Annotated in this window: 48 protein-coding genes and 1 tRNA gene (1 of these 49 running past the window's edge); 16 read left to right on the top strand and 33 right to left on the bottom strand. The window is 67.8% G+C overall.

Translation table 11 applies throughout. The features are described 5' to 3' along the window. The 3 genes from AB0M83_RS18945 to AB0M83_RS18935 all read right to left on the bottom strand — a co-directional run. Positions 1-139, bottom strand: the start of a protein-coding gene (locus tag AB0M83_RS18945) for a TRIC cation channel family protein (protein WP_364518644.1). It extends 470 nt beyond the left edge of the window; only the first 139 of its 609 coding nucleotides appear in the window; the start codon lies at positions 137-139; the stop codon falls past the left edge of the window. After that, on the bottom strand, positions 140-793 hold the full coding sequence (locus AB0M83_RS18940; protein ID WP_003087851.1) for a response regulator transcription factor: 654 nt from the start codon (positions 791-793) through the stop codon (positions 140-142). Positions 794-1,001: 208 nt separating this feature from the next. After that, positions 1,002-3,008, bottom strand: a complete 2,007-nt coding sequence (locus AB0M83_RS18935; protein WP_364518642.1) for a hypothetical protein — start codon at positions 3,006-3,008, stop codon at positions 1,002-1,004. 138 nt (positions 3,009-3,146) lie between these two features. Between AB0M83_RS18935 and AB0M83_RS18930 the strand changes: the two genes are divergently transcribed. From AB0M83_RS18930 to AB0M83_RS18920, 3 genes are all read left to right on the top strand, one after another. Then, positions 3,147-3,222: transfer RNA gene (locus AB0M83_RS18930), tRNA-Arg, on the top strand. 101 nt (positions 3,223-3,323) lie between these two features. Further along, positions 3,324-3,587 (top strand): helix-turn-helix domain-containing protein, encoded by a 264-nt coding sequence (locus tag AB0M83_RS18925; RefSeq protein ID WP_364518640.1) that lies wholly within the window; start codon positions 3,324-3,326, stop codon positions 3,585-3,587. A gap of 64 nt (positions 3,588-3,651) precedes the next feature. Next, positions 3,652-4,413 carry an IS630 family transposase gene (locus tag AB0M83_RS18920; protein ID WP_364518638.1) on the top strand — a complete coding sequence of 254 codons (762 nt, stop codon included), beginning with the start codon at positions 3,652-3,654 and terminating at the stop codon, positions 4,411-4,413. Between the two features lie 61 nt (positions 4,414-4,474). Here AB0M83_RS18920 and dpdD read toward each other — a convergent pair whose 3' ends face one another. The 12 genes from dpdD to AB0M83_RS18860 all read right to left on the bottom strand — a co-directional run bounded on the left by dpdD (position 4,475) and on the right by AB0M83_RS18860 (position 26,682). Further along, a complete protein-coding gene (gene dpdD, locus AB0M83_RS18915; protein WP_364518636.1) occupies positions 4,475-6,625 on the bottom strand; it encodes a protein DpdD in 2,151 nt (716 codons plus the stop codon). After that, positions 6,622-7,152, bottom strand: coding sequence for a phospholipase D-like domain-containing protein DpdK (gene dpdK / locus AB0M83_RS18910; RefSeq protein WP_364518634.1), 531 nt, complete (start codon positions 7,150-7,152; stop codon positions 6,622-6,624). Before dpdK ends, dpdD begins: the two co-directional genes overlap by 4 nt. Continuing rightward, a complete protein-coding gene (gene dpdJ / locus AB0M83_RS18905; protein WP_364518632.1) occupies positions 7,149-11,570 on the bottom strand; it encodes a protein DpdJ in 4,422 nt (1,473 codons plus the stop codon). The genes dpdK and dpdJ overlap by 4 nt, the downstream gene beginning before the upstream one ends. Further along, entirely contained in the window at positions 11,563-12,288 is a 726-nt protein-coding gene (locus AB0M83_RS18900) for a hypothetical protein (protein WP_364518630.1), read from the bottom strand. Before AB0M83_RS18900 ends, dpdJ begins: the two co-directional genes overlap by 8 nt. After that, positions 12,254-15,367, bottom strand: coding sequence for an ATP-binding protein (locus AB0M83_RS18895; RefSeq protein WP_364518628.1), 3,114 nt, complete (start codon positions 15,365-15,367; stop codon positions 12,254-12,256). Before AB0M83_RS18895 ends, AB0M83_RS18900 begins: the two co-directional genes overlap by 35 nt. Next, positions 15,364-16,257, bottom strand: a complete 894-nt coding sequence (dpdG, locus tag AB0M83_RS18890; RefSeq protein ID WP_364518626.1) for a protein DpdG — start codon at positions 16,255-16,257, stop codon at positions 15,364-15,366. The genes AB0M83_RS18895 and dpdG overlap by 4 nt, the downstream gene beginning before the upstream one ends. Then, the gene (gene dpdF, locus AB0M83_RS18885; protein WP_364518624.1) at positions 16,258-18,726 is read right to left on the bottom strand and encodes a protein DpdF; all 2,469 of its coding nucleotides are present in this window, start codon (positions 18,724-18,726) and stop codon (positions 16,258-16,260) included. A 62-nt stretch (positions 18,727-18,788) separates the two neighbouring features. Further along, positions 18,789-21,917 carry a protein DpdE gene (dpdE, locus tag AB0M83_RS18880; RefSeq protein ID WP_364518622.1) on the bottom strand — a complete coding sequence of 1,043 codons (3,129 nt, stop codon included), beginning with the start codon at positions 21,915-21,917 and terminating at the stop codon, positions 18,789-18,791. Between the two features lie 377 nt (positions 21,918-22,294). After that, a complete protein-coding gene (gene dbpB, locus AB0M83_RS18875; protein ID WP_364518621.1) occupies positions 22,295-23,407 on the bottom strand; it encodes a DGQHR domain-containing protein DpdB in 1,113 nt (370 codons plus the stop codon). Further along, positions 23,400-24,674, bottom strand: a complete 1,275-nt coding sequence (gene dpdA / locus AB0M83_RS18870) for a tRNA-guanine transglycosylase DpdA (protein ID WP_364518619.1) — start codon at positions 24,672-24,674, stop codon at positions 23,400-23,402. The genes dbpB (AB0M83_RS18875) and dpdA overlap by 8 nt, the downstream gene beginning before the upstream one ends. After that, positions 24,671-25,795, bottom strand: a complete 1,125-nt coding sequence (gene dbpB / locus AB0M83_RS18865) for a DGQHR domain-containing protein DpdB (RefSeq protein ID WP_364518617.1) — start codon at positions 25,793-25,795, stop codon at positions 24,671-24,673. Before dbpB (AB0M83_RS18865) ends, dpdA begins: the two co-directional genes overlap by 4 nt. Further along, a complete protein-coding gene (locus AB0M83_RS18860) occupies positions 25,792-26,682 on the bottom strand; it encodes a hypothetical protein (RefSeq protein WP_364518615.1) in 891 nt (296 codons plus the stop codon). Before AB0M83_RS18860 ends, dbpB (AB0M83_RS18865) begins: the two co-directional genes overlap by 4 nt. Before the next feature lie 110 nt (positions 26,683-26,792). On the opposite strand from AB0M83_RS18860, the gene queC reads away from it, so the two are divergent. From queC to AB0M83_RS18835, 5 genes are read left to right on the top strand one after another with little or no spacing between them, the layout of a single operon-like run. Beyond that, complete coding sequence (gene queC / locus AB0M83_RS18855; protein WP_364518613.1) at positions 26,793-27,494, top strand: 7-cyano-7-deazaguanine synthase QueC; 702 nt, start codon at positions 26,793-26,795, stop codon at positions 27,492-27,494. After that, positions 27,491-28,126: a 7-carboxy-7-deazaguanine synthase gene (gene queE / locus AB0M83_RS18850; RefSeq protein ID WP_364518611.1), complete on the top strand. Its 636-nt coding sequence runs from the start codon at positions 27,491-27,493 to the stop codon at positions 28,124-28,126. The genes queC and queE overlap by 4 nt, the downstream gene beginning before the upstream one ends. Beyond that, the gene (gene queD / locus AB0M83_RS18845; protein WP_364518609.1) at positions 28,126-28,482 is read left to right on the top strand and encodes a 6-carboxytetrahydropterin synthase QueD; all 357 of its coding nucleotides are present in this window, start codon (positions 28,126-28,128) and stop codon (positions 28,480-28,482) included. The genes queE and queD overlap by 1 nt, the downstream gene beginning before the upstream one ends. Position 28,483: 1 nt before the next feature. Further along, positions 28,484-29,251 (top strand): GTP cyclohydrolase, FolE2/MptA family, encoded by a 768-nt coding sequence (locus AB0M83_RS18840; protein ID WP_364518607.1) that lies wholly within the window; start codon positions 28,484-28,486, stop codon positions 29,249-29,251. Then, entirely contained in the window at positions 29,248-29,859 is a 612-nt protein-coding gene (locus tag AB0M83_RS18835; protein WP_364518605.1) for a VUT family protein, read from the top strand. The genes AB0M83_RS18840 and AB0M83_RS18835 overlap by 4 nt, the downstream gene beginning before the upstream one ends. Positions 29,860-30,019: 160 nt before the next feature. Here AB0M83_RS18835 and AB0M83_RS18830 read toward each other — a convergent pair whose 3' ends face one another. Both AB0M83_RS18830 and AB0M83_RS18825 read right to left on the bottom strand, forming a co-directional pair. Next, positions 30,020-30,916: a hypothetical protein gene (locus AB0M83_RS18830; protein WP_364518603.1), complete on the bottom strand. Its 897-nt coding sequence runs from the start codon at positions 30,914-30,916 to the stop codon at positions 30,020-30,022. After that, the gene (locus tag AB0M83_RS18825; RefSeq protein ID WP_364518601.1) at positions 30,900-31,742 is read right to left on the bottom strand and encodes an SEC-C domain-containing protein; all 843 of its coding nucleotides are present in this window, start codon (positions 31,740-31,742) and stop codon (positions 30,900-30,902) included. The genes AB0M83_RS18830 and AB0M83_RS18825 overlap by 17 nt, the downstream gene beginning before the upstream one ends. A gap of 109 nt (positions 31,743-31,851) precedes the next feature. On the opposite strand from AB0M83_RS18825, the gene AB0M83_RS18820 reads away from it, so the two are divergent. Continuing rightward, positions 31,852-32,322 (top strand): UPF0158 family protein, encoded by a 471-nt coding sequence (locus AB0M83_RS18820; RefSeq protein ID WP_364518599.1) that lies wholly within the window; start codon positions 31,852-31,854, stop codon positions 32,320-32,322. 10 nt (positions 32,323-32,332) lie between these two features. On the opposite strand, the gene AB0M83_RS18815 is transcribed toward AB0M83_RS18820, so the two are convergent. From AB0M83_RS18815 to AB0M83_RS18805, 3 genes are all read right to left on the bottom strand, one after another. Further along, on the bottom strand, positions 32,333-32,941 hold the full coding sequence (locus AB0M83_RS18815) for a hypothetical protein (protein ID WP_364518598.1): 609 nt from the start codon (positions 32,939-32,941) through the stop codon (positions 32,333-32,335). 299 nt (positions 32,942-33,240) lie between these two features. After that, the gene (locus AB0M83_RS18810) at positions 33,241-34,167 is read right to left on the bottom strand and encodes a hypothetical protein (RefSeq protein ID WP_364518596.1); all 927 of its coding nucleotides are present in this window, start codon (positions 34,165-34,167) and stop codon (positions 33,241-33,243) included. A 42-nt stretch (positions 34,168-34,209) separates the two neighbouring features. Further along, a complete protein-coding gene (locus AB0M83_RS18805; RefSeq protein ID WP_364518594.1) occupies positions 34,210-34,809 on the bottom strand; it encodes a hypothetical protein in 600 nt (199 codons plus the stop codon). A 147-nt stretch (positions 34,810-34,956) separates the two neighbouring features. On the opposite strand from AB0M83_RS18805, the gene AB0M83_RS18800 reads away from it, so the two are divergent. Continuing rightward, on the top strand, positions 34,957-37,866 hold the full coding sequence (locus AB0M83_RS18800; protein ID WP_364518592.1) for a tetratricopeptide repeat protein: 2,910 nt from the start codon (positions 34,957-34,959) through the stop codon (positions 37,864-37,866). A gap of 41 nt (positions 37,867-37,907) precedes the next feature. Here the strand turns inward: AB0M83_RS18800 and AB0M83_RS18795 are convergent, their stop codons facing one another. Then, entirely contained in the window at positions 37,908-38,090 is a 183-nt protein-coding gene (locus AB0M83_RS18795) for a hypothetical protein (protein WP_364518590.1), read from the bottom strand. Between the two features lie 127 nt (positions 38,091-38,217). Then, positions 38,218-39,441 carry an MFS transporter gene (locus AB0M83_RS18790; protein WP_364518588.1) on the bottom strand — a complete coding sequence of 408 codons (1,224 nt, stop codon included), beginning with the start codon at positions 39,439-39,441 and terminating at the stop codon, positions 38,218-38,220. 83 nt (positions 39,442-39,524) lie between these two features. Between AB0M83_RS18790 and AB0M83_RS18785 the strand changes: the two genes are divergently transcribed. Further along, positions 39,525-40,367: a LysR family transcriptional regulator gene (locus tag AB0M83_RS18785; protein ID WP_364518586.1), complete on the top strand. Its 843-nt coding sequence runs from the start codon at positions 39,525-39,527 to the stop codon at positions 40,365-40,367. Positions 40,368-40,404: 37 nt separating this feature from the next. On the opposite strand, the gene AB0M83_RS18780 is transcribed toward AB0M83_RS18785, so the two are convergent. Then, a complete protein-coding gene (locus AB0M83_RS18780; RefSeq protein WP_364518584.1) occupies positions 40,405-40,920 on the bottom strand; it encodes a heme-binding protein in 516 nt (171 codons plus the stop codon). A gap of 104 nt (positions 40,921-41,024) precedes the next feature. Here AB0M83_RS18780 and AB0M83_RS18775 point away from each other — a divergent pair, with 104 nt between their 5' ends. The 3 genes from AB0M83_RS18775 to AB0M83_RS18765 all read left to right on the top strand — a co-directional run bounded on the left by AB0M83_RS18775 (position 41,025) and on the right by AB0M83_RS18765 (position 46,176). After that, the gene (locus tag AB0M83_RS18775) at positions 41,025-42,182 is read left to right on the top strand and encodes a sensor histidine kinase (protein ID WP_364518582.1); all 1,158 of its coding nucleotides are present in this window, start codon (positions 41,025-41,027) and stop codon (positions 42,180-42,182) included. Next, on the top strand, positions 42,179-42,802 hold the full coding sequence (locus tag AB0M83_RS18770) for a response regulator transcription factor (RefSeq protein ID WP_364518580.1): 624 nt from the start codon (positions 42,179-42,181) through the stop codon (positions 42,800-42,802). Before AB0M83_RS18775 ends, AB0M83_RS18770 begins: the two co-directional genes overlap by 4 nt. Before the next feature lie 131 nt (positions 42,803-42,933). Then, the gene (locus AB0M83_RS18765; protein ID WP_364518578.1) at positions 42,934-46,176 is read left to right on the top strand and encodes a GH92 family glycosyl hydrolase; all 3,243 of its coding nucleotides are present in this window, start codon (positions 42,934-42,936) and stop codon (positions 46,174-46,176) included. Here AB0M83_RS18765 and AB0M83_RS18760 read toward each other — a convergent pair. The 4 genes from AB0M83_RS18760 to AB0M83_RS18745 all read right to left on the bottom strand — a co-directional run bounded on the left by AB0M83_RS18760 (position 46,163) and on the right by AB0M83_RS18745 (position 51,096). Then, positions 46,163-47,101 (bottom strand): RNA polymerase subunit sigma-70, encoded by a 939-nt coding sequence (locus tag AB0M83_RS18760; protein ID WP_364518576.1) that lies wholly within the window; start codon positions 47,099-47,101, stop codon positions 46,163-46,165. The two genes, AB0M83_RS18765 and AB0M83_RS18760, sit on opposite strands and share 14 nt — an antisense overlap. Before the next feature lie 377 nt (positions 47,102-47,478). Continuing rightward, positions 47,479-48,537, bottom strand: coding sequence for a glycosyltransferase (locus AB0M83_RS18755; protein ID WP_364518748.1), 1,059 nt, complete (start codon positions 48,535-48,537; stop codon positions 47,479-47,481). A gap of 120 nt (positions 48,538-48,657) precedes the next feature. Then, positions 48,658-50,154, bottom strand: coding sequence for a protein kinase (locus AB0M83_RS18750; protein ID WP_364518574.1), 1,497 nt, complete (start codon positions 50,152-50,154; stop codon positions 48,658-48,660). A 141-nt stretch (positions 50,155-50,295) separates the two neighbouring features. Then, positions 50,296-51,096 (bottom strand): inositol monophosphatase family protein, encoded by an 801-nt coding sequence (locus tag AB0M83_RS18745; protein WP_364518572.1) that lies wholly within the window; start codon positions 51,094-51,096, stop codon positions 50,296-50,298. A 28-nt stretch (positions 51,097-51,124) separates the two neighbouring features. On the opposite strand from AB0M83_RS18745, the gene AB0M83_RS18740 reads away from it, so the two are divergent. Further along, positions 51,125-51,823: a creatininase family protein gene (locus AB0M83_RS18740; RefSeq protein WP_364518570.1), complete on the top strand. Its 699-nt coding sequence runs from the start codon at positions 51,125-51,127 to the stop codon at positions 51,821-51,823. Here the strand turns inward: AB0M83_RS18740 and ribA are convergent. Genes ribA through AB0M83_RS18710 form a run of 6 tightly spaced genes read right to left on the bottom strand, consistent with a single transcriptional unit; the run spans position 51,812 to position 56,758 of the window. Then, the gene (ribA, locus tag AB0M83_RS18735; RefSeq protein WP_364518568.1) at positions 51,812-52,465 is read right to left on the bottom strand and encodes a GTP cyclohydrolase II; all 654 of its coding nucleotides are present in this window, start codon (positions 52,463-52,465) and stop codon (positions 51,812-51,814) included. The genes AB0M83_RS18740 and ribA overlap by 12 nt on opposite strands. Beyond that, positions 52,462-53,481, bottom strand: a complete 1,020-nt coding sequence (locus AB0M83_RS18730; protein WP_364518566.1) for a lysylphosphatidylglycerol synthase transmembrane domain-containing protein — start codon at positions 53,479-53,481, stop codon at positions 52,462-52,464. The genes ribA and AB0M83_RS18730 overlap by 4 nt, the downstream gene beginning before the upstream one ends. Continuing rightward, the gene (locus AB0M83_RS18725; RefSeq protein WP_364518564.1) at positions 53,478-54,305 is read right to left on the bottom strand and encodes a class I SAM-dependent methyltransferase; all 828 of its coding nucleotides are present in this window, start codon (positions 54,303-54,305) and stop codon (positions 53,478-53,480) included. Before AB0M83_RS18725 ends, AB0M83_RS18730 begins: the two co-directional genes overlap by 4 nt. Next, positions 54,302-55,369 carry a glycosyltransferase family 4 protein gene (locus AB0M83_RS18720; protein ID WP_364518562.1) on the bottom strand — a complete coding sequence of 356 codons (1,068 nt, stop codon included), beginning with the start codon at positions 55,367-55,369 and terminating at the stop codon, positions 54,302-54,304. The genes AB0M83_RS18725 and AB0M83_RS18720 overlap by 4 nt, the downstream gene beginning before the upstream one ends. Then, on the bottom strand, positions 55,366-55,764 hold the full coding sequence (locus AB0M83_RS18715) for a 6-carboxytetrahydropterin synthase (protein ID WP_284742883.1): 399 nt from the start codon (positions 55,762-55,764) through the stop codon (positions 55,366-55,368). Before AB0M83_RS18715 ends, AB0M83_RS18720 begins: the two co-directional genes overlap by 4 nt. Positions 55,765-55,795: 31 nt before the next feature. Further along, positions 55,796-56,758, bottom strand: a complete 963-nt coding sequence (locus AB0M83_RS18710; RefSeq protein ID WP_364518560.1) for a zinc-binding alcohol dehydrogenase — start codon at positions 56,756-56,758, stop codon at positions 55,796-55,798. Between the two features lie 78 nt (positions 56,759-56,836). Here AB0M83_RS18710 and AB0M83_RS18705 point away from each other — a divergent pair, with 78 nt between their 5' ends. Next, positions 56,837-57,598, top strand: a complete 762-nt coding sequence (locus AB0M83_RS18705) for a CDP-alcohol phosphatidyltransferase family protein (RefSeq protein WP_364518558.1) — start codon at positions 56,837-56,839, stop codon at positions 57,596-57,598. Positions 57,599-57,671 lie beyond the last annotated feature (73 nt).

Genomic DNA, 57,671 nt, shown 5'->3' with positions numbered 1-57,671 from the left:
GGATGACGCCGCCCCCGAGCGCGGTGGTGAGCCCGACGACGACCACACCGAAGACGTCGAGCCGCGCCCGCACGGCGGCGAGCGCCCCGGACGCCGCGAAGGCGACGAGCCCGAGGAACTCCAGCGCCGTGAGCAGCATCTACTGGTCGAGAAGCCCGCCGCGGTAGGCCAGCAGCGCGGCCTGCACCCGGTTGGCCGCCCCGATCTTGGAGAGCACCGCGGAGACGTATCCCTTGACGGTGGCTTCGGAGAGGTGCAGGCGCCCGCCGATTTCGGCGTTGCTCAGTCCCTGGCCGATGAGCGCGACGACCTCGCGTTCGCGTTCGGACAGTGAGGCGAGCAGCTTCCGGGCAGGCTGGGCCGCGCGCTGTTCGTCCCGGTGGGACTGGACCATCCGCGCGGCGACACCCGGGTCGAGGACGGCACCCCCGCGCGCGAGGTCCCGGACTGCTCGCAGGAGGGCCGCCGGATCGATGTCCTTGAGGAGGAAGCCGTTGGCGCCGAGCCGGAGGGCGAGGCTGACGTACTCGTCGATGTCGAAGGTGGTCAGCATGGCCACGGTGGGTGGATCGGGCAGGGCGAGGATGGCCCGGAGTGCGCGAATGCCGTCGTCGGGGGCCCGCATCTTGATGTCGAGCAGGGCGACGTCGGGGTGGTACCGCCGGGCGACCTCCACTGCGGATCTGCCATCGGAGGCCTCGCCCACGATCTCGATGTCCTGAGCCCCGGACATCATCGCGCGCAACCCCGAGCGCACCAGTTCCTCGTCGTCGGCGAACATGAGCTTGATCAACGAAGCCCTCCGCAACAGCCAGTAGGAGGCGGCTCCCCGCGTCCCGTTAACGAAGGTTACCTACTGTTGTTCAGCAGTTCGAAACCAGACACGACCAGGTGAGGCGCTGGTCCGTCCAGGTCAGGTGCGGTGGACGGTCCGGCAGGGTGTATCCCGGGGCTTGGACCCGCCGCAGAACCACTCACCTGGGTGACGACGAGAGTCTGGTTCAGCGACGGCGTTTCTTGCCTTTCCCCTTGGCGCGCGAGGTCTGGGCCAGACCACCCAGCGGATGGGCGTTGCGCACCGCCCGGATCTCCTCGAACACCTCGGCCAGCTCAGCGAGGCCGGCCTGGTCCGGATGGCCTGAGGCGAGGATCGCTTTCGCCAGATGCCCGCGTTCGTCGCCGGGCACCTCGGTCAGCATCGCGGACGTCGCTTCCGGGCCGGCCGTCTCAAGCATCTGCAGGAACTGCTCGGTCACCCCGAGCAGGCCCTCGCGTTCGTCGAGGTCGTCCATCGCCAGCGCGCCGCGCTCGACGAGCAGTTGCGTCGCGATCGGACCCACACGCGGGTCGGTGCGCAGATCGTGCAGGAGCGCGTCACCGTCCGACAGGAAGTCGGTGAGGAGCTGAAGCATGACGGACGCCCGCGTGCGGAACGGGCATGCGCGGACGGCGTCGAGCAGCAGGGGCAGTCCCGCCTCCCGGCCACCGTGCGCGGCCAGCCAGCCGGCGAGCTCCGCCGCGGCCTCCTCTTCGCTGTAGTGCTCCGCGACCACCCCGAGCACGCCGGCGGGAGCGGCGGTGACCAGCTCACCCACCAAGGGCGCGAACCGGCCCTCCCGCAGCAGCCGTGCCCGCACGGCCCGGGTCGCCAGTGGCGTGAGTGCGACCAGCTCGAGCGACGGGGCATCGAGCGCGGTCCGCAGCCGGCCCTTGACGTCGGGCGGGAGCTCGGCGTTCTCCGGCACCAGATCCATGCTGTACATCGGATCGGCCGGGCCGGTGGTCAGCTCGACCGCACCGAATCCGGCCAGCGTGGTGAGCAACCGGCGGAACTCGCCCGCGAGCCCGTCCCGCCAGATCGGCTCGCTCGACGGTGCCAGATCGAGGAAGCCGCCTTCGACACAGGACAGCCACACGCTTTCGGCGAGCCGGACCACGGGAATCGGCTCCGGCATGCCGTAGAGGGTGTTGAGCACGTCCGGCAGCACGATGTCGAGGCGGCTGTCAAGCAGCTCGGCGTAGCCGGGGCCCCAGCCGCCCTGCTTGACCAGCAGGCCCGGCCCGGGAACGGCGTCGAACGCCGCCGTCCACAACGCAAGAGCGTTTTTCAAGACAGGAGCGGCCTTCGCCACGCGCACCAGCTTGCCCTTGACCACGCGCACGACCCGCGCGCGCTTGGCGACCTCGAACAGGACGGCGAGGTGGGGCAGATCGGCGCTGCTGCGGACGCTGCTGCCCGCACGGTCGAGTTCATCGCCGGTGTCCAGCAGCGACACCAGTTCGCGGGCATCGGCGAGCTTCAGGGTGCCGGTGCCGGTCAGTGTCCGGCCGTCACCCACCCACTCGTCGAACTTCCGCAGCTTGATCACCAGCGACGAGTTCTCCGCGGCATCCGCGAGTTCCGACTCGGGCGGCAGCGCGACCGGCAGTTGCGGAAGTGCGCGTTCGGGCTGCTCGAGGTACTGCCGGGCCACGAGTTCCTCGAGGAGCTCGGGGTCGTGGTCGTGCCGGCCCTCGCGTACCTCGGCGAAGAAAGCGTTCATGGCATCCAGGTCCGCCCGGTCGATCCCCTTCCGGGCGGCGGTCATCACCCAGTACTTGCTGACGCCGAACTTGCGCTCGTCGGCCATCGCGGCGGGGAATTCGGCCGCCGCCTTCGCGACGGCGTCCTCGAGATCGGCGTGTGGTTCGCCCATGGGGTCGGCCAGCCCGGTCTCGTGCAGGTACCGGAGGAACAGCCGGAGCGTCTCAGGCACGAGAGCGGCCTCATCGGCGGTGGCCGACAGCGTGCGCGGCACGTACTCCAGCAGGAAGTCCCGGACCAGCGCGGCAGTCCAGTGAGCGAGCCGCCCATCGACGGAGGTGTGCCGGAACTGAAGCGCCGAGACGACGGCATACGGGTCGATCTCGAGGCGCTGAGCGTCAGCCCAGGAGGTGAAGCGGCGGACCAGGAGGTCCTGACCTGCTTCGTAGCCGTCGTAGTCGTCCTGGTCGTAGTAGGTACGCACCGCGGTTCCCGTCCTGTCGCTTACCGACGAAAGTAGCGTCGGAAGGTGCGCTGAGCGAGCCCGGGGGCACGTTCAACGGGCACCTGCGGGCCCTACGCCCCTGTGTCGACTGTCGGGTAGGCTGTCCACGAAGTGTCAGCCCTCGTAGCTCAGGGGATAGAGCACCGCTCTCCTAAAGCGGGTGTCGCAGGTTCGAATCCTGCCGGGGGCACCAGGTACGTGAGGCTAGTGCCTCGACAAGGAACGTTGACGTGGTAATCGTGTCGCGTGGACATCCGGGCTGTTGATCGCGAGGCTGGCCGGTGGAGGTGAGCCATGGCGCGTCAGCCGGAGGTGTTCGCGCGGTCGTTGGAGCCGGAGGAGGCCCAGCGGCTGGTCAAGATCACTAGGTCGGCGAAGGACCGGGTGCGGCTGCGGCGGTCCGGGATCGTGCTGGCCTCGGTGCAAGGCAGGTCCGCCCGGGAGATCGCGGTGATGTTCGCGGCGACGGAGGGGTATGTGCGGGAGGTGACCCACGCATTCAACGAGTCCGGGTTCGTGGCGTTGTCCCCAAAAATGGAGGGGCGGCCGACCGCGTAAGTTCGGGTTGGCCGCCCGTGAGCAGATTTGCCGCATCGCCGCTTGAAAACCGGCTGAGCTGGGATTGCCGCTGACGACCTGGAGCCTGGCCAAGCTGGTCGAGCATCTGGCCGAGCATGCGCGGCTGGTGGTGAGCACCGAGACCGTCCGGCAGATCCTGCGCAAGGAGGGTGTGTCGTGGCAGGCGACGAAGACCTGGAAAGCGAGCAAGGACCCGGACTTCATATCGAAGAAGACCCGCATCCTTGACCTCTATGATCACCCGCCCGCCGACGGGCGGGTGATCTGCGTCGATGAGTTCGGGCCGCTGAACTTGCAGCCACGCCCCGGCCGGGGCTGGTTTCCCGCCGGCTGCCCGGCCCGGTTGCGCGCGACCTACACCCGCACCGGCGGGGTCCGGCACATGTTCGCCGCGCTCGACCTCGCGTCCGGGCAGATGTTCTGTCGGTTCCGTGACCGCAAGCGCTGGCCGCAGTTCTTCGACTTCTGCAAGCAACGCCCCCGCCGCTTCCCCGCCGGGAAGCTCTACCTCGTCTGCGATAACTACGGACCGCACGCCAAGGCCGAGGTCGCCGCGTGGTGCGCGGCCAACGACATCGAGCTGGTCTACGCGCCCACCCACGCGTCGTGGTTGAACTGGATCGAGTGCGAGTTCACCGCGGTCCGCTACTTCACCCTCGATGGCAGCGACTATCCCAGCCACGCCGCCCAGGAAGCCGCCATCGCTGGCTACTTCCGCTGGCGCAACCGCCATTGCCACCCCAAACGCCACTTCGCCGTCAACTCCAAGATCCGCCGACCGGATTACCTACCCAACGTTGCTTGATGCGGCACTAGAGCCCTTCTGCCGGCTTAGGGCTTGACAGGCAGCCGGGGTAATCGGCCATTCAGGCATCCCTTGCCAACAACGCCTGCTCCAACGCCTGAAGGTAGCTGGACACGCCGCGCCCCTGCGGGCAGATCTGCTTGTTTCTGGGCAGCACCGCGTCGATGGCGCCGGTCGCGGCATGAGAAGCGTGCCACGTGTCCACGATCATGAAGTCGGCCTTGTCGGCCAGGTTCTTCAGCGCTGATGTGGACACCCGGTCCGCGTTCCCCTCGACCGACTTGGGAGAGCAGAGAGCCTTCAAACGACGCTCCAGGGACTCGGCGGCCCTCGGCAGAAGAGAGTAGACACCTACCAGCTGACCGTCGAGCCTGCTCCACACGACATCGACGCCCGTCGTAGCCGGTGCGAGTTGACGAGGCGGGATGCCGATCTCCACCGCCAGAAGTTCGATTTCCGTGCGTTGACGCAGAGAAGAGCGCTGACCGAAGTCCCGCGCCTTCCCCACGATGGCACTGATGGCTTCGACCCGTACGCCTAGGTCCGCCGACGGGTGGATGAGCAGCAGGTCCGCGAGGCCGATCCCCCAGTCGACGGTGGTCGGAGCGCTGATCCGGGTCCACAGATTCATAGCCTGAGCCACGGCTTGTATGTACCGCTCCGTTGTCGGAGCGCCGGCCAAGACCTGATCCAGCAGCCGAAGGTACGCTTCGCGGACGGGACCGCTGAGGTTGTTCTGCTCAGCGAGCAGAACTTGCACGGCGTCGCAGAACTCTGCAGCGTGCGGCACAGCAGTCACGGTGGCTGCCTCCTCGCACAAGACATCTAGTGCAGCTAGGATTTGTTCCTGATTCGCTCCTTCCCACGCGCCCAGCAGGTTGTAGGCCAGGGCTTCGACCTGTTTCGAGGACAGTTGCTCGATGGAGGTCCATTCACCGTGCTGGGCTCGAAGGACCCGTGCTCCATCCGGCCAAGGCTCGCGATTGCCGATCCGTACGCCCCACTCACTCCAGTCTGCGCACCGAGAACCGGCCAACACGGCAAGCTCTTCGATGTCACGGCGTAACCGTCGCCCAGGAACGAGCAGTTCGGCATCGACGAACTGCTGGACAGCCTCGAGTACAAGCCCAGCGCGCGTCGCGTCCTCGGCTTCGAGGATCGACTCCACGGCGAACTCTGCGGTCTCGGGAGTCGGCGCCTGAACGAAAGCTCTGACGACGGCGCCGCGTTGTCCCTGTTCGAACAAATCCCTTATGCCAAGGCTTTCCGGCGTCGCGGCCGACAGCCGGTGGCGCGCTATTCCGCGGAGGAGTTCCTGCTCCGACGAATCGACAGCACCCGCGAGGAGCCGCTGCAGCCGCTCCTCATCGTTCAAAGCGGTGGCCACGACGACGCTCAAGGCGCGCCCTGGCTCGGTGTTCGGCACATCGACCGCACTCAAGACGTTTCCATAGCGCGAGCCGAGGTTGTGCTCGGTGTAGATGGCGTCCGGAGTGGTGTCACGAGCGACCAGTTCACCGATCTCGGTGCGCCAGATCATCTCCATCAGGTACTCGTTGATCGCCCTGGGCCGACGAGCTCTGAGCAACTCGATCAGGAAATCCTGCCCTCGCAGTTCATCCCACCGACCGAGGGCACCCAGGAGTTCTACCTTCAGAAACCTGAGGTTCTCGGCGCTCAACCTGCCGGTCAGACGCAGGTTGTTCAGCGCGTCATCTGCTTGCCTTCCGTCACCCTGGGCGAGAGCCAGCCGGAAGTCGCGCAACAAATCAAGGTACTGCGACGGTTGCGGGCGTTTAGCCCTCAACTCCCGCCCGCTGACGGTGGCCAGCATGTCTTCTAAGGCTACGAGCAACCGCTCGCGCGTAGTCGAGCCATTCCGCGTCACGCTGGCCAGATAGCCGAATCCAGCTTCCACCAAGTACTTATCCACCTGTTGCGCATCAGGCGCCAGCGGCGTTGTTTCGAAATCCGCTTCGGCGGGTCCGAGGAATCCCCTGAGCACCTCTCGCCCACGTCGCTGCCCCTCGGGATCCCTGGAGATCAGATAAAAACCTCGGGGCAGGCGGTTTACCGGCGCAACGAGCCATCCCCCAGGCCCTCCATCCCAGCTGCGAGCCTGCTCTTCGACGAGCAACTCGACCCTCTCGCGGAAGTCCTTGAACTGCTCGGCGTCTCCCATGCACCGCTGAAGAAGCTCGGTAATGTTCACAGCACACCGCCGAACCGGTCGTACGCATCCATTCTGGCTTGAGCGACGTATTCAGTGTCAGTCTTAAGTTCGACCTGCTCCTCCCGGATGAAGATCCCGTTGAAGGTGATGTTCATGCTGCCAGCCAAGGCGTAGTCATCACCCGTCAGGGCCTTCGTGTGCAGCCTTCCACTGTAGTCCGTCTGGATGTCGACCACCTGCTCGATATGGAGGTCCCTGCGTAGGAGTTGCATTCGCCGAATGAAGGTACTGTTGGCCAAGTCCGGCGTGGTGGCGATGACGATTTTCGTGCCAGCCATGGCGAGCGTGCCCAGCACTTCGGCTAGTCGGACAACCCTTTTCCCGTAGTGCGCTAGCACTGGATACGTACCGGCCGAGTTATCGATGATCTCCACGTCGGAAATCCAAGGCGATACCAGCCATAAGCACCTGCTGGGAGCAATCAGTTCCGCCGTGAACAGGGCGTTCAACAAGTCGAGCACATCGCCGGCGCTTTGAGCCTTAGACTTGCGGATGACGCGCGTCATAGTGCCTCCCGCAGCAGCAGCCGGAGTTCCACAGTGCGAGTCGAACGGTTCAGGCCCACGACGACAGGATGCGTCAACAGCGTTCCCACCTCCACCGGAAAGGTTTGCAGGTCGAGAAGAACAGTGCGAAGTACGGTGTGCTGAGCGTGGCCGATCCGGAGTATCAATTCTCCGTGTTGAAGCAGAGCCTTGTGCACCTGACTACGGCTCTCATCGTCCCAGCCGACGATGTCGACGGACTCGGGCGAGAGTTGCAACTGCTCACGCAACCGGTCGAACGAAACCTCGGGAACGCGGCTGTACGCGGCCGACGGCGGCTGCGGCACACGTCCCCAAGGCCACAGCACATTGGCCACCGCCCGAGCACGTCGTTCGGGCTGCACGTCACCACCACCGAGGTGCAGGACCCCATCCAGGACTTGATCCCCGCCGACCAATGCACCGAGAGTTCGCGGATCCACCACAATCCCCTTATCACGCGTGACACGGTCCCGAAGATCGAGCCACGAGACGAGAGTAGCGACCAAGTTCGGGTGAGCACCGGGGCCGGCGATCCGAGTGCTCAGAGCCGACCGGGCCGGTCCGCCGAGGTTGATGTCGTGACGGCGCGCCGCCTCCTCGACCGCTCGCACTGCTTCCGCGACTGCTGTGTGCCCTTTCCGCCAAGCCGCGCGCAGACGCGCTAGCGAATCGACGACCTCGGGCGATTTCAGCCGCACCAAGGTGCTCAACTCCTCGTCCGCGGTGTCGGCGGTCGTGGGACGGAGAGAATCTTCCAACGCACGGCCGAACGCGTCCGGGGCTTGAACAAGCACCCGATGGAACGTCTCGGCTTGACCGGTGCCACCGGGTGAGCGTTCCGTCATCCAGAATACGTCGTCCTTGCCGGGATCGAGGTCGATTGTCAACTCTTCTGGATCCACCCCGGGGCACCGAGCTGCCAGCGCGTTGAGCACCAATGTTGCTGCGGAAAGCGTGTATCCCCGCCGCCACCACGCCAGCCACGGCGCGGTGCGCTGGGCGCGGAAGACCTCTTCGACAGACTCCCGGACGGCACTGAGTACCTGATCATCGACAAACCAACCACGCCATGAGTTCGCGTCAGAGCCCTCGTGATCGTCCGCTTTGAGCAGCCCGAGGATGTCTGCGGCCGACGTCATCCGCTGCGTCCACTCGTCCGCGGACGCGGGTGCACGCTTGCCGTCGGGCGTACCGGCGATCACCAAGGTCACGACCTGAACGAGCCTGTCACGATCGAACACGGACATGGGCTCGGGCAGGTCCGCCTCGGCAGTAAGGAGGTACCTGAGCCTGCTTGTTCGTTCCGCGGACGTTGGATCATCAGGGACATCAGGCACACGGACGATCCCTGTGACTGCGTCGCAGTGGACGTCCACCCCGACGGCGCCAGGGACCCAGTCGTCCCGAACTCCCGTACCGAAGACGAGCCGGACCGGTCGCGGCGCGGGGCCGGTCTGGTCCCACATCGTTCCGCGGGCCGTCCTGGCGAACCTGATAGTGCGGACACCGCCGCCTTGAACGTGCAGATGGAAGCTCAGTCCCGTGAGAAGCCGATCGGTGCCCCGTCCCAGGCTCACGGCGATGCCATGCCCCAGCGGCGTCACGTGGAACTCCCAGTCGGGGGCGACCGAGGAGGAGTCTCGAACGTCGCTGGGTACGGGTTCCAAAGTCACCGCGGTCGGCCGGTACACGGTCACCCGAGTCCGATCGACGGTGACAGCGTCGACGAAATCGGCCTTGAAGGTCGAGTCCACCTCGACCTGGATCTCGGCCTCACCGGGGATCTGGGCGGGAAGTGGGACCCAGTGCCGCTTGTTCTCAGCGTAGACACCGAAATGTCTACTCACGTTGCCCGGGCAAAATTCGCGTAACGCGCGCAGGGCCGGCAACTGCTCCACCTGTGGGCGATTACCCCGGCCAGGTACCAGCAGCTCGACGTCGGGCACCATCAAGTCGTCGAAGAGGTTTCCGGGAACGAAGTCCCGTAGAGGCGTCCTCGTCTGCAGACGGATGTCGTCGTCCGCCGGCTGCTCACCACTCCACTGCTGCTCCAACCTACGCCGTATGGTGGGGACAACCGCTAGGAGCAACGGCCTCGGCGACTCCCACAACAGCGTGTCGACGATCGACTCGGCGAACTCGTCGGAACCGAGGGCCAATGCATCGCGAAGGTGCTTGCGCAGACGCTTGCGCTCCGGCCCCGGCCGGAGCAGTTGCTCCAGCTTGACCATCAGCTTCCGCTGGCGCTCACGCGCCTCTTCCTGTGCTCGAGGGTTGCGGAACAACTGCTCGGCGGGACCGGCGAGGTCGACCCACGTGGATTGTCGATTGGTGTAGCGCAACTCCACCGCCAACCAATCGAGCAACGAGTAGACCGCTTGGATCCGCAGCACGTAGAGATTTTCCAGCGGTAAGTTGCGCGGCGGGAGCTCCGGATCGAAGAGTGCGTCGTAGGCGTCCCACACCTGGCGATCGCGGCCCCAGTCACTCAGCACCACAACAGTCCACGGACGAGTGAGCGGATTACGTCCAGCACGGCCTTTGCGCTGGAGGAACTGTGCCGCGTCATGAGGCGCCTTATGCTGGATGACGGCGCCGACGCGGTCGTCGTCAAACCCCACTTCCAAGGTGGCGGTCGCCACCACGACCTGAGCGTCGGACTCGACACCTCTGTCCTGGGAGCTCGTGCGACCGACACGCAGCGAACGGTCCGCCTCCAGGCCGTAGCCCAGTTGCTCCGGCAACCACCACCACTGACCATCGGCGTCGCGCCCGACGGCAGGCTCACGGTGATCGGGGTTCAGCGCACGTTGTTCTGACGCCCGGAGATGGGCAAGGGTTCGCGGCCTCCGCCCGCGCCACCGATTGGCGCTGTTGACGTCTTCGGCATCCGACAGGTCCCAGTACAACCGGTTCGTGCTGTCCAACTTGTCGGTGAAGACGAAGGCGCGCTTGCCAGCCACTCCATCGGACGTCGGGGGTGGCTCTATCGGGTCGTCGACGAGGCTGTCAAGACACCGAGTCAGGGCCATTGCAGTCTGGATAGTCGCTGACAATGACCCGGTTTGGGAGTATGGGTTATGCCGCAGAGCCAGGAGGTACTCCGCACCCGAATCCACCAGTTCCGTCGGGTCCGGCTGCACCACGGTCACGTCCGCGGTAGAGATGCCAACCAGACGCGAGAAGAATTCACCCGCGTTCAGAAGAGTCGCTGACAACCCGACCCACACCGGCTTGCGGCGCATAGCATGCGTTAGGCGCCGAAGGAGCAGCGCGTTCTGCGCGCCCGTCGCCCCTTCATATGTATGCACCTCGTCCAGGAGAACCGCCGCAAGGGTCGCCGATGGCTTCACGGACGGCACTCCGACGCCGAACGCGGCCAGGTTGCCCGGTGCCGAGAGTTGGCGGTTGAGTGATTCCGTAGTCGTCAGCATTACGGTAGCGGGACTGTTCAGCGCGCTGCTCCGGGTCAGGCGCAGACGGGTTCCGTCGATCCTGCCATCACACTCCGGCCTCGCACAGAACAGCCGCTCGCGAGCCGGCTTGGCTTCGAGATCCGCTCCGCGCCAAACAAGATCATCGCCACACACGAGGCACCGCAGGAACGGGCACACGTAATCGCGGTCTTTCCTGGTCCAACTCTTGCGCACCTGCTGGGCGTCGGACGGCGTCTGGCCGAACCAGGTGGCCAGGCTGATCGCCGGAGTCCCCAAGCCTGCGCGTGACATCCGATCGAGGTACTCCAACAGCGCCCGCAACTGATCCTTCAGCAGCTCATTGCGGGGGTAGAGAGCCAGGGCCAGGGTCCCCTTGACCTGCTGCGCGGCCAATTGATCGGTGAGCCACGCCAACAACGGCAGATAGAAGGCGAGCGTCTTGCCGCTACCCGTGCCGGCCGAGATCATCACACCAGCCGCGCGAGCAGCGCTGAGAGCGGTCAGCACCGCTTCGGTGCTGCGTCGCTGAAACCCGGACAAATCGGGAGGCACAATGGCCATCGCGGCTTCGTACCCAGCGGCGCCCAGTCGGCCCCGCACCTCATCGAGGACGGCCTCAGCCGGAATGTTTCGCGCCGGCCTGCGTCGCGGACGATGAAGGAACCTATGGTCGAGAATGAGCGGCTTGCCTTCGCTCACCCGCCTACTGCGGTAGGACTGGCGCAGAGTGGCCAGCAGACGCACCGTTTCAGCACTCCGTGACCGATAGCCGCCCTCGGGAGTGCGCACGATCAACAGAGCGTCCAGCAGGCGATCGAACTCGGTTTGCCCTGCCCCCGACTCGGCGAAGATTCCGAGCACCTCGTCGGCCGTCCACTCAGCGCCGACGGCTCCCCACGCCAGCAACTCCACTTCCCGAAGTTCGAGCGCCGTCAGCGCCATCAAGGCCAGCTCATCCACGTGCCTGCCCCCGTCCCTTTCCGGCAACGATGATGCGAAACTCGTCCACTGCGGAGTTGACCGTGAGCCAGGCGAGGACTTCCGGTGTCAACAAGTCGAGTGGAGCACCTGTCCCCCTTGCTGCCGCCGTGAGAAAATCTCTCACATCGTGGGGCAGCTTGTCAGCCAGTCGGTCAAGGAGGTCGGCCGCGGCACGAGCTTTGGCGACCGACTCCTTGTCGGGAAGTTTGCCGCGGGAGACGTTCAACTGGGCCAGGGCTTCGTCGAGCCTTGCGGCCTCCTCGGCAAGAGCGGGGGCCGCACCGAGGACGCGGACCAACTTCCGGAGATCCCCGGCGTTGCCCGCGAGGTCAGTCACGTACCCCTGCCAGGACGTACGGATTTCAGTATCGGCCTGCTTGAATACTTCTTCGAGCGCATTGCGCGCACGGCTCCACTGACGTGGATCGATGGACTTGCGCGCGGACTTCAAGTCCGTGAAAACCTTCGACGGGACGTCGAGAGATGACCACCAGGTCCCGTGCCCAGCCTCGGCCGCCTCGACGAGATCAGCCAGTTGGTCGAGACACCGATGCAACTCATCATCGACGGCCGTCAGGTGAGAGAGGCGATCTTGGATCTGCTTGTCGTTTCCCGCGCGATCGACGGCCCGGCGCGCTTCGGACAACCACGTCGGCACTGAGTCAACCACGAGCGCCGCCGTTGCCAGCGAGCACACGAAGACGCTGCTCTACCTCGATCAACTTCTCGTGCACAAATGCCTCTCGCTGGTCCAAGTCTCCCGATTCCGGAGTGTTGTGGGAGCACTCCTCTCTGGTCAGCGCAGCGGTGTGCCGGATCACCTCAAGCGCATTCGCCACCCGGACTGCGGTGCACATCCAGCGTTGGATGCGCACCGCTTCGTCACCAGCCGGAACACCGGCGTCGACCTCCCACCGCTGCGGTAGGTCGATGGGCGCCTGCTTGAGCACTTGCACCGCGTCGGAGAACTCGCTGTAACCATCACGTGGGCGGAAGAACTGACTCTTCAAAGCGCGGCTACCGAATTCCTCGGCCTCTTTGGCCACGACGCGAACTCTGCTGCCGCCGAGGATCTCCTCCACCGTTTCGAGGGCTTGACGTGCTTGCGCGACGGTGTCATCAGCACACTGCATCACGGCGGCGAGCAATGCGGCCGCCTCGGCGGCCAGGATCGGTTCCACCTCCCTGAAGCCATCTGCTACCTGCTGGAGATAATGGGTCGGTCTCGCAAGTGCGACCTCGAGGTCTTGGTCAAGCACGGTCACATCGATGAGTTGCGGACCTCCAGTCCCTTGGCGCACGGAAGCCAGATCGCCGATGAGGCTCGAAATCGCCGTCTTTTCCAGCAGTGTCCGGGCAACGTTCTCGACAGCGGACCACGTCGAGGTCGTGGGCTCACCAGACGTCGGCACGACAGACAGGCACGCGCGGAGGCCAGCCGCCGAGTCCAGGTCAACGCCCGCGCATACTAATGCGATCGCGCGCGCCGCAACGGCGGCGCGCGCGAGATCCCTGGTGTTCCGCCTGGTCAACACCTCGGCGCGGACCTCACCGGCCCATTCGTCAAGACGCTGTTCGAGGGTCAGCATGAGGTCCACTGGGTCGTAGCCGGAAGGCCAGGGCCAGTGGCCCTCGTCCGGAAGCCAGTGGCCGTGCTCTGCGAACCACCGGGCTGCCGCGAGCACCTTCACGTCGTTCGAATTCCGTTCGAAGCGAAACCGGACAGCATTGCGACCCGCAGTTCGCCCGTACGCCTCATCGCCGAAGTCGAACGACGTGACGGCGAAGATGTTACTGATCAATTCTTGAGCAATGCTGCCCGAGTGTACGAGATCGTGGTCGAGGTTGAGCCGTCCCTTCACCAATTCGTACACCGTTTTGCGGTAAGACTTCACGTCCGGCTCAGAAAGCCGCCCACCAGTCTCCCACTTGAACAGGTCCGGTAACGGGCTTTGCACCTGAAGGCGCCCGGGCTTCGGACGTTCAGTGGCCCCACCGCTTGTCACACCGATATGCTCCGCCGAAGCCACCGGGGGGACCGCAGGACTCCCCACTGCGCCATCTCCCAGCACGTCGGCCAGCTTGAAGGCTTCCAGGACCGCGGGCGCCAAATCTTCCTCGTCACCCCACAGGACTAGTGCGCGGTAGAGGCGTTCGGCTTCATCACCGGTCCTTCCGGCAAGGACGACCTGCTTTGGGCGAGTGATGTCCGAGTTGAACTTCTCGAAGGCCAGAGCGTGGGGATAGGTGCCACGACCGATGTGGTGATGAGCTTCGCGCAACGACTCGGAAACGCAGACGTCCAGGTCGCTCCGAGGAGTGGCGGACTCCGGCAAAGGCCTGTCCAGCGCTCGCCGCATCGCCGTCTTATTGTACGGGTAAAGGCCGACTGCACCCAGCCCCGGAACCTCAACCGCCCCGAAGTCGGAATGGCATTTGCTCCGCATCGGGCAGGGCGTTCCGTACTCGTTCGAGTCGCAGGCGTTCCTCACCCAGTCCTGGTCATCTTCGACCGAGGCGCGGCGCCAAGCGGATTCGACCTCGTCGCGCCCGAGACGCACGAGGTTGAGGTAACGAGAGAGGAATACTTCACGGTCCTTCAGAGCGTCGTCAGCGACCTTAAAGTGGTGGGTCAGCCGCGACCGCACGGTGCCCACGATCCTCTCGAAAGGCCCGTCGGTCACCGCGAACACCACCCGCAGGGGCGCCGTGCTAGAACCCGGCTGAGTTGAGAACTGGTCGTAGAGCTCGCCGTCGATCAGACCGAATTGGGCCAGATCTTCGAAGAGCAGCACGAGTTCCTTGCCCTCGTGATGTAGGAATTCACGGGCCTGCCGGAAGACGACGTCCAAGGTTTCCCCTTGCGTCGCACGCAGACCGAGAGCCCTGAGCAGCGCCTGCTGCACAGCTTCATTGAGCAGGTCAACGGCTGCCTCAGGATCCTGGAGCACGAATGTCCAGAGGTCCAGAAGCTCTTCGTCGCCCCGCAAAGCGGATCGGACGCCGGGTTCCTTCAGCGGCAGGTCGCCGACCTCGAACCGGCTACCTGCCCCGTCACGCCGGGACGTCTCTGCGTGGACCGACTTCACGATGTTGTCGAGCACGCCGCCCGGGCGCAGCAATGCCTGGTTCACTGGCGAGACCGCGAGCAGGTCGGCTAGACCATGTCGCCGTTTGCCCTGGTCGTCCGGCTCGCCGAGCAGATTGTTGCGGTCCTCACGCCTTCCCTGTTCGTCCTCCGTCTCCGCTGCCTTCGGCTGCTGTGGCTCCAGAATCCAGGTGAGTGCGTACCGCATCTCCTCCAGGAGACGGTCGCGCAACTCAGCCGGACTGGCGCGGATCACCGCGGCGTCGACCCGCTCCAGCATCTCCCGCCCGCTGTCTCCAGGTAGGCCCTGGACGATGCGGCGGAGCAGGTCCCTGATCGTCTGGATCGCCCGGGGCACGTAAAGCACGTGGAAGCGTTCTTCGTCGAGTTTGAGATGCGCGTTCACCCACCGGACCACGTGGCTCTTGCCTGCGCCCGGGACGCCAGTCACGGCGATGAGCGTGTTCCGGTCAGGATCGCCTGTGGCGGCCATGAGCGCCTCGAGGACGTCACGCTCGCTGCCGTCGCCGTCGACCACTTCGGCACCCCGGACGTGCGTCAGCGACATCGGGGAGTGTGCCGCCAGGAAGACGGCGTCGGCGTCACCGGGCAACGCACCGATGTCCGAGTAGACGGTCTTTCCGACCGCATCCGCGTGCCAGCACCGGAAGCCCTGCATCGTGGTCATGCCGCCTCCTCCAAGATCCGCACTTTGCTGACGCGCTTGCTCTGATTTCCCAAGCGGACCAGCACGGCGTCCACGGCGTCTTCCGACGGAATCAATTCGATGAGGCCCGCGCGTGCGAGCTTGTGCAATGCCAATGCAAGCGAGCCACTGACCACCGACGCCTGTCTGGTGGGCAACCCCGGGACCAACTTGGTCAGTTGAGGATCACCCAGCACTGGCAGGGCCGAATACACCTGGCGGAGCCACTGCTCAGCCGGCAGAGATCGGGGAAGGCGCGGCAAAATTCGCCGAATCGCGCCACTGCAATCGGGGATCAGGAAAGAGCGCCTGGAACTCAGCGAACTCTCGACGGCCAGACCGAGGCTTGTCGCCCAACGGCAAAACGGGATCCACTGGGTCCCGTTGTTGATCTCGGAGTCCAGTCCCGCTTTGATGATCGAGTCTTCCGCTCTTTCGCCCCAGTTGGTTGATATGGGCTCGAGCGGATCCTGCGCAGCCAACCAGACGAAACCTAAGGCGATGTCAGAGACCTTGTCTCCACTCTCGGCTGCGGCAACGGCCCGCGTTCCGAGAGTATGCAACACACTGCCGTAGAAAGCTCGCGTGCTGTCAGATGAATCTTCGAGGGTCCTCCTATCGACGGCCTTGGACAGCGTCCACAACGGTGGTTTGCCCTCGGACGATTCGATGAAACCCAGGCCTTTGCCGACAGCCAGCGCGGGCCCCAGCATGCCGCTCCTCAAGTCGGTCGGCTTGACGAGGGATCCGGGCTGAAGGGCCTCCCGGAGGTCGTCACTGTCTTGGCCCTTGGCCTGCGAAGCGAGGCAACGGCACACGACCAGTAGAGCCTGCGCGCTAGCGCGAGCATGCGTGTCGAGGAAATCCAGCACTCAGCCTCCCAGTATCTCAAGTGCAGTGTCGGCGTGGACCGCCCTGAGGTCGCGGACCACATGCCGACCGTCTATCCGAGCATTCGGTCCGACGAGCAGGACGTCGACAACGCTGACATGCGGATCCCGGTTGCCGAAGCGCGCCCTCGCGTTGAGCCAGGCAGCCGGCACCCTTTGATCCGGGTGGTAGACCACGAACGACGAAAACGGTGTCAAATCCACGGGGTGGACCGGATCCGGATCGACGAACAGCCAAGGCGCGTCCGGCAAGGTGTCTCCGATCCTGCCCGCGAGGTGGTTGACGCCCCGGCGGACCAGAGCACGGGCCAGTTTCGGAGCCACGTCGGCGTGCCGGTCCGTCCACAACAGCACTGGAGCGCTACCGCTTCCGACCGCTTCGACCAAGTCGGACAAACTCGCACCGGTCCTCGCCGGAACGGGCCAACGCTGCGGAGGACGCGGCGGAGGGTCGCGGGGCGGTCTAACGCCGCGGCGCCGGCAACCGGGACACCGGCCACACCTGGATTCCGGCTCGACGTACTGGGCTGCCACGCCGAAAAGATCATAGCCGGTAGGGCCTGCTCGGTAGTACTCAGCGATCGCGGCGCACGCCGGCGACTCCGCCACGACAACACTCTGCATGGCTGTCAATGCGTCACGAGACCGCTGCCACTGCGCTTTCTGCCATGTCGCCCACTTTCCAGTCCAGAATGATTCGTCGCCCGCAATCGGCCGAAGCAGTCCGACGGCCACCCAGTCGTGCTCGCCCTCTTCGGTCGACATGAGGACGTCCTCGACGTAGACCCTGTGGCGCCGGAGGACATCCAACTCGACCAGCCCTTGAATCAACTGGGCATTCCATCGGCGGTTGTATGACCCCTCACCGATCGTGCCACGATTGCCTTCGAGATCCAGCAAGTGGACGTCGTGCTGGTCCTTCGCATGCGCCCACAGGTCGTTCCAACGCACGTTTGCGTTCTCAGGCGTGAGGACTTTCGTCGTCAGGCTCTCAGCCTCCCGCAAATCCACTGACTGTGCGGTGAGCAGGAACTCGCCCGATGCCTGCCCGTCACGCCCCGCGCGTCCCAACTCCTGGTACCAGCGGTCCACTGTCTCCGGCAGGCAAGCGTGCACGACTGTCCGCAAGTGGGGATAGTCGATCCCCAGCCCAAACGCAGACGTCGCCACGACGAGATCTGTTCGAGGCGCTGCATCCTCCCCGCCGCGGAGCGCAGCAAGCACCTCGGCGCGGTTGTCGACGCTGGTTTTGCCGGTCACCTCCGAAATACGGTGGTAGCCGCGATCTCGCAACCGATCAATCCAAGAACGTACTACCTCCGGTTTGGTCACGTAGAGGACTGCCGGCCTCGGTGTGTTAGCGAGTGTCTCGAACACCCGGTCGGCCCGCTCGTCGGGATCGTCCGAGTCCGCGATCCAGATGTCGGGCTCGGGGCGTAGCGCGTTGGCGGCGATCAACGTCGTAGGACCAGGCTCCCCGAACAGCTTGTGCAGGTCTTCGAGCTCATCCGCGCCCAGAGTTGCGCTCAGGAGCAGAGTGACGGGCAACTCCTCGCCGCTCGCGCGGACCGCATCGAACAACTCCGCACGGAGGTGGCTGAGCGTACGGAACTCCGGACGAAAATCACGTCCCCACTGGGTGACGAGGTGCGCTTCGTCCACCACGATGCTGCCCAGACGACCGTTCTCGGCTGCCTCTAGCAGCACAGCGCGTAACGCCCGGCCTACCGATTCCGGCGAGGTCACCAGGATGGGCTGCCGGCCCTCACGCAGGGCCGTACGAATCCGCTCCCGTTCGTTGCTAGGCGTTTTGCTGGTCCAAGCGAACGTCATGGCGTCCTTTTTCGCCCTCGGGTGCAGTTTCGAGTAGTGATCGCGGAAACGCCGTTCGAAATCGGAAGCTAAAGCCACTGTAGGCACGATGACCAGACAAACGGCGTGGTCCTTGCGCTTCGCGAGACAGAGAGCGACCTCTGTCTTCCCTGATCCGGTCGGGAGCATGGCGATGACCGAACTGCCGGGCGGAACCGAAACCACGGCTCGGCACGCCGCTCGTTGTCCCGGCGTCCGGTAACTCTCGTACCTGGTCAAGCGCGTAAAGAACGGGTCCGCGGCGATATCGGCCGGGGTGAAGCGGGTTGAAGCCAGCGCCCCCGTGTTCGCGGCGGCATCCGGCACACCGGGTTCGTCCAGCCATGTCGGCGCCCACGGCATGGCATGCCAGACATTGCCCCGCTCCTCACGCAACCAAGTTGCGCCGGCGACCGGCCGTAACCTCTCCGACAACGAGTCCGCCACCACAACCCGCTCGACGCGCTCCTCACGCAGGCTCGAGCGCCGTAGGAGCTGGCGGAATAGCACCGCCAGGTCCATCCCTCCGGCCGACCGCGTCGAGACCACTTCGGCCAACCTCACGTAGAGGTCGTCCGTGAACGGCTCAGCAAGAGCCACGCCAGGGTCTGCCAGTAAGGCCCTCATTCGCTCGTTCTCGGCAGAGGCATGCCGACTAGCGTCTAACGTTTGGGCCACAGCACCACACCTCCGCACGCAATGACCGAAACCGCGGGTTTGGTCGCGCCCTTGACCACGGCATTTCCGAGTTCGATCTCCTGCTGCACATCGCGGGCAGCGCTCGCGCGCTCGGCGTTCGTCGGCAACCGACGCGCTCTGGCACGCAGTACGGCCAAGCGCGAGTCCACCTCCGCCTCAGCGCGCCTGCCGGCAGCGGACGGCACCGATGTCAGAGCCGCAGCCGAGGCGAGTTGCGCACGGGCCTCTTCGTAACTCGCCCGGCAGAGTTGCCGCCACTCCGGGAACTCGTCCAAGACCGCCTGCCACAACTGCCCGCGCAGCACGTAGTCATGACCTTCGTCGAACGGCGCGTGCAAGACCTCCAGCAAATCCGGTGACGCCGCGCCATGCACGTCGGTCCAGGTCTCCACGACAGCGGGGGGCAGGAGAGCGTCGCCGCGCCTGCGAAGCCTGCGCCGGATCCCTTCGGACTCGAAGGCGAGGTGCGAATCGTCGTACTCGACGAGAAATTCGCAGTGCAACCACAACTCCGGCGAACGCACAGCCGAGGTGGGGCGCACTATCGCTCGAGTACGCCCACGTTCATCTCGTCGCAGGTAGCCCTCGAGCCAGTCAACCAACGGATCGCCAAGGCGGAGAAGTGAAACTCCCCGCCGAGCAGTCGCGGTGTCACGGGAGTAAGCGTAAGTCTGCTTGAGCAGTCCAGCAACCTCACGAGTGGCGTCCTCGGAGAGTCCGCCGATGCGGTCTACACCCGCTCGCCTGGGCCGCCCTGGTACGGGACCGAAGCGCACCAATCCGTGCTGATCCTCCACTGGGCGCAGTGCGACGCCGCCTCGCACGGCAGTGAAGTGGGTGAAGGTTCGACGTAGTCCTTCCACGTCGTCGTCGGTTGCCCGCAGATCGCTCATGCCCACCTCATCGAAGTCGGCTGCGACCGTGACGGATTCGATCTCCTCGAGAAGGTCCACCTCGTTCCGCTCTTCATCGAGCGCGGAACGCAGAGCTCCCAAGTCGCGAGTGAAAGCGTCACTCCCTTCGTGCGCCAGCGTAAGGATCAGGCGCTCACGTTCTTCCTCAAGCAGGCGTTGCAGAGTGGCGACAGAGGACTCGAAGATGCCAATACCGTCACTGAGCATGGCGATCTGGGCAGAGACCCACGAACTGGCGGGCTCAGTCAAGACAACTACCTCGGCCGGCTCTGAGCGACGGGCGAACCGGTCGAGGCGACCGATCCGCTGCTCCAGCCTGTTGAAGTCGAGCGGCAAGTCCAAGTTGACGAGAACATCGGCGCGCTGCAGGTTCCGCCCCTCTTCGATGCTGTGGTCGCCGATCAGCAACTGGACGTGACGTGACTCCGAGAACTCCAGGACACCGTCGTCACGATCTTGCTGAGTCATCCCGCTCAGGTGCCCTCGGATCAAACCACCCCACCGTGATCGCGCCAACTCCAACAGGTGGGCGGCCATGTCCGCCGAAGTCGCCACCATCACAACCTTCTGCCCGGCTTCAATCCGCGCGTCCACCACCTCGAAGGCGCAGTTCACCCGCGTGTTGGTACCCCGCAACCGAAGGCGGGCTGCGGTCGACTCCACCAACGAGCGCACATCGTCAGGTATCGCGCCGCTGACGTTCAGTGAGCTTTCCAGATGCCGCAGGAGCGGGCCTGAGCCGCCGAGGCCGTGCATGACGGTACGAGCATAAAACCGGTCGTCGAGCCGCCCCTCCAATCGTTCCCGGTACTCGTCCAGGAAGTCGTCGACATCGGGCCGCGCAGGATCGTCGACAGCGACAAACGTCGGTTTCCGTCCCGACACCGGGTACTCCGCAGCGGGCCCGGTATTGCGCCGGTGCCGAATCATGCGCCTGCTGATGCGATAGGTCTCCCGGACGTAGTCTGCTAGACTCCGCCACCTTGGAGAGGCAGTGTCTTCAGTTTTTCGGCATTCATCGGCCAAATCCCCGAAAATTGAGTCCGAGCCGTGTAACGCGGTCAATCCATCGAGCGCAAGACGTCGCTGACGCAGCGTAGACCGGCGGGAGGTAAGAACCTGAACGCTGCTCGCCGCCGATTCCCGCAACTCGACCCGCTGACGGAATTCTGAGACGCTATCCAGCGGGAAAGCCATCGGATCGACCAAATTCAACAGACCGAGGAAAGTCCGGAGGTTTCCTTTCATCGGTGTCGCTGACAGCAACAGGAGACCTCGTACGTCGTACAGGTCCCGGCGGGTCGCCTCGAACGAACTGAGGTGGTCAACAAGGTGGTGCGCCTCGTCGATCACCACCAAGCCGAACGAGGTCAGATCGTGCCGAGAGAGCAACTCCTCGTGAGAGATAATTTCAAGACGCCCCTCGGCCAGGGCAGCGTCAAGCAGGAGACGTTCGGTCAACTCCTCTCGCCATTGCTGCACCAATGTGACCGGAGCGCACACCAGCGCCTTGAAGTCGCGGTCATCGAGCAGCAACTGCCTAAGTACCAGTCCCGCCTCGACAGTCTTACCGAGGCCGACCTCGTCCGCGAGCAGGTAACGCAGGACGGGATCGGCCAGCATCCTCGCGACCGTGTCCAACTGGTGCTGGTAGAAGCCGACAGGAGCCGAGAGTACGGCCGTAAACCCTCGAGCCGACCTCCGTTGTTCGATCAACCAGTCACGAAAGCCCTTCCGGGCGGCGTAGTACTCCGGAGTGTCGCAGAGGCCTTGCGCAAGTGCGGTGATCGGATCACTCAGTTGCTCGTTCCAGCGAACCATCAGTTTCGGGCCGGGCACCTTGACATCACGACCCGAAGCGCCCGCCACACGCACCCAGTACTCACCGAAACCGGCCGCTGCAGCTACTTCCGCAGCTCGCCAGCCGTAAACTTCGCCTTCCAACCAGATCCTCGTGCCCGGCGGCAGCTTCGGAACTGTAAGACGGGAAACCGGGACCACTAATTCCGATTCGTGGACGTGCGGCACATCAGTATAGACGACCACCGCACTGTCGTTGCCTCGCTTCGCCTTGCAAAAGCCGAAGCCCAGCCCGTTGCCGGACACCTGAACCCATTGCCCGACGAACCTGTTCATCGACGGAGTCCCATTTAGCGAGCCGGCCCGCTCGCGCACCATGACGACATCATCCCGATCGTAGCACTCGACACCCTGACCGTCCGGAGAACTCACATCGGAGACCGCGCGTCCGGACAAGACACACCGACTCAGTCGACACAGGCTCGCCGAGCACAAGAGGAATCGCGCCTGCGACCACACGCGTTACACAACGCACGGGACAGACTAAGTTACCGTCGAGTAGCACCCCTCGACGGTTTCGACAGCGGCTCCGAGTGGTGAATCAGCACACGTCTCGTGGGCGCGTTCGACGGGCAGCACCAGCGCAACACCGGTCCGCGTACCGATGCTCGCATCATCAGCGCGCTCAGCTCACATCCTTCACGGCAAGCACCCAGGGCTGTGCATGCCGACGCATTATCCTAGTGAATCGAACGTCAGCGCTTGCGTTTGCGCAACAACTTCAGCAGATGGGAGGTGAGTTGCCGGACGTCGTTCGGCGTGTTCTGCAGGTTGTTCCAGCGTCGTTCACCATCGCTGAACTGCCAAGTACCGGACGTCCACGCAACATGGGGACGCAGGCTCTCCAGGGTTCTCCGGAGCTCCACAGTCTTCACACCTTCGGCCGGCACGTCTTCCGTCAGCGTGTCCATGACAAAGCCGAGTGCCTGGATGCCGACGCCGTGGGTGAGGCGTGAACTACGTGGAGGCTTCTTCCACTCCTCGGGGAAGACCTCGCGCACGACCGACCAAAAGCCGATCAGGTGGGTGAGCATCCGATCCACATCACCAGTGCCGTCGACGGGGTTGCGGTACTGGTAAAGCGCTCCTTCGAAGAGGCTGTGCTCGACCATCTTGAGGACGCTGTTGTCCTTGATGTAGCCGTCCGGAGCAGTCGGTGACGCGATGATGCGGAAGAACGGGCTCTCGCGCTTGCCGTTCAAGCGCGTCATCAACTGCGCAGGCAGGCGGCGGCGCACGTACGCGTCAGGCAAGTGGCCGGTGGTGTCGGGGAGCAACTCGTGAATGAGACCCTTGGGCAGCGCCCTCGTGGAGTTGACCAGGATGAATTGCGAACGCTGCTCCTCTTCGGAGTCGGTGATGAAGCCAACGACTGCGACGGGGAACTCGGCGACATCGGCATCACGGATCGCTGCGCTGCGCTGCTGACCGTCGACCAACCAAGCCGGTTTCTGCGCCTCGGACAAGCTCTCGTCCACCGGGATGACGAGTTCTCCTGGTACCGAGTAATCGACCGTGTCAGAGGGGATCATCAATGATGGGGTGAACTGCACTCGTTCGTCGAAGGCGACGACGATCGCATTGGGCAGCATCGCCCCACCGGACTCGAGGTACTTGCGGATTCCGCGGATGTGGCTGAGTACCTCAGGGCGCTGGTAGCCCTGCAACTGCTCACTATCGTCACGTCGGATGCGCGACACCGCGGCGAAGCTGTGCAGCTTCTTGCCGTCGACGGCGAAGCAGTAGATCCGTCGTCGCCCCTGCCGGACCTCGAGGGCCGGGAGTCGCAGGGTGTACCTGTCAGCCACTTTCTCTCCTAGTTGAGGGGACGATCTCACCGCGAACCGGTCGCGGGGCGACCTTGCGCATCTTGGCTTCCAGGACGGCCAGGTTGTGGAACCCACGCCGCTTATTCCGCTCCGTACCCCGGAAGATCGCTATCTCGATACCGTGCTCCTTGCACAACGCACAGAAACAGGATTTCCAGGGGCGCGCCTCCAGCGTCCTGCGGTACGGGACGAGGTAGCTCTTCTTCTTCGCCTGGTTTTCGCCCAGCACTAACGCTTCGTAAGCAGCCAAGGCTGCCATGACGTCCTCGAGGTCTATGACACCTTGGTCGTAGCCCCGCAGAGCGCTCAGGCACTCCCGTTCGGCGAGTATGGCGTCGCGTTGTGACACCGCTCCCGACAGGATCGCTCGCTTCAGAGCAGGATTACCGTCGACCTGGGGGACGCGCACGGCCGTGTAGGCGCCATCCGCAGTGTGGTAGTTGTTCCGATCGTCCATGAACGACTGCCGGAAAGCCGACGTGCTGTCGAAGCTGGTCACGCCCAGATCGGCGAAGCGCTCCATGCTTTCCAACCGGGTGATCCCGAGCAGGTGCAACTGCGTTCCCGGCCGCAGGACGGTCGAGATCTCTTCCAGACACGCCACGATCTCGTGGGTCTTCAGCGGTACCATGCCGCCGAGCGCGATCCGGCCGTACCCCATCTCCTGCAAGCGGCCCACACTGTCCGCATAACTGGCGGGACTCCACCCCTGCGCGGCACCAACCGGTTCGAACGGGCTGTCGCGCTCCTGGACGGCAGCCAAGAATTTCTCGGCCAGGTCCAGAGAAATATGCCGCCGCTTGACCCAAGCACCGTCTACGTCATCCTCGCCCGCACCAGGAACGTAACCGAAGATGACGTGGTCGATGCTGACGCCCGAGTCGAAGCCGCATTCGTCGTAGAAGTCGAGTACCTCGTCGACCGAGTACGGCGGGTACTCCTCCTCGACGTAGTTGAAGGCGCCACAGTCGCCGAGGCTGGCGGTGCCCGAGGGCAGTCTAAAAAACTTGCGCACCCCGAGACGGTAGAGCCGTGCACGCTGGGGTGCGGCGTACTTGCCCGCTCCCTTCACCGAGCCGTCGACGATCGCCTTACTGACGAGGACACCGTCATAAGGAGACGGTGTGACGACTTCATGCGCGTATACGTCATCGCGCTGACGGACCCTGGTGGGCAGGTACTCATCGTTGATGAAGTCGTACGTCGGGCTGACGAGGTCCTGACTGTCCGGGAAGTAGAACTTCACGACGCGTTCACCCGCGACTTGACGTAGACACGGATGATGAAGTTGGACAGGACACTGATGTGTCGCGGGGTGTTCTGGAGCTCGTTCCAGGCGATGTTCAACTCTCCCCACCGTCCCTTGGTCCAGTGGCACTGGTCCGCGATCAAGGCCAGTTCCTTCTTCATTCGCTCCACGACATCTGTTGCTTCCACGTCCACGTTCGGAACGATCTTGTCCATGAGTCGCCCCATGGCCCTGATGCCGACACCGTGCATCAGCCTGCTCTTGGTCGGCGGCAAACCCCAGGCTTCGGGAAAGGTGTGCTGCACGGCGGTCCAGTAGGAGACCAGGATCTTGCGTATCGCGCCCGTGTCGATGGTGCTGTTCGATAGGTTGCGGTAGAGGAACAAGATACCTGCGGAAGAGTTCAGCGACTCCTCGACCGCGGCTGTGAGGCTGTTATCGGTGACGACGGCGGTGCCGCGCTGTTCCGGGCTGGTCGACGGCCGCTTGATCAAGCCTCGGAAGGGCGAGTCCGAATCCTGGTTGAGCATCGTGACCAGGGCGGAAGGCAACTTGCGGGCTGACAGCTTCGCAGGTAGAGCCGTACCCACCTCGGGCAGCAGTTCCGCCACGAGGTTGGCGGGCAGCGGTGACACCGTGTTTACCCGCAGGAACTGGTCACGCTGAGTGGCGATATCCTCGGCCACGAACCCAGCGACCGTTACGGGGAGGCGAGTCCGCTTTGTCCGTGCGAGGGCCAGGCTCCGCTGCTGGCCGTCCACGATCCAGGCTGGCCGGGGCTCGTCGGGGGTCTGCGCGAGGGGGATCTCGAGCGTGCCACTGGTGGCCAGGCCGTCGGTGGCTGAAGGCCCTGGACTGGAGCGAAAGCGAACGGAGTCGGGCAAAGCCATGATCAAGCCGTTGGGGAACAGCACCTCGTCGCTGTCGAGGTACTCAAGAATCTGGTTCACGTGCTGCTTCTTCTCGGGACGCTGATAACCCAGGAGTCGACCAGCGTCGTCGCGGGAGATCCGCGCCACGTCGGAGATCAGCGCGACTTCCTCGGCCGCGAGGGTGAAGATGTACAGGGGGATCGTCGGGTGCTGATGCACCTTCAACGCCCTGCGCTTGAGATTCACCGCTCTCCCGTCGTCTCGGAGTAGAGGTTGGCGAACCTCTTCTGCTCGCAAGCCCTGCCGCTCTCCCTGAGCAACCGGTGCAACCTGGTTCGTGAGATGCCCTTTTGCTTGGCTACCGACGCCCGGATGAACGCTTTGACCTCCGCGTCCGTCATCGACGTGCGGTTATAGCTCTCGTGGTGGGCCGAGCGCTCGACCCAGCGTGTCCACGTCTCAGTCGTGGCGGGCGAGGTTAACCTACCGTCCTCACAGTGGGCCAGCCAGGAACTGGCCATCCGTGCGTTCAGCCCGGTGAGGGTGCCGCCCAGTGCTTTGCGAAGCGATCCGTTGGCCCGTACGCGCTGCACACCCGGTATATCCTCGCTCCCGCCGACGAGCAGTGTGTCGTTACCAACCTGGCCGAGTTCGCGCAACTCCGCCGTCAGGACGCTCCCGTAGACCTCGGACAACACCAAGAGCACGGAGCTGCGGGATCCCAATTCGACAAGGGTCGACGCGCCGAGGCGTTCCTGGAGGCCCTCCCACCACCGTCGACGGTCGGCCCCTGTCGACGCGACACTGTCTTCGTGGCCGGCACTGAAGGTGGCGGCGTACGCCGGAAATGAGGCGACAGCGGACTGCAAGCCGAGCCCTGCGGACACGACCCACAGTTCCGCCTTAAACCCCGCTCGGGTGGCCGCATCGACCACAGTGTGGACTTGCTGCCAGTGCTCGCCCTTGTACAGACCGCTCAATGGGGTGCGGTGCGTGCCGGTACGGACCCGGTCCGTCCAGGTGCTGAGTCGACTGCTCACCGTGCCCGCCGGGAGAGAGCCGACACGAAGAGTCGCAGGTGGAACGAGCATCTTACGGTCCGTGCAGGTCACTACCACGGATAGTTTCTTCACGCCTCGCCGGCTCCCTTGGACCGTAACTTGCTTCCGATGCGGTTTACTCTACAGCTTAGTTAGCCAGTTATGATCTTGACCCGCTATCCACCAATTGAAGGGTGACGTCGATGGAACGACCGGCGATCGTACTGCTCAGCGGCGGTCTCGACTCGACGACGGTACTGGCCATAGCGAAGGACCAGGGGTTCACCCCGTACGCGCTTAGCTTCCGATACGGGCAGCGCCACAGTGTCGAACTCGAGGCGGCACGACGAGTCGCCCAGACGCTCGGAACAGCCGGACACAAGACCGTCGACATCGACCTTCGTGCCTTCGGCGGTTCAGCACTCACATCGGACATCTCGGTGCCCAAGCACGGCAACGTCGACGAGGTCGACGCGAGCAGCATCCCGGTGACCTACGTACCGGCACGCAACACCATCTTCTTGTCTTTCGCGCTCGCCTACGCCGAGGTTGTCGGCGCGACGGACATCTTCACCGGCGTGACCGCGGTCGACTACAGCGGCTACCCAGACTGCCGACCTGAGTACATGGCGGCGTACGAGAAGATGGCCAACCTCGCCACCAGGGCCGGTGTCGAGGGGGCGACCCCGCTCCGCCTCCACTCACCGCTCATCGAGATGTCCAAGGCGGACATCGTTCGTGAGGGCCTCCGCCTCGGAGTCGACTACTCGATCACCTCGAGCTGCTACGACCCCGACGAACAGGGACGGGCATGCGGTGGCTGCGATACCTGCCTGTTGCGGCTCAAGGGTTTCGCCGAGGCCGGTGTCACCGATCCCGTGACGTACCGAAACGTGAACGCATGACCTACTTCATCAAGGAAATCTTCTACACCTTGCAGGGTGAGGGTAGCCACGCCGGCCGCCCGGCCGTCTTCTGCCGCTTCTCCCGGTGCAATCTCTGGACCGGCCTCGAGAAAGACCGCTCCCGGGCGATCTGCAAGTTCTGCGACACTGATTTCGTCGGTACCGACGGTACGGGAGGCGGACGGTTCGCCACGCCCGACCAACTCGCTGACGCAGTAGAAGGAGTGTGGCCGTCGGGGGACAGAGACAATCGTTTCGTAGTGTGCACAGGAGGAGAACCGCTGCTGCAATTAGACGCGGCGGCTGTCGATGCCCTACACCGCCGCGGGTTCGAGGTCGCCGTAGAGACGAATGGCACCCGCGTCCCCCCACCCGGGGTGGACTGGCTCTGCGTCAGCCCGAAGATCGGGGCTGACCTGGTGGTGACATCCGGTGACGAGTTGAAGTTGGTCTACCCGCAGGCAGGTGGCGACCCTGCACAGTTCGAACACCTGGACTTCCGCTCGTTCCGGCTTCAACCTCTGGACGATCAAGACCAGGATAGCCACACCGAAGCGGCGGTTGAGTACTGCCTGAAGAACCCTCGCTGGTCGCTGTCGTTGCAAACGCACAAGTATCTGGGAATCCGCTGATGGAGATTTTCCGAGAGTTCACCTTCGAGGCCGCTCACCGGCTTCCCGAGGTGCCAGAGGGGCACAAGTGCGCTCGCCTCCACGGCCACTCCTACCGCGTGACGGTTCACGTGGAAGGTCCCGTCGACCCGCACGCCGGCTGGGTCATGGACTTCGGGGAAGTGAAAGCTGCGTTCAAGCCACTCGAGGAACAACTCGACCATCGCTACCTCAACGAGATCCAGGGGTTGGAGAATCCCACCAGTGAAAATCTGGCCGTGTGGATCTGGGACCGCCTGGTACCGCAGTTACCCGACGTGTCCGCTGTGACGGTCCGCGAGACCTGCACTTCCGGGTGCACTTATCGAGGACGGTGACGTGCACGACATACAGGCAGAAGTGGACGTACGCGGCATCGAGGTCGACCAGGTCGGCATTGCCGGGGTGCGGTACCCAGTGGTGTTCGATGACGGCATGACGAACCAGCGGAGCATCGCCGAGATTTCGGTGACCGTCCAACTACAGGCGGACCGCCGGGGCACACACATGAGTCGGATGGTCGCCCTCGTCCACGAACGCCTGCAGGCGTTCGACCCCCGAGACATGGCCCAAGTACTAAAAGTCGGTGCGGCCGAACTGGATGCCCCCGGCATTGCGGTGGTCCTCAGCATGCCGATCTCGGAAGCGACGTCCGCGCCGACCAGCGGATTGGAGTCCGTGTCCGTTCACGACGTGGAAGTGACCGGCATCTGGCAGGACGGCTCCTGTCAGGTGACCTCAGCGGTGACCTCAGAGGTCACCAGCCTGTGCCCCTGCTCGAAGAGTATTTCCGACTACGGTGCCCATAACCAGCGCAGCAAGGTCACCCTGTCGGTCACGGGCAGTGGGGACCACATGTACCCCCTGCCGGCGCTAGAGGCGGTAAAGATCATCCGTGGAAGCGGCTCGGCTCCGGTGGTTCCACTGGTCAAGCGCGTTGACGAGCGCACGCTCACGATGCAGGCCTACGACCATCCCGTGTTTGTCGAGGACATGGCGCGCGACATCTCGCTCACATGCCGCAGCCGTGGGTTGGCTCACGAGGTCAGGGTTCGTAACCTTGAAAGCATCCATAGCCACGATGCCGTGGCTCTGATCACCGGTTGACGGCGTACCCCAAAGCACTTTCGCGTGACCGCGACGGCCGCGAAGCCGTTGTCAAAGTCAGCCTGCTTCGAAAGAAGGATTCCGTGAAAAAGATCACTCCCAACGGGGTGATTCTGCTCGTCGCATACGTCGCCACAATCCCGTTGGCGAACCTCGTCGTAACCCACTTCGGCGCTGTCCCGGTCGGGTTCGGCTTCCTCGCTCCAGCAGCCGTCTACTTCGCCGGTTTGGCTCTGGTCCTGCGAGACCTGGCACGTGAAAGCGTTGGCCGGAGAGCAGTCCTGGGCGCCATCGTGGTGGGCACTGTCCTGTCCTATCTCTTGGCCGACCCCGCGCTCGCCACGGCGTCGGCCGTCGCGTTCGTAGTGGCGGAACTCCTGGACTTCGCGGTGTACGAACCGCTGCGGAAACGAGGACTCATCGTTGCCGTGGTTGGCTCGAACATCGTCGGTCTGCTGGCGGACAGCTTGATCTTCCTCAAGATGGCCTTCGGTTCCTTCGAGTTCCTGCCCGGGCAAATCATCGGCAAGGCATGGATGACCGTTGCCGCCGTGGTCGTCCTAGCGTTGCTCGGCCGCAGGAAGACTCTGGTCAACAGCAACGAGTAACCAGTCTGTCAGGGTGATGTAGTCACCGGCCGGTCAAAACAACTCGTCGGTGAGGTCGTCGAGGTCCGACTTTCGTAGAGGCCAGTTGGATGCTGGGCGCAGCAGACTCGCCGAAGTCTCGCAGACTCCACGGGGCGGCTGCACTCGGTCAGTTCGAGTGCTACAGAAGGCCGAGGGCGGCGTGTAGGCGGCCGGAGTCCATGACGCCCGGCTCGCCGTGGCTGTCGGGGAAGGCTGCGAGGAGGCGGATCAAGTCGCCTCGGCGGAATGGGTCTGCCGCAGCCTCGCGAGGGGTGTGGCCGGATAGCGCCGGGATGGGCTCGTCGAGCCACTTCTGCTCGTAATCGCGGACGAACTGGTCGAGGATGGCCCTGACCTCGGGGCCGGAGGCAGGCAACTGCTCGACGGATGGCCCGCGAACCGCGTCGTGCGCGGGCTTACGGGACTCGTTCACGACGGTGAGCTTCGGGTCGAACCTCCGGAGAACCGCGAGCACGCGGTCGACGCGAGCTTCGCTGTTGGCGTGCACCTTCAGGTCGTCGCCGTCGAAGCGGAGGGTGGCTCGGATGTTCTTCATGCCGTTGGTGGTGATGTGCTCGTGCCACGTGTCGCCGTCGCGCTCGTACGTCTTGGTCAGCTCCGCCGCGAGCGCCGCCGGGTCGGTGGTTCGGAGGGTGATCTCGCAGAGCACCAGTGGGTCGCATTCGGTGTTTTGCAGTACCGGCGGCGCGAATCGTCTCGTCAAGAAGGAAATCAGGGTGATCGGATCGGGTGACGAATCCAGGAGCGCGATGAGTTCGTCGCGCTCTTTCAGCGCTACCGGTTCGATGCCGCCGAAAAACTGCTGGAACTCACCCGTCGGCACGACCCGGCCGCAGACCAGCATGCCTGTCTTGAGCTGCCGGCTGGCCAGCCGCTCGCGCACCTGGTGGACGTCGCCCGTGCGGACGTCACGGACCGTACATTCCTCGCCCTGGCGGACCTGTTCGATCTCGTACACCGACCGGTCGACGAGTAGCCACTGCTCAGCGAGCAGCCGCTCATCCTCGGGCAGCAAGGCGCCCCGGGACGGCCAGGAAGTCGGCGAACGCGCCACCCTCGAACAGGACCACGTCCGCGGTCAGCGGGTCGTCCAGCGCATCGAGGAGGGCGTACGAACCGTCGGCGGCGAATTCGGCTCGGGCCTCCGCGGCCACCAGCATCGCGCTGCGCCACGGGCCGTCGCCGAGGAACAGGTCCGCCTTCTGGTACAGCCAGGACGCACGTTCGTCCAACGGCAGCGATTCGCGGTGCAGATGGCATTTCTTGTACTTGCGGCCGGACCCGCACCAGCACGGATCGTTGCGGCCGACGTCGGCGCGGAGCTCGACCTGGTACCGTTCGAGGAGCTCCACCAAGACGTCGTCGGACGGGAAGTCGGCGCGGCGCAGCAGGGCGAGCCCGCCGGCGTCGCCGCGATCACCCGCGAAGCGGGCAAGTGCGTACAGCGCCGGCGACCACTTCGGATCCAGCGACTCGGCAGCCTGGTAAGCAGCCTCGGCCGCGGCCAAGTCACCCAGCCTTTCGTGGGCCTGGCCTCGCAACCAGTGCAACGCCGGCTTGGCCGCGCGCGGCGCCATCGGCTCGAGTGACTCTGCGAACACCACCAGCGCCACCGCGCTCTCCGGGGCGGTCGCGGGGATCTCGGCCAGGACCGCCTCGGCGACCGCCACCTCGGCCAGGAGCGACACAGCCGCGCTGAACCCGGCAGCCACGACGTCGTCGCCGAGGCTGTCCGTCTCCCGCAACTCGGTGAATTTCTCGTACTGCGTGACGATCACCAGTACCGCGAACGCCGCTTCGTCGTCAAGGCCATGCTCTCGTGCGATCGCCGCCCGGCGCACACCCGCCCGCCACCGCGCGAAATCGAACCTGCCCGGGGCCAGCCAACCACGGGCCGTTACGGTACCCACTCGCACGGCTCAGGGCACTCCGGACCGCTAGCCTTTTCGCATGCTCGGCTTGGACAAGTTCGACCTCGAAGAAATCGGGACAGCCCTGCAGGACCAGACCGACTTCGAGTACTTCCACCTGGTCGACCCACGGACCGGCGAGATGGGGTTCTGGACCACGGACGGCGGAATCGACGGCGAGCACCCGGTCGATCTGGACGACCTGGATCTGATCGCGATCGAGCCGTTGCCTTCCTATGTCTGGTACCAGGACATGGCGGACTTCGCCGAAGGCATCAGTGACGAGCGGGCCGGCCAGCGGCTGGCGAGGGCCATCCAGGGCAAGGGCGTCTTTCGCCGCTTCAAGAACGAGTTGTACGAAGAACACCCGGAGCTTCTCTCCGCCTGGCACGCGTTCAGCGACGTCCGGGCGCGACGCCGTGCGGCCGAATGGCTGGCCGACAACGCGCTCGTCGACCGTGACACCGCCGACCGGTTCGCCGCCGAACATCCCGATCCTGACCTGCCCTGAGCAGGCCGTGTCAGAGGCCGGACCGTTCGAACCGCTCCAGCAGGCTCGGCTTGCGGCGGTGTTCGGCACGCAGGCCGGCGAAACGCTTGGCGAACGTCTCGGTTTCGCCGGTTCGAGCGCTCACGGCCTTGAGGTCGGCGAGCAGCACGACCGCGTCGTCGTAGCCGGCGGGCCGCTTGGACTCGATCAACGCGGCGACCTTGCGCCACGCGTTCTCCTCGTCCGCGGCCAGCGCCTCGAGCCGCGACTCCCGAGCCTCAGCGCGCGTTCGGTCCCTGAGCAAAGCCTCCGCCGCGGCACGAGCGGTCGCCACACCCTCCCGCTCGGTACGCACGGCCGACGCGGCCTCCAGCAGCTCGCCGACCGTGCGGGTACCGGCGGCGGGCTTACTGGCGAATTGACGCCGGAAGCGCCGACGCACTTCGGCCGCCACATGCGGATCACCGGTCACCGAGCGCACGAGCAGCGCGGCTTTTTCCTGCTGCGGCAACCCCTTGACGAACTCGGCGAGCTCGTCGTCGGAGCGATCGTTGCCCGGTCGGCCACTGGCTTGGGCGGCGACGGCCAGCAGGTCGTCGATCCGGAGGAACTCCGTCAGCGCGCGCAGCGAGCCGGTCAAGCGTTCAGTCCCGGTGGCACGGGCGGTTCGACTTCGTCCTCGTCGAGTTCGGTCTGGGCGGCGAGCAGCCAGCAAAGGTAGAGCGCGCGGTGGTCGCCGGCGGCGAGGTCCGCGCGGACCGGGAGCAGCTCGCCGAATCGGCGGGGCAGTAGCGCTGGGCTGTTTCAAGGTCGAGGAACTGTTCCAGGAGCTTGATCATGAGGCAGCGAGTGCCCCAGTTGGCGACATACAGGTGGGCGTCGAAGTACCACTCCATCGTGGTCAGCGGGATCGCCGTCGAAACTGCCCCAGTGGTTCATTCACTTTCGCGACTCCGCCAGATCCTCTGACGACCCCCACCGCGCTCCATAAGCCAACCCGGGCATCAGTCCGCGGAACTGCAAGTGCACCTCCCCCGACGAATCGACCGCCTGAGACCGGCCGCGGTACCCCGGATCCGACACATCCCTCTGGAACGCTCCGTCCAGCACCCAAACCCCGGAAGGCACAACCCGGCCAAACCGGACCCGCAGGTCGAACGAATCGCACGGTTGCCGAGGCACCGTCACCATGTACGGCCGCAACGACGACGGCCGGAACAGCATTGCCACCTCCCACGGCTCGCCCCGGGACAACGGGCGGGGCAGCTCCAGGCCGTACCCCCAGCGCGAGGACGTCTCCATCCCCCGGTCCACCAGAGTCCCTCCATAGAGAACAGTGGCTGACGGGCGTCCAGAGGGGAGTGACACCGCCAGGTCGAGCGACCGGAGCCCCTCCTGGTCGGCCACGATCCGACGGCGCTCGAGGACCAGCAGCTCGTCCAGCTCCAGAGCGATGGCCAGCGACGCCGTGTGCCAGTGGCCGCCGGGAACCGGCGGTGGTGAAGACGTCGACGAAGCCAGCTCCGCCAGCAGGTCGATCGCCTCGTCCACGCGGCGGCGGACCGTCCGGGGGTCACGGTCCACGCGCGCAGCCGCCCAGCGAACTCTGTCCTGGTACAGCGGCTGGCGGGCCTCCGCGCAGATCGCGAAGGCCGCCAGCGCCGCCAAGCGGAGGTCGTCCGGGAGGTGCGCCGCCAGTTCGGACAGGCGGCCCGACACCTTCTCCCGGATCGCCACCAGCCCGTCGTCGTCGGCCACCGAACACGCCGAGCGGAGCAGCGGCCCGACCCGGTCCTCGACACGGCCCGCCAGCCCGCGTCCCTTGCGCAGCGTCTTCAGCTCCTGGACCAGCTCGGAACGCTTCACGGTCCTTCTCCTTCAGTGCGTTTCCATGGTCGGCACCCCCTTTCAGGACAGAGTGCGGCCGGGCGGTGGACCGGAAGTGGACAGAACGTGCATCACCGAGGCGATCAGCGCCGTCCCCAGGCGGACGCCGTCGCGGCTCAGGTACGTGCGGAACGTGCCGATGCGGCCCAGTGCCTCTTCGTCCGCGTCGCCAACGCCGAACGTCACCACGCGGGGACGGCGCGGCCAGGCCGGGTCGCACAACGACGAGAACGCCGCCGGCCAGGTCACCGGGTCCGTCGGCTGGCCGTCGGACAGGAAGAACACCAGCGGCCGGTGCACCCGCACCCGGTGCGTCTCCAGCAGCCGGACGTCCGTGTCGATGGCCGAACGCAGGTACGCGAACACCGGGCCGAAGTTGGTGCCCGCGCACCGGCCCAGCGGCGGCAGCTCGGCGACCTCACCCGCGAGGTACAGCCCATGGACCGCCGCAGGCTCCTCCCCGAAGCCGATGATGCTGCAGAGCACGCGGTCGGCGATCGACGCGTCGCCGTGGACCGCCCCCCGGAACTCGCGCAGCCCCCTGTTCAGCTCGTCGATGTGGTCGGCCATCGACAGCGAGATGTCGCACGCCACGTAACACGGCAACACGTCGGACCCCATACCGGTTTCTCCTTCACCCCTGATACGACCGGCGGAGTCTGGCAACCCGGTGTGTATCGAACGTGCAAGAAATGCGGATTACCGAAACTCCAACGGCCGATTGCGCGACACCAATCGGGGACAGCAAGCTGACGCCGGGGAGGCTGTGTGGAGTTTCGGATGCTCGGCCCGCTGGAGGCGTGGCACGACGGCGTGCCGGTCCAGCTGGGTGACCAGCAGCAACGGTTCGTCCTCGTCGTGCTGCTCCTGAACGCCAACAAGCCCGTTTCGAGCGCCCGGCTCGCCGAGATCGTCTGGGCCGACCGCGAAGCCAAGCCCACCCTGATCCGCGGCTACATCAAGCGGCTGCGGGAGGTCATCGGGGACGCGACCATCGAAACCACCCCGACCGGCTACCTCCTGCGCATCGGGGACGACCAGCTCGACACCGTCCGGTTCGACCGGCTGCGCGCCGAAGCCGGCCGGACCGACGACCCGCGGCGGAAGATCGAGCTCCTGCGGGAAGCCGTCGGCCTGTGGCGCGGGCGGTTCCTCGAGGACATCGACATCGACCGCGTCGGCGGGCCCGAGGTCGCGCTTCCGGAGGAAAGCCTGCCCGACGCCGTCGGTGACCTCGCCGAGCTGGAGTTGGACACCGGCGACCACCGCTCGGCGCGCGACCGGCTGCGGCCGCTCGTCCGGTCCGACCCGGCCGGCCAGAAGCACGCCGAACTCCTCATGCGCGCCCTGATCGCCGGCGGCGACCGCGTCGGCGCGCTGCGCGTCTTCAACAGCACCCGCGACGCCCTCGCCGGGCTGCGCATGGAGCCGGGTCCCGTGCTCCGCAACCTCGCCGCGCGCGCCGAACACGGGGAACCACCCAGCTCCCTGCCGTCGCGGCCCGGCGAGTTCACCGGCCGCGCCACCGAAATCGCCATGATCGAGAAGGCCGCCGCGAGGGGGCGCCACGCCGTCTGGGTGAGCGGCGCGCCCGGCGTCGGCAAGACCGGCCTCGCCGTCGAGGCGGCGCACCGGCTGCGTGATCGCTTCCCCGACGGCCAGCTCCTCGCCCGCTTGAACGGCTTCACGCCGGGCGTTCCCGAGACCAGCGTCGGCGACGCGCTCACCGAGCTGCTGGTCGAGCTCGGCGTGCCGACCGAACAGATCCCGGCCACCGTCGGCCGGAAGGCCACGCTCTACCAGACGACGTTGTGGGGCACGCGCACGCTCGTCGTGCTGGACAACGCCGCGACACCGGAGCAGATCCGGCCGCTGCTGCCGGAGGCCGACGGCTGCCTCGCCGTCGTCACCAGCCGGCGGATGGGCGACGCGGACACCGGGGAGAACATCCGGCTTTCGCCGCTGCCGCCGGAAGAAGCGGCCGAGCTGTTCCACGCGCTGACCGAACCGCCGCGGGTGCGCGGACGGGCGGCCGAAGTGGCGCTGATCGTCAAGCGCTGCGGGTACCTGCCGATGCCGATCCGGGTGGCGGCCGCGCTGTTCCGGCGGCACGACCGGTGGCCGCTCGATCACCTCCTCCGGCTGCTCGAGGAGAACGGCCCCTGGGGCGCGGACGACGAAGACGGCATCGCCGCCGTCCGGGTGTCCTACCAGCAGCTCGGCGAACCGCAACGCGCCCTGTTCCGGCTGCTCGGCAGCCTGCCCGGGCCGGACGTCGACGTCGCCGGCGGCGCCGCGCTCGCCGGCTGCGACGTCGCCGAAGCCCGGCTGCTGCTCGACGACCTGCACGAGGTCAGCCTGCTGGAGGAAGCCGCGCCGGAGCGGTACCAGATGCTGGACCCGCTCAAGGAGTTCGCCGCCGTCGAGCCGGCACCCCGGCCGGCGCTGGTGCGGCTGCTCGACTTCTACCTCGTCACGCTGGCGGCCGCCGTCGGGGCCGCGTACCCCTTCGACCGGGCGCAGCTGCCCGCGTCCGACCGGTCCTGCGCGGTGACCCCGGACTTCGCCGACTCCGGCGCCGGGCTGCGGTGGATCGTCGCCGAGCGCGACAACCTCGTGGCCGCCATCCACTACGCCGCCCGGCACGACCTGCCCGAGCACACGTGGCGCCTCGCCGTGCTGCTGTGGCGCTACTTCAACACGACCAACCAGTTCGAGGACTGGATCGGCACCCTCGAACTCGCGTGGGAGATCGTCTCGGCGGATCCGGGCAACGACTACGGCCAGGCGCACGTGCTGCTGCGGCTGGCCACCGCGCACGATCGGCGCGGGCAGCTCGCGGAGGCGCTGGAGCTGGCCGCCCGGGCGCTGCCGAAGTGGCGCCGCCTCGGCGACCCGCGAGGTGAGGCGGCGACGCTGTGCGCGCTCGCGATTCCCACGATGGAGCTGGGGAAGCACGAGCAGGCGATCGCCCACCTCGAGGTCGCGCTGACGAAGTACGAGCAGACCGAAGACCGGCGGGGCGAGGCCCACGCGCTGAGCATGCTCGGCTACCTCAACGAGCTGCACGGCAACCTCGACGTCGCGCTGGGCCAGCACTCGGCGGCCGCGCGGATGCTGAGCGAAATCGGCCACGTCCAGGGCGTGGCGCACGCGCTGAACAACCTCGGGTCCGTGCAGGAGAACCTGGGCCAGCTTCCGGAGGCGCTGGCCAGTTACACCGACGCGCACGCGCACGCCGCCGAGGTCGGGGACCACTGCGTCGAGGCCTACGCGCTGAACAACCTCGGGAACGTGCACCGCAAGCAGGGGCGGTTCGACCAGGCGGTGCGCTACCACGACAAGGCTCGTGACGTAGCGGCGAACGTGCCGGACGCCGATCTGCGCATCCAGCTCTACCTCGACCGCGGGGCGACCGCGCTCGCCCGGGGTGCCCGGCGGGACGCCTTGACGGCGAGCAAAGCGGCGCTGGACCTCGCCGACGGCAGCGGAAACCGCGCGTACCAGGCGCGCGCGCACCGCGGTGTCGCCGAAACGCTCCACGCGCTGGGTGAGCACACGGGCGCCGTCCCGCACTGGACGGCCGCCGAAACCGGCTTCGACGCGCTCGACCTGCCGGAAGCCGGTGCGGTGCGGGACGAACGCGCCGCGCTGGACTGCGCCTGCGCCGCACGCTGACGCAGTCCGGGCCGGCCGGGGCCCGGCCGGCCCGGCGCACATCAACCGTGCCAGGGGTTGCCGTCGGTGCCCGCGGGCGGCGGGCCGCTGGTGGTGGGCGGCGGCGGGGTGGTGCCGTCGCCGTCCGCGAACGCCGCGCTGGACCCGATCAGCGGCGCCGCCGCGATGATGCAGAGGGCCAGGACCGGGCCGCCGATTCTGGCCAGCTTCTTGGGCATGGACATGACGAATCCTCCAAAGGAATGGGTGGTTTTCAGGGATTCCGGAGGATTTCCGGGCCCTGCACCCAGGATTCGTCAGGCGGCGTGCGTCAACAAGGCGTTTCCTGTTGCCTGCGGAAATAGGAAACAGTCACCTTTCAGGAAACAGAAAGGCGCCGGTGCACAGTACGGCGCCGGCCACGACGAGTGCGGTCGTCGTCGAGGTCGTGCTCAGGAGCGCGCCCAGGACGGCCACGCCGAGGACAGCGCCCGTCTGACGGGCGGCGTTCAACGCTCCCCCCGCCGTGCCCGCCAGTTCGGGCGGGGCCGAGCCCACCACCGCCGTGAGCAACGAGGGGATGGCCAGGGAAACCCCGAAACCCAGCAGCGCCAGCGCCGGCACCGACAAGGACGTGAATGCCTGGAGGAACACACCCGACGCCATCAGCGCGAAACCCGAGATCGCCGGGACGCGCGGACCGATCCTGGCCACCAGCCGGCCCGTGAAGATCGGGTTGAACGCCGTCGGGATCGTCAATGGCAGGAAAGCCAGGCCCGTGGCCGACGGCGAATAACCGCGCGTTTCCTGGAAATAGAGCGACAGCACGAACAACACGCCCGACAACCCGAAGTTCACGATCATGCCCGCCAGGAGCTTTCCGGAAAGCAGGGAAACCGGCAGCATCGCGCCCGGACGACGTTGGGACGCCACGAACACCGCGGCCGCCGCCAAGGACGGCAGGAGCACCCAGAATTCGGCCTCGACCAGGGCGTACGTCAATGTCGACAAAGCGGCTACGACCGAGAGCTGGCCGATCACGTCGAACCGGCGCGGCTTGGGCGGCGTCGCGGGGGCCGAGCGGGAGAGCACCAGGGCCACCAACGCCACCGGGACGTTCACCACGAAGATCGCGCGCCAGCCGAACGCCTGCGTCAGGAGGCCACCCAGGAGCGGGCCCGCCACCAGGCCCGTTCCGCTCACCGCCGCCCACATACCCATCGCTCTCGCTCGCGCGGCGGCGGAGGGGTAAGCCGAAGCGATCAAAGACAGCGATGACGGCACCAGCAGCGCACCCGCCACACCGAGCAAAGCGCGGAGGACGATCAACGCGATCGGCGAGAAAGCCAAGGCCGACAACAAGGACAGCACGGCGAACGACGTCAGGCCCGTGAAGAACACCCGGCGCGCGCCGAAGCGGTCCGACCACGCGCCGGCCGTCAAGAGGAACGCCGCGAACGTCAGCGTGTAGCCGTTCGAAATCCATTGCTGGTCCGATATGGACGGTGACAGCGCGGGAAGCGCCACCGTCACGATCGTCGTGTCCAGCATGACCAGGAAGTAGCCCAGCGAAAGGCCGGTGAGGAGTCTTGCCACAAGAAGAAGCCTGGACTCTCCGTGACACCGGCGGAAGCAGGCAGTTACGATGGCGGGTATCGGGAACGCCGATGGGGGCCGTCATGGAACTGCGTCACCTGCGCACCTTCCGCGTCGTCGCGCGGACGCTCAACTTCACGCACGCCGCCGCCGAGCTGCACTACGCGCAGTCCAGTGTCACCGAACAGATCCAGGCCCTCGAAGCCGAACTCGGGTCGCAGCTCTTCGACCGCGCCACCAGGAAGCTCACGGCCGCCGGGGAACGGCTGGCCGGGTACGCCGACCAGGTGCTCGAGCTGGTCGAGGAAGCCAAGGCCGCCGTCGAGGAGGAACGCGGCGAGCCCGAAGGCGACCTGACCATCGGGGCGCTCGAAACCCTGTGCACGCACTGGGTTCCGCCGATCCTCGCCGCTTACCGGGCGCGGTGGCCGCGCGTCCGGCTGTCCGTCAAGGAAGGCGGGCGCGGCGAGCTGTACCGAGGCGTCCGCGAGTCCGAAATGGACGTTTGCGTCACCTTCGGCGCCCCGCCGGACGATCCCGCGTTCGCCGGCCGGACGCTCGGCGAGGTGCCGCTCGTCGTCATCGCACCGCCCGGGCATCCGTTGGCGCTGAAGGAAGAAATCCGGCCTGACGACCTTCGCGGCGTCGGGTTCCTCGCCACGCCGAAGGGCTGCGGCTTCCGGGAGATGCTCGACCGGATCGACGGGCCGGTGGTCGGCACCGAGGTCGGCAGCCTCGCCGCGCTCGGGCGCTGCGTGGCCGCCGGCCTCGGGTGCGGCATCGTGCCCGCGATGGTCGACCACCCCGGCGCGGTCGCCGTCCCGCTGGCCGGGCGGACGACCGGCATCACCCTGACCTGGCGGCGGCGCGACGAGCACAAGCCGAGTGTCGCCGCGCTGCTCGCCACCGCCGGCGTCAGGGCTTGACCACCGCGCTCGGGCATCAGCACGGGAGTCACACGGGTCACTTGCCGAGCGCGTCCACACCGGCCTGGGCGAACGCCTCGTCCTGCGCCCCGGACGGCGCGCCGGCGACACCCACCGCGGCGATCGGCGCGGACCCCGCGGTCACCGGGACCGCGCCGGCCAGGAACAGCGTGCCGTCGATGTCCTTCAACGTCGGGGTCTGCTGCAGGCGGCCGACCAGCTCGGACGTCTTGGCGTTCCACGACACCGCCGTGAAGGCCTTCTGCTGGGCGGAGCTGTAGGACTGCGGGCCCGCGCCGTCGCCGCGCAGGGTCAGGACGGTGTTGCCGTCGCGGTCGACCACCGCGACCGACACGTGCTGGCCGGCCTTGCCCGCGGCGTCCAGCGCGGCCTGGGCGGCCTTCTGCGCGGAGGCGATCGACAGGTGCGACGTCTGGATGACGCCCTTGGAAGGGGCCGGGGCCGCGGTGGCCGACACGGCGCCGACGGTCGTGGCACCGACAGCGGCGAGGCCGGCGACGACGGCGGCGATCCGGGTACGGGTGGCGATCATGGTCTGCTCCTCGGGTCGATCGGGTTCGATGACTCCAGCTTCAGCCCGGCCCGGGGGTGATCCGGTCGTCGTCCCGGCCGACAACCGGGTCATCCGATCGGCTGATGCGCGGCCGTTCCGCCGGGCTGACGCTGGTGCCGGACCCGAAGGGAGCGAGCATGGACGGCATGACGGCCGAATCCGACGCGCGGTGGCTCGCCGCGGTCCTGCACTCGGCGTTCGTCCTGCTGGTGCTCGCTTCGGCGGTCCGCTTCCTGACGCGCCACGACGGCAACCCGCTCCAGCCCTGGGTGATCGTGTTCACCGCGGCGCTGGTCCTCGCGTACGGCGTGGGCCTGGCCTTCCGGCCGGGCACCCTGCGCTGGCTGACCGTCGTCCTGGCGCTCTGGATCGTCCTGGTGGTGCTCGCCCCCAGCTTCGCCTGGTCGGCCATCCCCCTGCTGGTCACCGGCCTGCGCACGCTGCCGGCCGGGCAGGCCCTCGCCCTGGTCGCCGTGATCACGGCACTGGTGGTCGTCTCGCAGAACCGGCTGGCCGACGGCTTCGACCCGAACCTCACCATCGTGCCGATCGCCATCGCCGCGGTCACCGCCGCCGTCATCACCTTCATGCGGCGGCAGGCCGCACGGCTGCGCGAGTCCGAGCGGCGAGCCGGCGTGCTGGCCGAGCGGCACCGGGTGTCCCGGGAGCTCCACGACGCGCTCGCGCAGGGCCTGTCCAGCCAGGCGATGCTGCTGCAGGCCGCCGACCAGGCCTGGGACCGGCCCGAGCTGGCCCGCGAACACGTGCGCGCCGCGCAGCGGGTCGGCGCGGGCAACCTGGCGGAGGCACGCCGGCTCGTCCAGGACCTCGCGCCCGCCGACCTCGCCGGCGCCACCCTCGAGGAGGCGTTGCGCGCCGTGGCCGGCCGGGCCGGGCTGCCGGTGGAGGTCCGCATCGACGGCGACGAGCGCCCGCTGCCGGAGCGCGTCCAGTCCACTGTGGTCCGGATCGCCCAGGGCGCGCTGGCCAACGCGCGTGAGCACGCGGGCGCGGGCAACGTCGTCCTCACGCTCACCTACCTCGACGACCAGGTCGTGCTGGACGTCGCCGACGACGGGCGCGGGTTCCTCGTGACCGAGCCCGAGCCCGGCGAACGCGGCCACGGGCTCCCGGCCATGCGGGTCCGCGCCGGGCAGCTCGGTGGCAGGCTGACCGTGGAGTCCGCGCCCGGCCAGGGCACGGTCGTTTCGGCCGCGATCCCGCTGGAGGCTGCTCCGTGACGATTCGCCTACTCGTGTGCGACGACCACGCCGTGGTCCGCGCCGGATTGCGGGCCCTGCTGGCGGCGGCGGACGGCATCGAGGTCGTCGCCGAGGCGGCCGGCGGGGAGGAAGCCGTCGCGACCGCCGCGGCCGTGCGGCCCGACGTCGTCCTGATGGACATCCAGCTCGGGGACGGCATCGACGGGATCGAAGCGACGCGCCGGATCCGGAGCAGCCCCGGCGCACCCCGGATCCTCGTCCTGACGACCTACGACACCGACGCGGACATCAGCCGCGCGATCGCCGCCGGCGCCACCGGGTACCTCCTGAAAGCCGGCTCGGCCACCGAGCTGTACGCGGCGATCGACGCGGCCGCCGCCGGGCGCACCGCGGTGTCCCCGCCGGTCGCCGACCGGATGATGGCCCAGCTGCGCGCCCCGCGGCCCACGCTGACCGGCCGCGAACTCGACATCCTCCGCCAGCTCGCCCAGGGGCTGGGCAACAAGGAGATCGCCCGCGCGCTGTTCATCAGCGAAGCGACGGTCAAGACCCACCTGAGCCGGATCTACGGGAAGCTCGAGGTGGACACGCGCTCCGGGGCCGTTGCGGTGGCCAAGGAACAGCGGCTCCTGGACTAGACGCCTTTGCCGCGAGAAGCGGCCGGCTGAGGTCTTCTCAAACGCCCATCGAGGTGGAAAGCTGCTCACCGATCGAGGGCCTGACCATAGGTCCGCTTCTGACAACGTTGTCATCTCCTGGAGGTGCGCCCATGTGGTCGCAGAGCAGACGGTTGGCCGCCGCGGTGGCCGCGGGGGTGGTGGTCGTCGGCCTGGCGCCCGCCGTGGCGCAGGCCGCGCCCGCCCCGGTGGATCCGGTGAGCCTCGTCAACCCGTTCGTCGGCACGCAGAACTTCGGCAACACGTTCCCCGGTGCGAGCGCGCCTTTCGGAATGGTGCAGGTCAGCCCGGACACCGGCGGTCAGGGCGGCTACGACTACCTGCAGAACGCGATCTACGGCTTCAGCCAGACGCACCTGTCCGGCGTCGGCTGCGGCGTCATGGGCGAGCTGCCCATCATGCCGACCACCGGCGCCGTCGACAACGTTGACAAAGACGCTTACAAGTCCGCGTACAGCCACGACGACGAGCACGCCGAACCCGGCTACTACCGCGTCGGCCTCCAGAAGTACGGCGTGAACGCCGAGCTGACGGCCACCGCGCGCACCGGCTGGCAGCGCTACACCTTCCCCTCGACCGGGCAGGCGAACGTCCTGTTCAACACCGGACAGGCCAACCAGTCCGTCAAGGACTCCGAGATCCACGTCGTCGGCGACCGGACCCTCGAAGGCCGCGTCCGCGCCGGCGGGTTCTGCGCCGGCCACGACGAGCACACCGTCTACTTCACGGCCACCTTCGACCGGCCGTTCAGCTCCTACGGCACCTGGCGCGGCTCGACGCGCACCGACGGCAGCCGCGACGCCGCGGGCACCGGCGGCAACGGCGCCTGGGCGAGCTTCGACGCCACCACCGACCACGACGTCGTCCTCAAGGTCGGCCTGTCGTACACGGGTCTCGACGGTGCGCGGAAGAACCTGGCGGCGGAGACGTCGAACTTCGACTTCGACGCCACCCGTGCGGCGCTGCACCAGCAGTGGGCCGACCGGCTCGGCGCCATCAAGATCGGCGGCGGCACCACCGAGCGGCAGACGGCGTTCTACACCGCGCTCTACCACTCGCAGCTGCACCCGAACCTGGCCGGCGACACCGACGGCGCGTACACCGGCTTCGACGGCAAGGTGCACACGGCGAGTGGTTACACGCCCTACCAGAACTTCTCGCTCTGGGACACCTACCGGCCGCAGAACCAGCTCCTCGAAATGCTCGAACCGCAGGTCGCGCGGGACGTCGCGCTGTCGGTGGTCGCCATCGGCCGGGACGGCGGGTGGCTCCCGCGGTGGGCGCTGGCCGAGAGCGAAACCAACATCATGACCGGCGACCCCGTGACACCGTTCCTCGTCGAAGCATGGTCGAAGGGCCTGCTCGCCGGGCACGAAGAAGAGGCGTACGGGCTGCTCAAGAAGAACGCGACGAGCACGCCGCCCGCCGATTCGCCGTACAACGGCCGCTCCGGCGTCAACTACTACAACGACCGCGGCTACATCCCGAGTGGCCTGGAGCTCGGCAAGGACTGCGCGGCCAAGGGCGGCGACAACGACTGCGAGCACCCGGCGTCCGCGACCATGGAGTATTCGGCGGCCGACGCGGCGCTGGCGCTGATGGCCCGCGGGCTCGGCCACGGCGCGGACGCGCGGATGTTCGCCGACCGCGGGCAGTGGTACCGCAATTTGTGGGACTCCTCGATCCAGCAGTTCCGCCCGCGCACGACCGAGGGCACGTTCCTCACGCCGTACAACCCGGTCGACGCCGACCACCAGTTCCACGAGGGCGGCGCCTACCAGTACCAGTGGCTCGTGCCGCAGGACCCGGCCGGGCTCGTCTCCCTGATGGGCGGCAAGAAGACGACCGAGAAGCGGCTCGACTCCTTCTTCGCCTACGACAACCTTCTGAAGGATCCGGCGGGCACCGCGCGCAACGACTGGATCTCCAGCCCGTACGACTACTACGGCAAGGCGACGTACAACCCGAACAACGAGCCCGACCTGCTCGCGCCGTACATGTACAACTGGGTCGGGACGCCGTCGAAGACCGCGACCGTCGTCCGCGCGGCGATGACGCTGTTCACCACCGGCCCGGACGGCATGACGGGCAACGACGACCTCGGCACGATGTCCGCGTGGTACGTCTTCTCCTCGCTCGGGCTGTACCCGACGATGAGCGGCGCGAACTTCCTCGCGCTGTCGAGCCCGCAGTTCGAGTCGGCGACCGTCCGGATCGGACAGTACGGCCGGTCGCAGGGCGGCACGCTGACCGTGAACGCGCCGGGTGCGAGCGACACCAACCGGTACGTCCAGAGCGTGTCGCTCAACGGCCGGGACGTCCGGCAGACGTCCCTGGACTGGTCCGCCATCGCGCACGGCGGGACGCTTTCGCACAAGCTGGGGTCGAAGCCCTCTTCGTGGGGTACTTCGGCCGCTGCCGAGCCGCCGTCGGTGAACAACGCCGCCGGTGACCTGCGGCGGCACGTCGACGCGTCGCTGCGGCAGTCGTCCGTGGTGATCCCGGCCGGCGCGGCCCAGCAGGTGCACCTCGACCTCGACGTCCTCGCGCAGAACCCGGTGCTGCAGCCGGTGACCGTGTCGGCGACGGCGCCGTCCGGGTGGAAGGTCAAGGTTCAGCCGATCGACCTGATCTGGTCGGGACGGCTGCCGGTGCAGAAGACGGTGCCGATCACGGTGACGGTGCCCGCCGGGGCCGCGGTGGGGACGTACCCGGTGCAGGTCAAGGTCTCGGGGCTGGGCGCGAACAGCGTCTCCCGATCGGCGACGGTCGAGGTGCGGACACCTTCGGCTTGCGTTCCGGGCACTTCGTGCGCGGTCGACCTGAGTCGCGACTACAACCACGACGGCACGGCGACGGTGCCGGCGTCCACCGAGGGCAACTTCGACGGTGGCGGCTGGAGCTACGACGCTTCGCTGCTTCCGCCGGCGGGCCCGGTGACCTGGGACGGCGTCACGTACGCGGCGCCGGACGCTTCGGGGACTTCGCCCAACTTCGTGGAGGCCCGTGGCCAGTCGCTGCTGCTTCCGGCGGGTCAGCACGCGGCGTTGAAGCTGGTCGGGTCGTCGCACAACGGTCCGGTGTCGACGACGCTGACCGCGCACTACACCGACGGGACCAGCGCCGACCTGGCCGTGACGTTCGCGGACTGGGCGGGCTCGGGGGCGTCGGTCGTGCTCGACATGCCGCACCGCATCAAGGCGGGCAGCGGAGTCGACGGGCCGTCGGTCCGGCTGTTCGGCGTCGCAGCCGCGTTGGATTCCGGCAAGACACTGCAGTCGGTGAGCCTGCCGAACGACCCGCGGGTCGAGATTTACGCGCTCACCCTGGCGTGATGGTCCGGTTCGCCGGGTCCGCCCCGGCGAACCGCTCCACCAGGTCAGGGAAGCCGAAGACGGTGATCCGGGCGATGCCGCCCTTGCCGAGGGTCAGCACCGCCAAGCCGAACGGCTCGCCGCGGTACCAGGCCGCCGCCGCGGGCTGGCCGTTCGCTCGGGTCGGCGTCATGTGCCACTCGCCCGGCTCGCCCATTACGTGTCGCAGGAATGCGACACAAGTCCGCTTTCCGGCGAACCACGTCCGGGACGGCACCGGCTCGATCACCGCGTCGTCGCGCAGGACGCTCTCCAGCGCCGCCAGGTCCGAGTTCATGAACGCGCTCATGTAGCGGTCGAGGAGTTCGCGCTGCTCGGGCTCGGTGAGGGAGCCGACCTCCGGAGCGTCCTGGAGGGTGGCGCGGGCGCGCTGGAGGGTGCTCTTCACCGCCGCGACGCTCGTGCCGAGCATCTCCGCGACCTCGGCCGCCGGGAACGCCAGCACCTCCCGCAGGATCAGCACCGCGCGCTGGCGTGGCGGGAGCAGCTGCAGCCCGGCGATCAACGCCAGCCGGACGCCGTCGCGGGCCACCGCGATCTCCGCCGGGTCGTCGGCGTCGGAGGTGACCAAGGCGTCCGGGATCGGCCGCGGCCAGAGATCGGTGGGTTCGGCCGGGACGGGCGGGGCATCCGGATCGGCCGCGGGCGCGCCCAGCCCGGACGGCAGCGGCCGCCGCCCCCGCTGCTCCAGCGCGGTGAGGCAGGCGTTCGTCGCGATCCGGTAGAGCCAGGAGCGGACGGAGGCCCGGCCTTCGAAGCGGTCGTAGGCCCGCCACGCGCGCAGGTAGGTCTCCTGGACGACGTCCTCGGCCTCGTCGGGCGTGCCGAGCATGCGGTAGCAGTGGGCCAGCAGCTCACGCCGGTACGGCTCGAAATCCACAGTCACACTCTTGCTGACCGCCGGCGGCGGCGAAAGGAATCGGTCAGGGCGAAGGCCGGACTTCCGGCTGCGGCGCGCACTCGACCCACCGGCGGCTCACGTCGGCCCGGAGTTCCTGCTGTTCGGCGTAGAAGGCATCGAGCCGGTCAGCACCGTGACGGCCGCGAGCAGGGGCAACGCGATCGAAAATCTCGGGGGATGCCGAGCACGATCGTGGAGAGCGCGGTGAAGACCAGCGAGGAAATATCTCAGAGCGGGAGGTCGGGCCGCCGCCCCACCAGCTCCAGGAATCCCCGCTCGGAGGCGAGTTCGTTCGGCGACGAGGTCCGACGTCGGGGCCACATCCGGCCAGGTTCTCGGACCCACCGCCTCCGCGGCAAGCGTCAGGCGACGATGCGCGGCTCGGAAGCCAGCCTCGACAGCGCCTGCGTGAGCCGCCGCGCCGCGACCTCCCACTCCTCCAGCGCACTTCCCCGGCCCAGGGCCGCCGTCCGCAACGACCGGCGCAGCTCCGGGTCCGCGTACCACCGGTGCAACGCGTCCGCCAGGGAAAACGGGTCGTTCGGCTCGACCAGCAGGCCCGGCATCTCGCCGTCCGCGTCGACGCCGAGGGCGTCGTACACCCCGCCGACCTCGGTGGCCAGCACCGGGATTCCGCGGGCCAGCGCCTGGGCGACGAACATCCCGGACGTCGCCGCGCGGGCCGGGATGACCAGCAAGTCGGCCGCGTTGTAGGCGGCGCCCAGGTCGACCGCGTCGCCCGTCAGCGTGATGCGGCCGCCCAGGCCGAGGCGCTCGATGGACCACCCCAGCTCGTCGACGTACCCCCGGTCCACTTCCAGCGAGCCGGCCATGACGCAGGACAGCGCCAGGTGGTCGACCTCGCCGAGGGCCTGGACCAGCACGTCCTGGCCGTTGCGGCGGGTCACGTCGCCGACGCACAGCAGCCGGGAGACGCCGTCGGCGCCCGCCGCGAGCGGAGCTGCGTCGGTGCCCGGCTTGGCCACGTACACGCGGCCCGGGTCGAGGTCGTGGCGGTCGATCAGCAGGCGGGCGAGCCACGGGCTGGTCGCGACGACCATCCCGGCCATCCGCAGCGTCTCGCGCTCGCACGCGTCCAGCTCCGCCGCGTGCGCCGGGTCGAGGCCCGGCTCGTCGGCCAGGGCCTGGTGCACCAGCACGGCCAGCCGCAGCCGCCGCGCGTGCGGGACGACGATCTCGGGCACGCCCGAGGCGATCGCGCCGTCGAGCAGCACCACCGTCCGGTCCGGCAGCGCGGCCAGGGATCTGGCCAGGCGACGCCGGGACGTCGCGTCCGGCTCCGGCCAGTCGCCGGCGAGCGGCAGCTCCAGCACCGGCTGCCCGACGGCGGGCAGGTTCTGGCACATGCGCTTGTCGTACGTGTCACTCCCCGGCGGCGCGGCCGGGAGGATGAACACCATCGGGTCGGCGGGCCTCATCGCGAAGGCCGGAGCAGAGCGGCGGGACGGGACACGGCAACCTCCAGCGCGGTCGACGACGATGACGGCTCATCTGTCACACGCGGCCGGTGGCGAGTCGGTTCAGCCCTGCGAGTCAATCTTCCAGACGCCGTTTTCCTGGACCATCGTGAAGGTGTCGTTCTCGGCGTTCCCGCCGTCGTAGGTGACGTGCGCGGTCACCTTGCTGGGACCGACCTCCTTGACGCTGGTCGCCTGCACCGACTTGTACCTCCCCCAAAAGCGGGTGTACGTCTCGTACGTCTGGCCGCGTGACGACTTGAAGTGATCGGTGAGCAGCTTCCACGCCTCCGCCGGGTTGCCCGGCAGCAGCGCGTAGTAGTCGGACAGAGCTTGGGCGGCCGTCTTGGTCGCGGACACCGGCGACACCGGCGTCGAAGTGGGCGGCGGCGTGGTCGCCGGCGGCGAACTGGGCGTCGGCGAAGGTGACGCCGACGGCGACGGTGTCACGGAAACCGAAGCCGGCGGCTGGGACGTGGCCGGTGGCGCGGCGGTGTCCGTCGGCGGCTTCTGGCGCACGACCAGCAGGATCGCGACGACGACCGCGACGCACAGCAGCGCCGCGCCCGCCCCGACGGCGATCATGCCCTTGCGCGCGCCCGGCGACACGGCGGCGACCGCGCCGGGCGACGACGGCGGCGGCGGCGGTACGGCGACGGTGTCCGGGACGGTCGGCACGGCCGCCGCGGCAGCCACCTCGGCCTCCGGGATCGTCGCCGCGAGCACCGACTCGCCCGGCTCCGCGTCGGTCAGCAGGGCGCGCAGCTCCTGCTCGACCTCGTCCATCGACGGCCGCGCGGCCGGGTCGGTGGCGAGCATCCGCTCCAGCAGCGGGGTCAGCCGCTCCGCCTTGGCCGGCGGCTCGATCTCCCCGCTGGACGCCTTGTAGAGCAAGGCGATCGGGTTGTCCGCCGTGCCGTACGGCGGCTGCCCCTCGACGGCCGCGTACAGCGTGGCGCCGAGGGAGAAGACGTCGGCGGCGAAGTCGGCGTCCTCGCCGCGGGCCACCTCGGGCGCGAGGTACGCGGGCGTACCGGCGATCTCGCCGGTGGCCGTCAGCTTGACGTCACCGATCGCGCGGGAGATGCCGAAGTCGGTGATCTTCGCCGTGCCGTCGTCGGAGACCAGGATGTTGGCCGGCTTCACGTCGCGGTGCACGATCCCGGCGCGGTGCGCGCCGGCCAGCGCCGAACTGATCTGCGCGCCGATGCGGATGGCGTCGTCGACGGAGACGGGCTCGTCCTGGATCAGGACGGCGAAACTCTTCGACGCCAGGTACTCCATGATCAACCACGGCCGGTCCTCCTCCTCGAGGACGGCGAACACCGTGATCGCGTGGGAATGCTGCAACCGGGCGGCGATCCGCGCCTCGCGCATCGCGCGGTTCTTCGCCTCTTCGGTGCGGTGCTCGTCGTGGTCGTGCGGCAGCAGGAGTTCCTTGATCGCCACGGTGCGGCCGAGCATTTCGTCCTGGGCCCGCCACACCGTGCCCATCGCGCCGCCGCCGATCGGCTCGAGCAGCCGGTACCGATCGCGGATCCGGCGACTTTCCACGAGCATCCACCATTCTTGACAAAGTGTCCCGACGAGATCCGGCCAGCATGCCAGGATCATCCGCCGGCCGGTACCAACGTAACCGAAAACCTTGGACGGACAGCGCAATCGAGCGCTGTGGCGCTGCCCACCGTGTACCCGCAAATCCTAACGAACAACCCCGTAGGCCCGATCAAGTGCGTCCACGATCTCCTTGCGCAGCCCGGCACCGACGGCGATCGTCGACGACGAACCGACCGTGTGCTCGCTGCCGTCGCGGTCCACGACGGCGCCGCCGGCCTCGCGCACGAGCAGTACGCCGGCCATGGTGTCCCACGGGTTGTTGGACAGGATCAGTGCGGCGTCGAGCTTTCCGTCCGCCACCCAGGCGAGGTCGATCGCCGCGGTGCCGAGCATCCGGATCTTCTGCGCCCGCGCGCCGAGGTCCGACAGCAGCCGCAGGCGCGCGGCGTTCTTCTCTTCCGCCAACCGGCCGATCGCGAAGTCGCCGACGGCGATCATCGCGTCCGCCATCTCCGTCGCGGCGGACGCGCCGACGCGCTCCCCGTTCGCGAAAGCACCTTCGCCGCGCGCGGCGGTGTACGTGACGCCTAGGTACGGCAGGGCGATCGCCGCGACCGTGCTGTGCTCGCCGTCCACCAGCGCCAGGGAAATCCCGCAGAGCGGAATCCCGCGGGCGAAGTTGGCGGTGCCGTCGATCGGGTCGAGCGCCCACCAGCGGCCACCGCCGTCGCCGCTGCGGCCACGCTCCTCGCCGAGGACCCCGATCTCCGGCGTCTCGGCGGTGAGGAACTCCCGCAGCGCGTCCTCGACCGCCATGTCGACGTCGGTCACCAGGTCGCGATCACCTTTCGCGGAAACGGAAAAAGCCGGGCGCGACCGGACGATCTCCGTCGCCTTCGCCACGGCTTCGCGCGCGACGTCCAGTAGTGCGGCATGCTCGCTCATGACTCCAACTTAGTGAAGGGACGTGCTCATGACCGACCTGTTCCCGCTATCGACGACGGCCGACGAGCAGCGGCGGGGCGCGGGGGTCGCGGTGCTGCCGGTCGGCAGCTTCGAGCAGCACGGCGCGCACCTTCCCCTGGCGACCGACACGGTCATCGCGGCCACCCTCGCGAAGGCGGTCGCGGAGGCGTATCCCGTCCTCCACCTGCCGCCGATCACGATCTCGTGCTCCCACGAGCACGCGGCGTGGGCCGGCACGGTGAGCATCTCCGCCCGCACGCTGCACGCCGTCGTCACCGACGTCGCCGCGTCGCTCGAGGCGTCCGGCGTCGGGCGGCTGGTGCTGGTCAACGGGCACGGCGGCAACTACGTACTGTCCAATGTGGTCCAGGAGGCCGCCGGCGCGATGGCGCTGTTCCCCGGTGTCGCGGACTGGCAGGCGGCGCACACGGCGGCCGGCCTGCGCACGTCGCTGGACGACGACATGCACGCCGGCGAACTGGAGACGTCGATCCTGCTGCACGCGCACCCGCACCTCGTCCGACCCGGCCACGAGACGGCCGACCACGTCACCGACCGGGAGCACCTGCTGACGCTGGGCCTGCGGGCCTACACGGAGTCGGGGGTGGTCGGCCGTCCTTCGCTGGCGAGCGCGGCGAAGGGGCACGTCCTGCTGGACACGCTGGTCCAGCGCTTCGCCGGCGTTCTCGAGGCTTTAGGCGCCTGAGAACGCCTGGCCCAGGTGCGGGAGCAGGTGGTCCATCCGCTCGGCCTTCGTGCGGAGGTACTGCAGGCTCTCCGGGTTCGGCGGAACCAGCAGCGGAACCCGCTCGCTGATCCGGATTCCGTAGCGCGTGAGCTGTTCGACCTTCGCCGGGTTGTTCGACAGCAGGCGTACCGAGCGGACGCCGAGGTCGGTCAGGATGCCCGCCGCCGCGTGGTAGTCGCGGGCGTCGACCGGCAGGCCCTGCGCCAGGTTCGCGTCGACCGTGTCGAGGCCCTCGTCCTGCTGCAGCCGCATCGCCTCGAGCTTCGCGAGCAGGCCGATCCCGCGACCCTCGTGGCCCTGGACGTAGACGAGCACGCCCGAGCCCTCCTCGACGATCCGGTCCAGCGCCACCGCCAGCTGGTCGCCGCATTCGCAGTGCGTCGAGCCGAAGACGTCGCCGGTCAGGCATTCGCTGTGCACGCGGACCAGGGCGCCGAGCGGGGCGACGTCGCCGTGGACCAGCGCGACCTGCTCGGTGCCGGTGCGATCGAGGTAGCCGACCGCGCGGAACGTCCCGTGCCGGGTCGGCAGCCGGGTGTCGACCACCCGCTCGACGACGGCACGATGCGGCAGGTCTCCGACGACTTCGCTTGCGGTCATGACTTCAACCCCACTTCCGATTCGATCCCGGTGCCGGCCGCCATGCGCGGAGCGGACACGACACCGGTGTGCGGAGCGCGGGTCACGCGGAACCCGGCGACGCTCCGGACGAGCAGGACGCCGGCGCCGGGCAGGCTCGCGACCAGCGTGAGCACCCCGTAGACGACGGCGACGGTGACGCCTTGGGCGGCGCCGAGCCCGGCCGCGCCGAAGAGCAGGGCGCAGACGCCCTCGCGCGGGCCGAAGCCACCGACGTTGAGCGGGAGACCCATCGCGAGCAGCGCGAGGATCATCAGCGGCACGAGCTGCCCGACCGGCGCGCCGACCCCGGCGACGCGGGCGGCGACGACGAACAGCGCCAGGTGCCCGGCCAGCGTCGCGACCGACAGGAAGCTCACGCCGAGCCAGGTCTCGCGGGTGAACAGGCCCAGCCGCAGGTCGGCGAGGGTGACGGCGAAACCGCGACGCCACTTCGACTCGCTGTGGATCCACCGCCCGCCGAACAGGCGGCCGGCCACGAGCGCGCCGACGGCGGCCAGCACGACGACCACGCCGGTGATCGTCACGACCTCGCGGAACGCGCCGGGCACGACGTCCGGCGACACGAGCACGACGGTGACCGCGGACGCGATCAGGACGAACTGGCCGGCGGTGCGCTCGAGGACGACGGCGCGCACGCCGCGCGGCACGTCGCCCGAGTCGCGGCCGTGCTGCACCGCGCGGTGGACGTCCCCGAGGACGCCCGCGGGCAGCACGCCGTTGAGGAACAGCGCGCGGTAGTAGTCGCCGACCGCGCCGCGCAGCGAAAGCCGCAGGCCGAGCCGGGTGGCGACGATCTGCCAGCGCCCCGCGCTGAACAGCGTCGTCGCGAAGCCGATGACCAGGGCGGCGAGCACGCCGGGCGCGCTGATCCGGCCGAGGCCGTCGAGGAAGGCGTCGCTGCCGAGCTGCCAGACGAGGACACCGAGGATGGCCAACGCGCCGAGGATCCGCAGCCAGGCCAGCGCGCGCTTCACGCCGCCACCTCCGGGCTCGGCGGCAGGACCAGCAGGTCACCGTGGTGGATCACCGCGTGCAGCTCGCCGGCGTCGGCCATTTCGAGCCGCCGCTGGAGGTAGACCTCGGCGGCCGGGCGCAGCTCCCACAGCTGCTCGACGGCGGCGCCGACCCACCCCTCGAGCCACTGCCGCTGCAGTTCGGCCTGCTCGGGTCCGAGCCGCCAGGCGCTCTCGGCGCGCACGACCCTGGCGCCGAGCCTGCCGAACGCGGTCGCGGCGACGTCCATCGCGGTGGGGCCGAGCAGCCGCCGGCCCCCGGTGAGCCGGCGCTGGTGGGCGTTGAACGAGGAGGAGAGAGCGGCGTCGAGCGGGTCGGCGGGCGACAGTTCCACCCGGCCGGTGACCGAGAGCATCAGCAGCGCCGCGCAGCCCGCTTCGACGATCGCCCTGGCCAGCGCCGTGACCTCGGCTTCGGTCAGCAGGTCGAGCAGCGCGGACGCGGTGACCAGCGACGTCCCGGCGAGGTCGGCGGCGCGCAGCGCGGTGACGTCGCGCTGCTCGGTGACGACGTCGACGGGGCTGCCGTCCAGCGCGGTGGCCGGCAGGGAGGTGCGGGCGCGGGTGAGCAGCTCCGCGTCCTCGTCGTGCAGGATCCAGTGCTGGGTGCCGGGCAGGCGCGCGGCCAGCCAGCGGCCGAGCGAGCCGGTGCCGCAGCCGAGGTCGCGGATGACCAGGTCGCCGGCCGGCAGGTGCTCGCGCAGCGTGTCGACGAGTTCGGTGGCGCGGGCCGCGGCGTCGGCGGGTTCCCGCAGGTAGAGCCAGTCCGGTGCGAACGCGGTCATGCCGCCGCCTCCTGCCGCTGCAGGACGTCGGCGATCCGGCGGGCGGTGTCGTCCCAGCTGGTCAGGGTCTCGCGGCGCAGCTTCGCCGAGGCACGCAGCCGGGCCCGCAGCTCGGGCTCGGTGAGCCAGCGGCGCAGGGCGGCGCCGAGCGCTTCGACGTCGTCGCCGGGCACGAGCATGCCCGGCACCGAGCCGTCCGGCGCGACGCCGACGGTGTCGGGCAGCGCGTCGACGTCGGTGGTCAGCACGGGCACGCCGCGGGCGAGGGCTTCGGTGACGACCATGCCGAACGTCTCGCCGCGCGAGGGCAGGACGAGCAGGTCGGCGGAGTGGTAGGTGGCGGCCAGCGCGGTGCCGGTGCGGGGACCGGTGAGGGTGAAGCGGTCGCCGAGCCGGTGCTCGCGCAGCCGTTCGACGTACTTCGTCTCGCGCCGGATCCCGCCGACGCACTCGCACGTCCAGCGCAGGTCGGCGACGGTTTCCAGGGCCTGGGCGAGCACGCCCTGGCCCTTGCGCGGGGTCACGTTGGCCACGCAGACCAGGCGCGACATGCCGTCGGTGCCGATGGCCGGCGGCGCCGGGTCGACGCCGGGCGGCACGGCGTGCACGCGGTGCGGGGCGAGACCGTGGTGGCTCACCAGCCGGCGCGCGGCCCACTCGCTGGTCGCGATGACGGAGCTGGCGGCCCGCAGCGTGTCGCGCTCGAGCGCGTCGAGCTCGGCGGCCAGCGCGGGCGGCAGGCCGGTCTCGTCGGCCAGCGGCAGGTGCACCAGCACCGAAAGCGACAGCCGGCGTGCCTGCGGGACGATCACTTCGGGCACACCGCACGCGACCAGGCCGTCGAGCAGGACCGCGGACCCGGTGGGCAGCGCGGAGAGCAGGTGGCCGAGGACCGCGCGAGCCTCGGTGTCCGGGCGCGGCCAGCTGCCGGAGACGGCGATCTCGTGGACGTCGAGGCCGGCCTCGGTGAGGCGGTCGCACACCCGGCGGTCGTAGGTGTTGCCGCCACTCGGGACCGACGCGTCGTCGACGTCCCCGGGGAGGACCACGTAGAGAGAGTTCACAGGGCACGCTCGTAACTCGCCCAGGCGACGTGCGATTCCTTCAGCGAGACGGCGATGCCTTCGAGGCCGCGGGCGCCTTCGCCGAGGCGTCCGGCGTGGACGGCGTCGGCGAGGCGGTCGGCGATGACCTTCGCGAGGTACTCGGTCGACGTGTTGATGCCCTTGAACACCGGCTCGTCGTCGAGGTTGCGGTAGTTCAGGTCGCTCAGCACCGCCCCGAGCTCTTCCGTGGCCTTGCCGATGTCGACGACGATGTTGTCCTCGTCGAGGTCGGTGCGGCGGAAGGTGGCATCCACCACGAAGGTCGCGCCGTGCAGGCGTTGCGCGGGTCCGAAGACTTCTCCGCGGAAGCTGTGGGCGACCATCACGTGGTCACGGACGGTGATGCTGAACACCAAGACCTCCGATGCGTTCGGGTGGACGTGGTCACTGCGGCTGATACATGACACGGAGGCAGAGGGCGGAAAGTTCATTCGCGGCGAGCCGGGGTAACACGGATGGAAGATCTTCAAACATGCACTCGCCGCTGACCAGCGCTTCGAACGCCGGATCGGCCAGCAGTTCGAGGGCGAGGCCGAGCCGCTGGGCGTAGTCGCGGTCGGGCCGCGCGACCGTCCCGACCTGGCTGCTGCGGATCGTCAACCGGTGCGAATGGAAGTTCTCGCCGAGCGGCACGCTCACCCGGCGGTCGCCGTACCAGGACAGTTCGACGACCTCGCCTTCCGGCGCGAGCAGCTCCAGTGCTTTGGCGAGTCCGGCTTCGGACGCGCTCGCGTGCACGACGAGGTCGCAGTCGGCTTTCGCGGCTTCCGGCGTCGAGAACTCGACCCCGAGGGTTTCGGCGATCTCCGCGCGTGCCGGGTCGACGTCGATCAGCTGCACGCGGGTGGCCGGGAAGCCCTGGAGCAGTTTCGCGACACTGCAGCCGACCATGCCGGCGCCGATCACCGCGATCCGGTCGCCGAGCTTCGGCTTCGCGTCCCAGACGGCGTTGACCGCGGTCTCGACGGTGCCGGCGAGGATCGCGCGGCCGGGCGGGACGGCGTCCGGCACCGGCGTCACGGCGCTCGCGGGGACGACGTACGCGGTCTGGTGCGGGTAGAGGCAGAAGACGGTCCGCCCCTTCAGCTCGGCCGGGCCCTGTTCGACGACGCCGACGTTGAGGTAGCCGTACTTCACCGGCCCAGGGAACTCGCCCTCCTGGAACGGCGCGCGCATGACGTCGTGCTGGTTCGCCGGGACACCGCCGCGGAAGACGAGGGTTTCGGTGCCGCGGGAGACGCCGGAGCAGAGCGTGCGGACGAGGACTTCGCCGTCGCCCGGCTCACGCAAGGTCACGGAACGGAGGGCACCTTCGCCGGGGCTTTGAACCCAGAAAGCCTGTTCCACGTGTTCTCCTCTGCAGGCGACCGGAGGCTGGTGTCGCCGCCACCTTATGAGCACCCGTGCCGATTCGCGGAGTTAAAGATGATCAAGAACGGACTTCTCCTACGCTCTGCGGTCCCGGTGTGGGCGCTCGCCGCCGGAGCCGGTTCCCTATCCCCGGTCGCCTGGGCGACCGGGGCCGTGTACGGCCTCGCGCTGGTGCTGCTGACGGGCTGGGGCCTGCGGCAGAGCGGCCGCGGGAAGTTCGGCCCGGCGGACTGGATCACGTTCGCCCGCGCGGTCCTGGTGGGCGGCGCGGCCGAGCTGATCGCCGACGGCGGTCACCCGCTCTGGCTGCTGGTCGGGCTGGTCGCGGTCGCGCTGGCGATGGACGGTTTCGACGGCCAGGTCGCCCGCCGCACGGGCACGGCGTCGGAGTTCGGCGCCCGGTTCGACATGGAGGTCGACGCGTTCCTGATCCTGCTGCTGTGCATCCAGGTGTCCCGCACGCTCGGGCTGTGGGTGCTGGCGATCGGCCTGATGCGGTACGCGTTCGTGGCCGCTTCGTGGGCGTTGCCGTGGCTGACGGCGCCGCTGTACCCGAGCATGGCCCGGAAGACGGTGGCCGCGGTGCAGGGCGTGGTGCTGGTGGTCGCGGTTTCCGGGCTGCTGCCCGGAGTGGTCTCGTTCGGTTTCGTGGTGGCGGCGCTGGGGTCACTGGTGTGGTCGTTCGGCCGGGACACGGTGTGGCTGGCCCGCCACCGCGTGGCGACGGCGGAGCCGGGCCGGATCGTGGAGCTCACCCGCGCGACGCTGCGACGTCCGCACGGCACGGTCTGGCGGGGCCACAACCAGGCGGCTTAGCCCCAGTCTCAAGCGCCCCAATGTGGCCTTGGTTGCGTCTGACGCACCCAAGGCGGCCTTCGGTGCGTCGGAC

Source organism: Amycolatopsis sp. NPDC051106 (assembly GCF_040682775.1).
Classification (GTDB): Bacteria; Actinomycetota; Actinomycetes; order Mycobacteriales; family Pseudonocardiaceae; genus Amycolatopsis.
The sequence above is the reverse complement of the archived record's forward strand: the minus strand, read 5'-3'. Positions and strand labels throughout refer to the sequence as shown.

Bases quoted from the DNA above. Each gene is read 5' to 3' on its own strand.
- AB0M83_RS18895 (WP_364518628.1), bottom strand. From the start codon at position 15,367: ATGACCACGATGCAGGGCTTCCGGTGCTGGCACGCGGATGCGGTCGGA.
- AB0M83_RS18745 (WP_364518572.1), bottom strand. From the start codon at position 51,096: ATGAGCGAGCATGCCGCACTACTGGACGTCGCGCGCGAAGCCGTGGCG.
- queE (WP_364518611.1), top strand. From the start codon at position 27,491: ATGACCTACTTCATCAAGGAAATCTTCTACACCTTGCAGGGTGAGGGT.
- AB0M83_RS18925 (WP_364518640.1), top strand. From the start codon at position 3,324: ATGGCGCGTCAGCCGGAGGTGTTCGCGCGGTCGTTGGAGCCGGAGGAG.
- AB0M83_RS18705 (WP_364518558.1), top strand. From the start codon at position 56,837: ATGATCAAGAACGGACTTCTCCTACGCTCTGCGGTCCCGGTGTGGGCG.
- AB0M83_RS18725 (WP_364518564.1), bottom strand. From the start codon at position 54,305: ATGACCGCGTTCGCACCGGACTGGCTCTACCTGCGGGAACCCGCCGAC.
- AB0M83_RS18755 (WP_364518748.1), bottom strand. From the start codon at position 48,537: ATGGTGTTCATCCTCCCGGCCGCGCCGCCGGGGAGTGACACGTACGAC.
- queD (WP_364518609.1), top strand. From the start codon at position 28,126: ATGGAGATTTTCCGAGAGTTCACCTTCGAGGCCGCTCACCGGCTTCCC.
- AB0M83_RS18780 (WP_364518584.1), bottom strand. From the start codon at position 40,920: ATGATCGCCACCCGTACCCGGATCGCCGCCGTCGTCGCCGGCCTCGCC.
- AB0M83_RS18750 (WP_364518574.1), bottom strand. From the start codon at position 50,154: ATGCTCGTGGAAAGTCGCCGGATCCGCGATCGGTACCGGCTGCTCGAG.
- dpdE (WP_364518622.1), bottom strand. From the start codon at position 21,917: ATGGTGCGCGAGCGGGCCGGCTCGCTAAATGGGACTCCGTCGATGAAC.
- AB0M83_RS18740 (WP_364518570.1), top strand. From the start codon at position 51,125: ATGACCGACCTGTTCCCGCTATCGACGACGGCCGACGAGCAGCGGCGG.
- queC (WP_364518613.1), top strand. From the start codon at position 26,793: ATGGAACGACCGGCGATCGTACTGCTCAGCGGCGGTCTCGACTCGACG.
- AB0M83_RS18805 (WP_364518594.1), bottom strand. From the start codon at position 34,809: ATGGGGTCCGACGTGTTGCCGTGTTACGTGGCGTGCGACATCTCGCTG.
- dpdK (WP_364518634.1), bottom strand. From the start codon at position 7,152: ATGACGCGCGTCATCCGCAAGTCTAAGGCTCAAAGCGCCGGCGATGTG.
- AB0M83_RS18795 (WP_364518590.1), bottom strand. From the start codon at position 38,090: ATGTCCATGCCCAAGAAGCTGGCCAGAATCGGCGGCCCGGTCCTGGCC.
- ribA (WP_364518568.1), bottom strand. From the start codon at position 52,465: ATGACCGCAAGCGAAGTCGTCGGAGACCTGCCGCATCGTGCCGTCGTC.
- AB0M83_RS18775 (WP_364518582.1), top strand. From the start codon at position 41,025: ATGCGCGGCCGTTCCGCCGGGCTGACGCTGGTGCCGGACCCGAAGGGA.
- AB0M83_RS18785 (WP_364518586.1), top strand. From the start codon at position 39,525: ATGGAACTGCGTCACCTGCGCACCTTCCGCGTCGTCGCGCGGACGCTC.
- AB0M83_RS18820 (WP_364518599.1), top strand. From the start codon at position 31,852: ATGCTCGGCTTGGACAAGTTCGACCTCGAAGAAATCGGGACAGCCCTG.
- AB0M83_RS18765 (WP_364518578.1), top strand. From the start codon at position 42,934: ATGTGGTCGCAGAGCAGACGGTTGGCCGCCGCGGTGGCCGCGGGGGTG.